Origin of the sequence: Magnetospirillum moscoviense (assembly GCF_001650635.1) — a bacterium.
GTDB lineage: Bacteria > Pseudomonadota > Alphaproteobacteria > Rhodospirillales > Magnetospirillaceae > Magnetospirillum > Magnetospirillum moscoviense.
In genome coordinates, this window is the sequence record NZ_LWQU01000112.1 from 1 (window position 1) to 55,499 (window position 55,499).

Consider the following 55,499-nt stretch of genomic DNA (forward strand, 5'->3'; position numbering starts at 1 on the left):
CCGACCACCACCGGGGCTCCGACCCCGACCACGACCGGCGCACCGACTCCGACCACCACCGGGGCTCCGACCCCGACCACCACCGGGGCTCCGACCCCGACCACCACCGGGGCTCCGACCCCGACCACGACCGGCGCACCGACTCCGACCACCACCGGGGCTCCGACCCCGACCACGACCGGCGCACCGACTCCGACCACCACCGGGGCTCCGACCCCGACCACGACCGGCGCACCGACTCCGACCACCACCGGGGCTCCGACCCCGACCACCACCGGGGCTCCGACCCCGACCACCACCGGGGCTCCGACCCCGACCACCACCGGGGCTCCGACTCCGACGACGACCGGGGCTCCGACCCCGACCACCACCGGGGCTCCGACCCCGACCACCACCGGGGCTCCGACTCCGACCACCACCGGGGCTCCGACTCCGACCACCACCGGGGCTCCGACCCCGACCACGACCGGCGCACCGACCCCGACCACCACCGGGGCTCCGACCCCGACCACGACCGGCGCTCCGACTCCGACCACCACCGGCGCTCCGACCCCGACCACGACCGGGGCTCCGACCCCGACCACGACGGGCGCTCCGACCCCGACGACGACCGGTGCTCCGACTCCGACCACGACCGGTGCTCCGACCCCGACGACGACCGGTGCTCCGACCCCGACCACGACCGGCGCTCCGACCCCGACCACGACGGGTGCTCCGACCCCGACCACGACCGGGGCTCCGACTCCGACGACGACGGGTGCTCCGACCCCGACCACCACCGGCGCTCCGACTCCGACCACCACGGGTGCTCCGACCCCGACCACGACCGGTGCTCCGACTCCGACCACCACGGGCGCTCCGACTCCGACCACCACGGGCGCTCCGACTCCGACCACCACGGGCGCTCCGAAGCCCACGCGCGGTCCGCATCCGACGACGACCGAGGCTCCGACTCCGACCACCACCGGTGCTCCGAAGCCCACGCGCGCTCCGCATCCGACCACCACGGCGGCGCCGACCCCGACCACCACCGAGGCCGTCACCACCACCGAGGCTGTTCACACCACCGAGCATGTTCTGACGACCGTGCCGGTGACCAGCGCGCCCGTCGTGACCACCGAACCGGTGCACACCACCGAGACGGTGGTGACCACCCAGATGGTCGTCACCTCGGAAGTGGTCGTCACCTCGGATGTCGTGGTCACCTCGACCGAGGCGGTGACCACCACCGAAACCGTCGTCACCACCGATCCGCCCCAGGACGTCACCGACGAGCCGAAGAGCGAGGAAATGGCCGACGTGCCGTCCTTCGATCACGATCTGTCCAACGTCGTGCTGTACCTGGATGACGGCGACGAGATCATGAAAATCAAGATCGAGGACTTCCCCAGCGGCTCGGACGGCGTCAAGGACGCCAACGTCCTGCCCATCGAGCAGTTCGTCGCCGAGAATTATCCCGACGCCGAACTGGTGGGCATCACCATCAAGGCCGGTACCAACGCGGTCGATGGGTATGGTCCGGGCGAGGGCGAGCTGTTCATCCTGAAGGATGGCGTCACTCAGGCCGATCTGCCCATGGCCGACAAGGCCGACGAGACCTATAGCTTCAACCAGGCCTTCGATGGCATGGAACTGGGCGAGGAAACGGCCGGGGCCACCGTCGAGCAGAATCTGGGCGTCACCATGGGCGACACCCAGGGGGTGGATGCCGCCCAGGACGCCTTCACCTTCGGCGACGCCCAGACCGCCAATGCCGCCGGTGGCGGCGAGAACCAGGACGGTTGGACCCAACTGGTGCTGGACGGCGATGCAGCGTTGTCGGCGGAAGGCGGCTGGAACAAGCCGGTCAAGGAAAACGTCGAGGTCAAGGACAACGGCGGCGACAAGGTATCCGATGCCGGCGCGGATCACGATCACAAGCACGTCGATACCAACCCGGACAGCGTCGGCTGGTAACTGAAGTCCGTGGACTAAGGCTGCCGTTCCCAACACAATGGGGACGGCAGCCGTTTCATGTGAGGAGGATGCATGGCCAAGCGCCCGCGGATATTCGTCAGCATCGCGTCTTATCGCGATACCGAATGTCAATGGACGGTCCGCGACCTGTTTCTGAAGGCCCGCCATCCCGAGCGGGTCTTCGTCGGCATCTGCTGGCAGTTCGTCAAGGACGAGGACGAGGATTGCTTCTTGTTCCAGACCCGGCCCGAGCAGTGCCGGGTGATCGAGGTCAACGCCAACGAAAGCCTGGGGGCGTGCTGGGCGCGCTCGAAGGTGCAATCCCTGTGGGCCGGCGAGGAATATTCGCTGCAGATCGACAGCCACATGCGCTTCATCCAGGATTGGGACGACGTGCTGCTGGACATGCTGAAGCTTTGTCCGTCCAAAAAGCCGATCCTGTCATCCTATCCGCCGGGCTACGATCCGCCAGACCAATTGGCCGATCCGACGGTGGTCGAGATCATTCCCAACGAATACGACGCCCACGGCGTGCTGAAGCTGCGCTCTAACGCCTGGGCCGAGCCCAAGGACCCGCCGCCGCCCAAGCGCAATCCCTTCATCGCCGGCGGCTTGCTGTTCGGCCGGTCCTCGCTGATCACCGATGTTCCCTACGATCCCTATCTTTATTTTCACGGCGAGGAGATCACCCTGGCGGTGCGCCTGTTCACCGCTGGCTACGACGTCTATGCCCCCAGCCGAACCATCGCCTTCCACGATTATACCAACCGGCGCGGCCGCCATCGTCACTGGGACGATTTCGACTGGAAGCATCTGAACGACCTGTCGTTCAGCCGCATCCGCCACCTGTTGGGGATGGAGGTCAGTTCCGACCCCGAAGTGATCCGCGAGCTGGATAAATACGGCCTGGGCACGGCGCGCACGCTGGCCGAGTACCAAGCCTTCGCCAACCTGGATTTCAAGAACCGGCTGATCGACGGCAAGACCGCCGAGCAGCGCGAGGCCGGACTGACCCTGGATCAGCGCCGCGAGAACGCCCGCAAGGCCTTCGGCGAGATCTATCGCCAGAATGGCTGGGGCGCGAAGGAAACCAAGTGCGGCTGGGGCTCGACCCTGGCCCAGACCGAGGTGCTGCGTCGCAAGCTGCCCGACCTGTTGCGCTTCCTGGGCGCCGATATCGTCATCGACGCCGGCTGCGGCGACGCCAACTGGATCTCGCAGATCAGTCAGGATTTCAGGCTGTATCTCGGCTTCGACCTGGTCGAGGAGGCGATCATGGACATGCGCAAGCGCCATAACCGGCGCCTGTCCCATTCCTTCGCGGTGGCCGACATCACCCGCGACGTCCTGCCCAAGGGCGATGTCATCGTGTGCCGCGACGTGCTGACCCATTTGCCGGCCGACATGACCCTGGAAGCTCTGGCCCGCTTCAAGCAAAGCGGTTCGGCCTATCTGCTGGCCACCACCTTCACCGACACCGCCAATTCCGACATCCGCATCGGCGGCTGGTATCCGTCGAACCTGACCGCCGCGCCCTTCAACCTGCCGCCGCCGCGCATCCTGCTGTCCGAGGACCTGTCCGGCACCACCAAATCCCTGGGCGTGTGGGCGATCGCCGACCTGCCATGACCGACGCCAGCGATTTCGCCGACACCCCTGTCCTGGCCCAACGCATCGCCTTGGCGACCCAGGCCGGTCGGATGGATCAGGCCGGCGAACTGGCGAAGGCCTTGGCGGTTCAGGGGCGCGCCCCGGTGCGGGTGGCCCGGGCCCTGCTGGACCAAGGCCTGGACAGCGCCGCCTGTCTGGTGCTGGACCACTTGATGGACCATGATTCCCACGTCCGGGGCGCGGCGGCGCTGCAGGCCAAGGCCTGCCTGGGCGTCGGCCGGGTCGAGGCCGGGCTGGAGGCGCTGGCCCTGGCCGCGGCCGAAAATCCCGACGACCCGGCCGCCGCCGCTGCCCTGGCCCGTCTGCTGATCGATCTGGGCCGCTGGGCCGAGGCGGTGCCGTGGCTGCGCCGCTGGGTCGCGCTGGTGCCCGCCGAGCCCGAACCCGAGAGCCTGCTGGGTCAAGCCTTAAGCTTGCGCCGGCCGCCGCCGCCGGGTGCCGAGTTGGACGATGTGCGCCTGGCCGACGCCCTGTACCGGGTACCGGTGCTGGCCGCCCAGCCGTTCGACCGGTTGCGCCTGACCCGGCTGACCGGCGGCAATGTCAATGTTGTCTACCGGGTTGACGGCCCGTCGGGCAGTTTCGTCGTGCGCCTGGCCAAGTATCCGCGCCAGCGCTGGGATGCCTATATCGAGGAACGGGCCAACCTGCGCCAGGCCCACGCCCGCCGCCTGGCCCCGGAACCGCTGTACATGGACATCGCCGACGGGACCTTGGTCATGCCGTTCGTGGTGGGCAAGGCAGGCGGTAGCATGAATGATCCGGCCTTCCTGGCCCGGGTCGCCGATTTCTTTCGCCGCCTGCATGCCGGTCCGGACTTCAGGGGCCGCTTCGACCCGCTGGTGCCGCTGGACTGGCGGGAAGAACGGGTGGCAGGACTGGTGCCGGACTGGGTTCCCGACCTGGCGGCGTTGCGCGCCGCCATGGCCGAAATCCGCGCCGCCCTGGCCGCCACCGCGCCCGGTTTCGCGCCCTGTCACAACGACCCGATCATCGGCAATTTCATCGATTCCCGTGACGGCCTGGTGATGATCGACTGGCAGACGGCGGCGATGGCCGATCCCGACGGCGAAATCGGCGCCTTCCTGGCCCGCATCTCGCGCGCCGGCACCTTGCGCGACGATTTCCTGGCTGCCTTCTATGGCCATGCCGACCATCCACGCGCCCACCGCGCCCGCCTGTGGGAATGCATGGCCCGCTATGTCGAGATCGTCGAGGCGGTGCAGATGGGAATCGACGACCCGGCCGATACCGGCTGGATCGATCACGGCAAGCTAGCACTGGACACCGTGCGTCTGCTGCAAGACGATGGAACGGTATCGAGGGGACTGGTTGGCGTGAAGGGGTAGGGATGAGCAGCCCACCGATTATCGCGGTGTTCAATGCCAAGGGGGGCGTGGGCAAGACGACCACGGTGGTCAACCTGGCGGCGTGCCTGGCTGCCCTGGGGCGCCGGGTGCTGGTCATCGACATGGATGCCCAGGGCAACGCCACCACCAGCTTCGCCACCACCGAACTGCCGCGCAAAGGCACCTATAATCTGGTCACCGGCTCGGCGGGAATCGCCGAAGTGGTGCACCCGACCCTGATCGATGGGGTGTCCTTGGTCGGCGCCACCGACGATCTGGGCATCATCGATGTCGAGCTGGCGGTGGGCTCGATGGGCAAGGGCCATGTGCTGCGCGACCATATCAGCGACCTGCCCGACGATAGCTTCGACCTGGTGCTGGTCGATTGCCCGCCGGCCATCGGCGCGATGACGGTCAACGCCCTGGCCTCGGCCCATGCGGTGATCGTTCCGGCCAACCCGACGCCGTTCGCCCATGACGGATTGATGCGCACCTGGCGGATCGTCAAGCGCCTGGCCGCCACCATCAACCCGGCCCTTTACATTCAAGGCGTGCTGCTGACCCTGGCCGAGCAGGACGCCGATTGGGGCGTCGAGGACGTGATGGCGGCCGAATTGGGCAGCCTGGTCTTTCCGTTGCGGGTTCCGCACGACCCCAAGGTGTTCGTCGAGGCGTCGGGCCATGGCTTGCCGGCGGCGGTGTTCGCCCCCAACAGCCCGGGCGCCCGGGTCTATCTGGATCTGGCCGAACTGGTGCTGGCCGACGAGAACCGGCTGTGGCGGGCAGCAAAGGGCGCCGCGACCGATCCGCCGGATTTGGCCCCGACGCGCAGTCGGGCCGAGGCCGAGAACGCCCTGGCCGGCTGGAACGTCAAGGCCCGCGATCAGGGGCTGCTGGACCGGCGCGTCAATATCCCCGAATTGGGGCAGCCCTTGCCGCCGCCGATCTTCGTGGAGGAAGACGCGGCCCCGCCCGGCTGTTCTGTCGGCCGCCAGGCGCTGGTCGCCCTGCTGGGCCTGGTGATCGGCGCCATCGGCACCGTCATGGTGCAAGGCTGGCTGCGATGATGATGCCGGCTGCGCTTGGTTCCGGACAGGATGGGCGCCCGGCTCTGCTCGCAGCCTTGGTCCTGACGGTGTTGTTCGCGGCGATGCCGGTGCTGCCGCAAATCACCTTGTTTCGCCAGCTCGACGATTACCTGGCCGCCCATCAGGCGATCGAGACCTTCTCGGCGGTGGTGGCCATGCTGATCTTCGGCATCGGCTGGCACGCCCATCGCTATGACCGCCCCGCCAACTTCACCATCCTGGCGGTCAGTTTCCTGGGGGTGGCGGCGCTGACCGTCTGCCACAGCATGTCCTATACCGGCATGCCGGATTTCATCACCCCCAGCGGGCCGGAAAAGGGCATCGCCTTCTGGCTGTCGATGCGCTTCCTGGCGGTGGTCGGCCTGATCTCGGCCGCCTTGATGCCGTGGCGGCCGTTTCGCTGGGCGCGCTGGCACCGCTGGCTGCTGGCCTTCGCCCTGGCCTTCGTCGCCCTGGTGATCTGGGTGGTGTTGTGGCATCAGGACAAGCTGCCCCGCACCTTCATCCCCGGCCAGGGATTGACGCCCCTGAAGGTGGTGGTGGAAATCGGCCTGTCGGCGGCGTTCCTGGTCGCCGCCATCTTGTTCTGGCGGCGGCGCACTGTCAGTCATCGCCACTGGCTGGCGGGCGGTTCCTGGGTGATGGGGCTGTCGGGGGCCTTTTTCGTTCTCTACACCAACCCCTTCGACATCTACAACCAGATCGGCCACCTTTACGTGGTGGTGGGCTATGGCCTGCTGTATCAGGGCCTGTTCATCGGCACCATCCACGAGCCCTATGAACAGCTGAACGATTCGCGCAAATTGCTGGAACAAAGCCATGCCCAGCTGGAAGAGCGGGTGTCGCAGCGGACCGCCGAGTTGCGCGACGCGGTGGCGGCGGCCGACCGCGCCAACCAGGCCAAGTCCGACTTCCTGTCGTCGATGAGCCACGAGCTGCGCACGCCGCTGAACGCCGTCCTGGGCTTCGCCCAATTGCTGCAGACCGGGCGGTCCGGCCCGCTGACCGAAAAGCAAAGCCGCCAGCTCGACCACATCGTCAAGGGCGGCCAGCATCTGTTGGATCTGATCAGCGAGGTCCTGGACCTGGCACGGATCGAGGCCGGCAAGCTGGCGCTGTCGCTCGAGCCGGTGGCTCCGGCGCAGCTGCTCGATGAATGCCTGGCCCTGGCGCGGGCCTCGGCCCAGCGGTCGGGGGTGACGGTCGGCGACTGGCAGGTCGAGGATCACCGCGCCGTGCTGATCGATTATACCCGCTTCAAGCAGGTGCTGCTGAACCTGATGTCGAACGCGGTGAAGTACAATCGGCCGCAAGGCTTGGTCACCCTGTCGGTCAAGCCGGGCACGCCCGGTTTCGTGCGCTTCGTCGTCACCGACACCGGCCCCTGCATTCCCGAAAGCGCCCGGGCCGAGCTGTTCCAGCCGTTCAGCCGCCTGGGCGCCGAACTGAGCGAGGTCGAGGGCACCGGCATCGGCCTGACCATCACCCGCCGTCTGATCGAGGCGATGGACGGACGGATCGATTTCAGCTCGGTGGTGGGCGAGGGGTCGTCGTTCTGGGTCGAGGTGCCGGCGGCCGGCGATCTGGCCGCCCCGGCCGACGAGTCCGGCCCGTCGCCGTCGCTGTCGGCGGAAATCGGCCAGCCCTTCACCTTGCTGTATATCGAGGATAATCCGGCCAACCTGCACCTGATGCAGGAAATCCTGGCCGATGTCGCCCGCGCCCGGCTGGTGTCCGCCCACACCGCCGAACTGGGGCTGGAGCTGGCGGTTCGCGACCGGCCCGACATCATCGTCTTGGACATCAATCTGCCGGGCATGGACGGCTTCGCCGCGCTGGCGGCGCTAAGGGCAGAAGGGGCGGCGCCGCCGGTCCCGGTGATCGCCCTGACCGCCAATGCCAGCGTCACCGCGCAAAGGCGGGCCGAACAGGCCGGTTTCGACGCCTATCTCACCAAACCGCTGGATATTCCCCGGTTCTGGGCTACCCTGGCGGAATTGCTGTCCGTGTCGAAGGCCTGATCGCGATGAGTGTTCCCGCCGTCCTGATCGTTGACGACAACGCCGTCAACCTCGAGCTTTACGGTGAATTGCTGGATATGACCGATTACCGCGCCGTGCTGGTGGCCCGGGCCGATCAGGTGGTGCCGACCGCCCTGGCCGAACGGCCCGGTCTGATCCTGCTGGACCTCAACCTGCCGGGCAGTTCCGGCCAATTGGTGGCCAGCGACCTGAAATCGTGTCCCGAATTGGCCCCGGTGCCGATTCTGGCCCTGACCGCCATCCGCCGCGAAGGCCTGGCCGATGCGCTGGAACGGGCCGGTTTCGCCGGTCTGGTGTCGAAGCCCTGCGGCGTCGAGACCTTCCTGGCCGCCGTTCAATGGGGCATGGCCGGCGCCGGCGAATTCCGGGTGTTCGGATAAGCTATTCGACCACATGCCCCCACAGGTCGAAATCTTCCGCATGGTCGATTTCGACGCGGACGATGTCGCCGGGTTCCAGGTCGGTCTCGCCGTTCAGGAAGACGTTGCCGTCGACCTCGGGGCTGTCGGCCTTCGAGCGGGCGAAGGCGCCTTCGTCATCGACCTCGTCGATGATCACCTCGATGACCTTGCCGATCTTGGCCTGCGACATTTCGTCGGAAACCTGGCGGGCCACTTCCATCAGGCGGTTGTAGCGCTCTTCCTTGACCTCTTCCTCGACATGGTCGGCAAGCGCGTTGGACGGCGCGCCATTGACGTTTTCGTACTTGAAGCAGCCGACGCGGTCGATGCGGGCTTCCTCCAGCCAGGCCAGAAGCTGCTCGAAATCCTCGTCGGTCTCGCCGGGGAAGCCGACGATGAAGGTCGAGCGGATGGCCAGATCGGGGCAGGTCTGACGCCAGCCGCGAATGCGTTCCAGCAATTTCTCGTGGTCGGCCGGGCGGCGCATGGCGCGCAGCACCTTGGGCGAGGCGTGCTGGAACGGGATGTCGAGATAGGGAAGGATCTTGCCCTCGGCCATCAAGGGGATGACCTCATCGACATGGGGATAGGGATAGACGTAATGCAGGCGCACCCACATCCCCAATTCACCCAGCGCGCCGGCCAGCTCGGTCATGCGGGCCTTGACCGGACGGCCGCGCCACAGCGCCTCGGCGTGGCGGATGTCCTGGCCATAGGCGCCGGTATCCTGGCTGATCACCAAAAGCTCGCGCACGCCGGCCAGGGCCAGACGCTCGGCTTCCTGCAGCACATCGTCGATCGGGCGGCTGACCAGATCGCCGCGGATGCCGGGGATGATGCAGAAGCTGCAGCGATGGTTGCAGCCCTCGGAAATCTTCAAATAGGCGTAATGGTGCGGCGTCAGGTGCAGCCCTTCCGGCGGCACCAGGCTCATCAGCGGGTCGGCCACCGGCGGCGCCACCGCGTGGACGGCGTTGACCACCTGTTGGTACTGATGCGGGCCGGTCACCGCCAGCACGCTGGGATGGGTGGCGCGGATGGTCGCCTCGTCCACGCCCATGCAACCGGTGACGATGACCTTGCCGTTCTCGGCCAGGGCCTCGCCGATGGCTTCCAGCGATTCGGCCCTGGCCGAGTCCAGGAAGCCGCAGGTATTGACGATGACCGCGTCGGCGCCGTCATAGGTGCCCGAGATGTCGTAGCCCTCGGCCCGCAGCCGGGTCAGGATGCGTTCCGAATCCACCAACGCCTTGGCGCAGCCCAGGCTGACGATACCGATCTTGGGAATGGCCGTTCTCCTTCGCGAATCGGGCTTCAAGTAGCGCTTCTGGCCGGTCAAAGCAAGGTTTGCGCATGGGGGCATGCGCAATCGAGGCTTGACGATTCGCAATTCTTGGTAAATTAGTATGTTGGAATGTTGCTTCGCAATATTGGGGGTTGCGGTGATTTCGGATTTCAATGCGGTGACGGCGCTGGTGGGCGGTTTGCTGATCGGGGCCGGTGCGGTGGTGCTGATGTTGACCAACGGCCGGATTCTGGGGGTTTCCGGGATCGTCGGCGGCGTGGTCGGCGAGCCCGGCTCGGAACAGACCCGTTGGCGGCTGGCCTTCATCGCCGGCATGGTGACGCCGGGCGCGGTGCTGGGCCTGATGGGCAAGCTGTCGCTGGCCGGGGCCGGGGTGGCGTTGCCGGTGCTGCTGGTGGCCGGCTTCCTGGTCGGCTTTGGCAGCCGCATGGGCAATGGCTGTACCTCGGGCCACGGCATCTGCGGGCTGTCGCGCCTGTCGAAGCGCTCGATGGCCGCGGTCGCCACCTTCATGGCGGTGTGCGCCATCACCGTCTTCGTCACCCGTCATCTGCTGTCTTTGGGGGTCTGATCATGCGGCAAGGCCTGTCTTCTTATATCGCCGGCCTGTTGTTCGGTGTCGGCCTGATCGTCTCGGGCATGGCCGATCCGGCCAACGTCATCGGCTTCTTCGATGTCTTCGGCACCTGGAACCCGACCTTGGCGCTGGTGATGGCCGGCGGGCTGGCGGTGACCTTCCTGGGCTATCGTTATTGCCTGAAGCGGTCCGGCCCCTTGTGCGCAGCCACCTATCAATTGCCCGGCGGCACCCGGATCGATTCCCGCCTGATCACCGGTTCGGCCATCTTCGGGCTGGGCTGGGGGCTGGCCGGCTATTGCCCGGGTCCGGCCTTCGTGGCGGCGGCGGGCGGCATGGTCGAAGCGGCGGCCTTCGCGTCGGCCATGCTGGGCGGCATGCTGGCCTGGCGCATGGTCGAACTGGCCCGCGACCAGCGGGTCGGGGCGTAGAGCGTGATGCGCGATATGCGCATCACGCCTGCCGCCATTGCGGCGGCGGCCAAGGCTGCCTGAGGCAGCCGCCCGGCGAGGGCCTGATAGGGATGCAGGTTTCCTGCGTCACGATTCAAGCATTTCCGTCAGCCGGGCGACATCGTCGGCGGTGTTGACGTTGAAGAAGGGGTCGATCGGCCGATCGGGCCAATCGACCTGAACCGCGTTCCAGGCGGTGGTCAGGCCATTCAGGCGGCGTTCGCCGTCTTCGGCCACCGCGCGGCGTAACCGGGCCGCCAAGGACACATCCCACCAGCCGCAAGTCGGGTGGCGCCGCCCGCCCGAGGCGGCGACCGCCAGGACCGGGCTTGCCGTCGCCAGCCGGTCCACCAGATCGGCCGGGATCAGCGGATTGTCGCCGGCCACGGTGACCAGATGGGTGAAGCCTTGCGCGTGCGCCCAATCCAGCCCGGCCAGGATGCCGGCCAGCGGCCCGGCGAAACCTTCGATGTCGTCGGCGACCACCGGCAGGCCGAATGCGGCGAAGCGGGCCGGGTCGCCGTTGGCGTTGAGGACCAGGCGGTCCACCTGCGGGCCCAGGCCGGCGATGACGTGCGCCAGCAGGGTTCGGCCGCCGATCTCGATCAGCGGCTTGTCGGTGCCGCCCAGGCGGCGGCCCAAACCTCCGGCCAGGATCAGTCCGGCGATCATGAAGTCCTTTCAGGCAATGCGGTCCGGACGCTACAGTGCAAGACCTGGGTGTGTCTGTGAAGAGGGCTGTCATGAAGGTCGGCGGGCGGAACGTGTTGCTGTGCTCGTGCGAGGCGACCATGCCGGTGGATGCCGCCGCCGTCGCCGCCGCCCTGGGGGGCGAGCCCGGCCCGGTCCATCGCCAACTGTGCCGGTCGGAATTGTCGGTCTTTCGTCAGGCTGTCGCCTGCGGGCCGGTGGTGGTGGCCTGCGGTCAGGAAGCGCCGTTATTTCGGGAACTGGCCCAGGATGTCGAGATGGAGGCGCCGCTGTGCGTCGATATCCGCGACCGCGCCGGCTGGTCGATCCAGGCTGACCAGGCCGCCGCCAAGATGGCTGCCCTGCTGGCCGATTCCATGGGGCCGAAGCCCGAGGGCGACAGCGTGTTGTTGAATTCGGCCGGGCGCATCCTGGTTCTGGGGGGCTGCGACCAGGCGCTTGAAGTGGCCCAGCGTCTGGCGGCCGACCGCGCCGTCCAATTGCTGCTGGCGCCGCTGGCGGCGCAATTGACCCCGCCCGACGAACGGGCCTTCACCCTGTGGCGGGGCAGGGCGGTGGCGGCGGCCGGCGGCCTGGGCAACTGGACCCTGACCGTCGAGGATCTGGCGGCGGCCAAGCCGTCGTCGCGGCGCCATCTGGAATTCGAGCCGGCCCGTTCCGGCGGCTCGCTGCTGCAGGCCGACGTGGTGGTGGACTTAAGCGGCGACAATTCGCTGGTCCGTGCCCGCGACGGCTGGATCATTGCCGATTCGCGTTCGGCCCTGGCGGTCGAGCGGGCCATCCACGCCGCCCACGATCTGCTGGGCGAGTTCGAAAAGCCGCGTTACGTCACCGTCGATGCCGCCCTGTGCGCCCATGCCCGCAACGGCCAGGTCGGCTGCACCCGCTGCCTGGACGTCTGTCCCTGCGGCGCGCTGGTGGCCAAGGGCGATACGGTGGTTGTCGATGCCCATGCGTGCTCGGGCCATGGCGGCTGCGCCAGCGTCTGTCCGACCGGGGCGATCCGTTTCCATCGCGATCCGCTGGATCGGGTGCGCACCCTGTTGTCGGTCTTTCAGGCCGGCGGCGGCACCGATCCGGTGCTGCTGATCCATGGCCCGTCCATGGCGCCGCTGTCGGCCCTGGCCCGCCATGGCGACGGCTTGCCTGCGCGGGTGCTGCCGCTGTCGGTGACGGCCGTCGGTTCGGTCGGCCCCGATCTGATGCTGGCCGCCCTGGCCCTGGGCGCGGCCGAGGTGACGGTGCTGGCCGAACCTGGCGACCATGGGCCGTTGGTCGGCACGGCCGAGTTCGTCAACCGCGCGCTGACGGGGCTGGGTGGCCCGGCCCGCATCCGTGTCATCCAGGGTGCCGATCCCGATCTGTTGGTCTGGCCCGATCATCTTTCGGCACCGTGTCCGCCCGCCGACATCCAGCCCGGGGCCAAGCGGTCGGTGATGCGCCAGGCGCTGGATCATCTGCGTGCGGCGTCGTCAACCATGGTTGACGCGGTGGCGTTGGGGGCGGGCGATCCGTTCGGCACCATCGCGGTGGATATCGGGCGCTGCACGCTGTGCATGGCCTGCGCGGTGGTGTGTCCGTCGAAGGCGATCATCGGCAATCTGCGCGATCTGACCTTGCAGATCCGCGAAAGTGCCTGCACCCAGTGCGGCCTGTGCCGCGTCGCCTGTCCGGAAAAGGCGGTCGGCCTGGTGGCCCGGCTGGATTGGAGCGCGCCCGACCTGGCCTTGTTGAAGCAGGACGAGCCGGCCCTTTGCCTGTCTTGCGGCCGGCCCTTCGCGCCCAAATCCTCGATCGAGCGGATGGTCGAGCGCCTGACCGGCCATTCGATGTTCGATCAGCCGGGCAAGCTGGACCTGATCCGCACCTGCGAGGATTGTCGCGGGAAACGGTGATTCCGGCCGGTTATCGGCCGGAATCTTGCGCCCGGCGAGGGCAAAACATCTATGAACACTTCCTATCGCCGTGCTCGGGTTCCTCGACCTCGGGGACCTTGAAGAACTTCTCGACGGCAGCCCAGGCGGTGGTCACCGCCACGGCGTGGACGTCGAACCGGCCCATCGGCGAATAAAGCGACGACGCCAGATAGGGGCCGACCTCCTCGACCTCGCCGATATTGAAGGTCACCTCGCCGCACGGCATGTCCAGGCGGCGCTTGGTGCCGGTGACGTCGCCCTTCATCTGCGCCTCGTTGGTCGGCAGCAGGATCAGGTTCATGAACCACGGCGTCACCAGGATGCCGGCCACCCAATCCTCCCAGCGGCGAAAGCCCACCGGCTCGACCGCCAAAGCGTGATTGTAAAGACCGATCTCCTTCATCCGCTCGTCGCCGATGGTGGTGAAAACCCGCGCCAGCTGGCCTACGCGGGCGGCGTCATCGGGGTAAAGCGGCTCGAACATCCAGGTCTCCCTACGCTAACGGGTAACCAGTGTAGCGGGTTGCATCCGACGCGCAAAAGGAATACCAACGTCCAAGAACAGCACCTACATTCAAAAAAGCTGATAAATGGAGGAACCATGCCCTACAAGCGGATCACCCTGACGCATTTCCTGCTGCAGGAGCAGCGTCGCCTTGGCCGGTCCGGCGTGTTCACCGCGCTGATGACCGACATCCTGACCGCTTGCAAGATGGTCTCGCACGAGGTCAATCGCGGCGCGCTGGTCGGCAATCACGGCGTCGCCGGCAGCGAGAACGTCCAGGGCGAAGAGCAAAAGAAGCTGGATGTCCTGGCCAACGACATCTTCCTGCACATGAACGCGCTGGGCGGCAACTATGCCGCCATGGCGTCCGAGGAACTGGAAGACGTCCACGCCGTGCACGGCACCGCCGAGGGCCGCTATCTTTTGCTGTTCGATCCGCTGGACGGCTCGTCCAACATCGACGTCAATATCTCGGTCGGCTCGATCTTCTCGATCCTGCGCCTGCCCGAGGGCGCCGACGCCAGCAAGGCCGACGCCTTCCTGCAGCCCGGCGTGCAGCAGGTCTGCGCCGGCTATGCCCTTTACGGCTCGTCGACCATGCTGGTGCTGACCACCGGCTCGGGCGTGCACGGCTTCACGCTGGACCGCGATGTCGGCATGTTCTTCCTGACCCATCCGCACATGACCATCCCGGCCGATACCAAGGAATTCGCCATCAACGCCTCGCGCGCGCGCTTCTGGGAGCCGCCGGTCAAGCGCTATGTCGATGAATGCCTGGCCGGCAAGGAAGGCCCCAGGGGCAAGGATTTCAATATGCGCTGGGTCGCCTCGATGGTGGCCGAGGTGCACCGCATCCTGGTGCGCGGCGGCGTGTTCATGTACCCCAAGGATGTCGAGAACGCCAAGAAGGGCGGCAAGCTGCGCCTGATGTACGAGGCCAACCCGATGGCCTTCATCATCGAGCAGGCCGGCGGCGCCGCCACCACCGGCACCGAGCGCATCATGGAGGTCCAGCCCACCGACCTGCACCAGCGGATCGCGGTGATCCTGGGCTCGAAGAACGAGGTCGAACTGATCGAGAGCTACCACAAGGGCTGATGATTCCCGACCGTGACATGGGGGCGCGTGGGACCAAGGTTCCGCGCGCCCTTTTTCGTGAGAGTGCCTTGAGCTGCGGCGCCCCGGCGAGGGGCAATCATCAAAGCCAGCGCAGGCGGCGCAGCAGCATCCACAGGGCCGGCAGCATGGCGGCGACCACCAGGCACACTTCCCAGAAGGCCACGGGATTGTCGCTGCCGGGGATGCCGCCGACATTGGCACCCAGCAGGCCGGCCACCAGGCTGGGCGGCAACAGCAGGGCGGCCAGGGCGGTGAACCGGTTGGAACTGACCGCGATCCGTTCGGAAATCTGCGCCGACAGATCCTCGTGCAGGATGGTGGCGCGGTCGCGCAGGGCGTCCAGATCCTCGATATGGCGGATCACCTTGTCGTTGACCTCACGCAGGCGCAGCTTGGCCTCGTCCGACAGCCAACAGGCATCGTCGTGCTGGATGCGGTAAAGGGCGTCGCGCTGCGGCCCCAGATAGCGCCTGAGCTTGATGGTCTGGCGCCGCACCGAGGCCAGGCGGGCGCGGGTTTCGGTGCCGTCGACGTTTTCCAGCGAATCCTCTTCCAATTCGCCGACCTGATCCTCGAGTCCGTCCAGCAGCAGCTCCAGATGCTCGACGATGCGTTCGGCGATCTGGGCCAGCAGGCCGCCCGGGCTGCGCGGCCCCTTGCCGGTCAGCAGGGCCAGGCGGATGTTTCTCAGCGCGTTCAGCTGATGGTTCTTGTCGCGCAGCGAGATCAGGCGGTCGGGCTCGGCCCAGATGTGGATCGGTACCATCTCGGTCTCGCCGGTGCTGTCATCGACGTTGACGCCGCGCAATACCACCAGCAGGGAATCATCGACATCCTCGACGCGCGGGCGGGATTCCTCGGCCAGCAGGGCCAGGGCCGCCAGCGGATCGACCCGGCTTTCGCCCTGCAGCCAGGCCGCGGCGGTGGGATCGTCGCGTTCCAGATGGATCCACAAGAAGCCGTCGGTCGGGCGCCAGGCGCGCACGCCCGCCCAGTCAAGATCGCGGCAGCCGCCCTTGCGATCCAGCTGGGCGGCAAATCTCAGTCCCGGCTGCACTCCGGTCTGGATATCGGCGGCGACAGGCATCACCTTCCCCCTTTAGCGCGCGCGTTCGGACCCGATCCTAGCGCTTGACACCCGTCAAGGCCAGTCGGCAAGCCAAATCCGACACTTCAGCCCACGGATCGAACCCAGGAGGAACCTTCATATGGCCACCATACCGCTGCAGGAACCCCGTCTGCGCCGCACCGGCGGGTCGGTGTTCTTCGCCGCCGGCTTTCGTCCGTTCTTCCTGTCGGCCGGCCTGGTGCCGCTGGTGATGCTGCCTTTGTGGCTGGTGGTCTATGCCGGCGGGCTGGATCTGGGCATCGCCACCGCCCCCTCGCTGTGGCACGGCCATGAAATGCTGTACGGCTTCGCCGGTGCCGCCATCGGTGGTTTCCTGCTGACGGCGGTGCCCAACTGGACCAACAGCCACCATGTCGAGGGCCGGCCGCTGATGGTCCTGTTCGCCTTGTGGCTGGCCGGTCGGGTCGGCTTCGCCTTGGCCGGCCTGCTGCCGCCGGCGCTGGTGGCGGTCATCGATCTTGCCTATCTTCCGCTGCTGGGCCTGATGGTCGGTCGTCCGCTGGTGGCCGCCGGCAAGTGGCGCAACATCTCGTTCCTGTTCATCCTGGCCGCGCTGTGGCTGTCGGACCTGGCCATCCATGCCGACATCGTCTTTGGCCTGGGCGACGGATTGGCCGCCCTGTGGCTGGGGATCGGCCTGGTGCTGGTGATGATCGTCGTCGTCGGCGGCCGGATCGTGCCGTCCTTCACCATGAATTGGCTGCGCATGAACGGCCAGCCGGTGGAAATCGAGCCGATCGGCTGGATCGAGAAGGGGGGCGCTGCTGTCTCGGTGCTGGTGGGCATTTTCCTGGCCGCCCTGGCCCCGACCTCGCCGGCCGCCGGCATAGCCTTGCTGGTGGCGGCTTCCATCAACGGATTTCGTCTGTCGCGCTGGCACGGCCACAAGACCCTGACCAACCCGATCCTGTGGGTGCTGCATCTGGGCTATTTGTGGCTGGTGATCGGCCTGGCCTTGCTGGGATTGTCGAGCTTCGTGCCGGCCCTGCCGCCCAGTGCCGCCGTGCATGCCCTGACCGCCGGCGCGGTCGGGACCATGGTGCTGGGCGTGATGAGCCGGGCCGCCCTGGGTCATGCCGGCCGCATGCTGGAAGTTTCCCCGTGGACGGTGGCGGCCTATGTGCTGTTGTCGCTCGGCACCTTGGCGCGGGTGGCCGCCCCCTTGGCCGGCGGCGCCCAGATGGGGCTGACCCATGCCGGCGGCACCTTGTGGACCTTGGCCTGGGGATTGTTTGTCGTGGTCTATTTCCCCATCGTCACCCGGCCGCGCGCCGACGGCCGCCCCGGTTGATGCCGCTTGCGCTGGGCCGCCCCCCGATGAAATAGTGGGGGAACGCCTGCATCGGGGGGGTCATGATCGGTCTTTGGGTGAAGCGAGGCGCCGTGTTGGCGGCGATCGGACTGCTGGGCGCGTGCGCCTCGGTGGTGGGATCGACCGAATCGACGGTGCAGATCCGCACCAATCCCGACAAGGCCCGCTGCGAGCTGAAGGGCATGGACGGCTTTGAAGCCACCATCGAGACCCCGGCCGCCATCACCATCCCCAACCGTGCCTCGCCGGTGGCGGTGATGTGCCTGGCCCCGGGGTTCCGCCAGACCGCGCACACCCTGACCGCCTCGGCCGACGGCTGGATCTGGGGCAATTCCGCCTTCATGGTGGCGACCGGCGGCATCGCCGTGCTAGGCGCGCTGGTCGATGAAAGCCGGGGCGCCGGCAAGGCCTATGCCGAAGAGGTGGATTACACCCTGACGCCCGACCGGCCGCGACCGGTCAAGCTTCGGACCCGCGACGCCCCAGGACGCTGATCATACTTTGGCGCTGATCATCCTTCGCATTCGATGAAGGCGGTGACCTTCCTGACCTTGTCGCCGACATCGGCCGCCGACATGGTGGGGGTGGCCGGCGCCGTCGAAAAGGTCAGGGAATTGTCGGTCAGGAACTTGCGGGCCAGGTCCGCCTTGATGGCGAAATTGACGTTCTGCGGGATGTCGCCGGTGCGCTCGGCAACGCGCGAGGCGTTCAGCTTCGACACCACCACGCCGACCACCGATCCGCTCATGTCGACGACCGGGCCGCCGGAATTGCCCGGCTGGATCGGCGCGGTCAGCTGGTAATGGCGCTTGTCGCCCTTGATGCCGGCCATGGCGCTGATGACGCCGTCGGTGATGTTGGGCTCTCGCGACAGCAGCGCCGACAGCGGAAAGCCCACCACCACCACCTGGTCACCCGAGCGGATCGGCTTGTCCTCGCGGAAGCGGGCGATGTCGGTGGGGCGCAACGACGTCTTCAAGGCGGCCAGATCATTGGCGTCGTCGCGGGCGACCACCACGGCGGCCTCGGCCCGGCCGGTGTCGCCGATGGTGACGCGGATGTTGCGGCAGACCTTGACCACATGGGAATTGGTCAAGACGATGCCGTCGGCATTGACGGCGAAGCCCGAGCCCGACGATATTCTCGGCCGCTCCGGTGCCGCTGGCAGGGCCGTCTGGCCGCCGGCCGCCGCCGATTGCGGGCCAGAAACGGCTTCGCCGCCGCCGTCTCTGCCGGGCTTCCACTGGGCGGCCCGGGCGTTGGCCCGCTGTTCCTGGTCGGGGTTGGTGCTGGCCTTGGCCTTGTCGCGGGCCTCGGCGAAGCGGGCGATGTCCTGGGGCTTGGCCTGGCGCGCCGCCAGGCTCAGGAAGTAATAGCTTTTCTCGATGTCGCGCGGCACGCCGACCCCGTTCAGATAGGCCTGGCCGACATTGAACAGCGACGATCCGTCGCCCTGGTTGCCGGCGCGTTCGAACCACTTGACCGCCTCGGTCTGGTTCTTGGCGGTGCCGTTGCCGTTCCACAAGGCGGCGCCGTACAGGTTCTGGGCGGTCATCAGGCCCTTCTCGGCGGCCTTTTTCAGCCACGGGACCGCCTCGGCGGGGTTCTGGGGCACGCCGCGCCCGAACCAATGGGCGATGCCGATGGTTTCCCAACTGGCGGGAATGCCCAGGTCGGCGGCGCGGCGCAGATAGGTCAGGCCCTTGGCCTCGTCCTTCGGCACGCCGACGCCCTGAAAGTGGATCTGGCCCAGATTGTTGAGCGCGTTGGGCTGGTTCTGGTCGGCGGCGCGCAGGAACATGATCAGGGCGCGGTCGCGGTCGGCGGTGATGCCCCTGCCGGCGAAATAGGCAGTGCCCAAGGCGAACTGGGCCAAGGGATCGTTCTTGTCGGCGGCGATGCTCAGCAGGCGGACCGCCTCGGCCTCGTTGCGGGCGATTCCGATGCCGTTCAGCAGCATATAGCCCAGCCGGGCCTGGGCCTCGACATGGCCGCTTTGCGCCAGGGGCTGCAATTCGCGCAGCGTCACCGGCCAGTCCTGGCGCGAGAAGGCGGCCTTGGCCTCGTCCCAGCCGGCTTCGGCGGGGCCGGCGGCGACGGCCAGGGCCAGCAGGGCGGGGATCAGCAGGCGTTTCATGGATGGGTCCTTCGAACAGCGCAAGGAATGGTGTCGGGCTTGGAACAACTATAATCACCGATGGATGAATGCACAAACGGGCCGATGACGGCTTCTAACGGACCTGGACGGCATGCCAGGTCCGCTCGAGCCGGGTGCGGGCGAAGCCGCGCTTGAACAGGGCGATGCCGGCATGCTTCGTGCCGAAGGCGGGGTCGATCTGCAGGGGCGCCATGTCGAACAGCTTCTGGCCGCGGGCCTTGGCGTCCTGAATGGCGGTCCAGACCAGGGCGTGGCTGAGCGGCCGGCGCTCGCCCGGGGCCGAGACGCTGGAGCTGTAGATGGTGGTGGTGCCGTGGTCGGCGGTCAGCACCGCCGAGATCGGCGTGGCTCCGTCATAGCCGACCCACAGATGGGTCCGCCCGGCGGCCAGGCTGTCGCGGATCGTGTCGATGGTGTCGAACGAAAATCGCCCGATCATCGCCTTGAGATGCAGGTAATCCTCGATCAACGCCCGGTCGTCGGCCGTCCAGGCACGAACGTCCATCAGGCGAAGGCCGCGCTTGGTGTCCTGGCGATGGGTCTCGCGGAAATCGGCGAAAATCGTCTCCTCGGGCCGGGCCAGGTCGATCTGGACATAATCCACCCGGCGCGACCAGGTGCGGTGGCTGTCGATCCATTGCCGTAGCGGCTCGGGCTCCAGGTCCAGGTCGGCGGCGGTCTCGACCATCACCAGATCGGCCCCGGACCAAATGGTCAGATAGCGAAGATGGTTGATGGCAAGCGCCGCCAGTTGGTCGTCGGGTCGCGCGCCCCGGGCCGAAAAGATCACCGGCACGCCGCCGAACTGGACCGAGGCGTTGCCGCGCACCCAGGCATCCAGCCGCATCGCCACCTGGCCGCCCTTGAGGACCAGGAAGGACAGGTCCTCGGCGGCGCCGATCGGGGTGTCCACCGCGTCCAGATCGACGGTGCGGGCCTCGTCGATCCATTGCGGAAACTCGTCCGTTGCGCAGGCGTGGCAATATTCGTCGAAGCGGGCGGGGGCGTTGCGGCGGGTCAGCGTGGTCAGGCCGTCGGCGCTGCTTTCCTCGACCGTTTCAGAGGCGTCGGGTTCGGAATAAAGCCGGCGGGCCACCCTAAGGCGGGGGGCGTCGGGCAATCCCAGCGCCCGCCACCACATGCTTTCCTCGCAATAAAGGTCGCCCAGCACGAAGCGGTCGGTGGTCGCCTGGCGGGCCAGGAACAAGGCCACCAGGGCCGAGCGGGGAAGATTGGCCTGGCCCAGTTGCCCGGCCAGACGCCGCCAGGCCTCGCCGTCGGCGGCGGGCACATCCAGAGCGGCGGCAAGATACGGCCACAGGGTCGGCCCCAGCACCCGTTCCCATTTCGCCATGCTTCCCGGCTGGGCCGACGGCAAAACGCGGGCCAACGCGCGATCGAGGCGTGGCGAGTGGATGGCCGGTGTTGCATTCACGGACACAGAAATCCTGCCCAGAGAGTTCCGTCGGCACTGTCGGACGGGTTCTTCGAAAAGACAAGGGTGGATGAAAGCAAAAGGGCCGGCCGTCTTTTTCGGACGACCGGCCCTTGATTGGCTCCGGAGGAGGGATTCGAACCCCCGACCAGCCGGTTAACAGCCGGCTGCTCTACCGCTGAGCTACTCCGGATCAGGGGGTCGTCGCGGTAGGGACCCACTGAAAACTGTTCTCACGAGCACTGGAGGCCGGGGCCGGAATTGAACCGACGTACGCGGATTTGCAGTCCGCTGCATCACCACTCTGCCACCCGGCCCTCCGTCAGACCGGGCCAGAGGCTTGAAAGCGACCGGTGCCCGACGTGAGGACCGTGCTTATACGCGGGTTGGTCGGACTGGTCAAGCCGATGTTTATGGGCTTTCGACACTTCTTTGGAAAGGGTTTGAGTCGGCCATTTTCCGGCGGTATAAGGCAGGCAGCGCCAGCTTTCAGGGCGGCGCCCCGTCACCAGACATCACGAGGGACCTCATGGATTTCGCCGCCGCCCGCTTCAACATGGTCGAAAGCCAGATTCGCACCAACCGGGTGATCGAGCCCAGGATCGTCCGGGCGCTGGGCGCCGTCCCGCGCGAGATGTTCGTTTCGAAGCCGATGCGCGCCTTCGCCTATGTCGATGAAGACCTGGATGTCGGCGCCGGCCGGGTGGTGATGAAGCCCTTGATCCTGGCCAAATTGCTGGAAGCCGCCGGTATCAAGGATAGCGACGTGGTCTTGAACATCGGCGATTGCACCGGCTACGTCACCGCCGTCCTGGCCCGGCTGGCCCAGACCGTGGTCTCGATCGAGGCCGATCCCGAAATGGTCGCCCGTTCGGGCCAGACCTTGACCTCGTTGGGGGTCGACAACGCCGTGGTGGTGCAGGGTCCCTACGGCGGCGGCTATCCCGCCCAGGCGCCGTTCGACGTGATCTTCCTGTCCGGCGCCATGGCCGAGATTCCCGTCGATCTGCGTCGCCAGCTGGCCGACGGCGGCCGCCTGGTCGGCGTGGTCGATGACGGCAAGGGCGTCGGGCGCGGCACCGTGCTGGTGCGGGTGGGTGACAGTTGGGGTAGTCGCGTGGTCTTCGACGGCACCACCGCCCGCCTGCCGATGCCGGCCGCCAAGCCGGTGTTCCGGTTCTAGGTCAAGGAACTTCCGAAACCGAAACTATCCAGGAAAATGGCGCTTCGCCGTCTTGCGTTTAAGACTTCGTAAATAACCTTGGTGATTAATTGGCCTAGTCGGCCCAGCCCGGTTTCTGCCGAGGCTCCGGCGTATGCGGTCGATTGCGGCGATGTTTCTGATCCGCAACAATTGCTGCGCTGAAGCGTGGACATGGGTGGATCGTTATTGATGGTGCGGGCGGTGGGGGAGAAGGTCCCGTTGTCTCTTTCGTCTGGACGAATTAGGACGGTCTCGAGCCTTGCAGGAAGGTGCGGTATGAAAAAGAGCTTTTGGATGGCCGGTGTCGCGATGGCTGGATTGGTGGCGCTGGGCGCCCCGCCGGCCGCCGCCGAGACCTTGGAAGAGGTCCTGGCGATCGCCTATGCCACCAACCCGACCTTGCTGGCTCGGCGCGCCCAGTTGCGCGCCACCGACGAAGAAGTGCCGCAGGCGCTGTCCAAGTGGCGGCCGACCGTGACCTTCACCGACGAGTACGGGCGCGGCAAGTATGAATCCAATTCCTACACCGGCTCCTCGGCCCAGGGCCGCGAGCAGGGCCGTACCTCGGACGACAAGACGCTGACCGTCACCCAGTACCTGTATCGCGGCGGCAAGACCGTCGCCGGCACCCGCCAGGCCGAGGCCAACGTACTGGCCGGCCGCGCCGACTTGCAGTCCAAGGAACAGACCATCTTGCTGAACGCGGCCACCGCGTACCTGGATGTCGTGCGTGACGAATCGGTCCTGAAGCTCAACATCAACAACGAGCAGGTGCTGCGCCGTCAGCTGGAAGCCGCGCAGGAACGTTTCCGCGTCGGCGAGATCACCCGTACCGACGTCAGCCAGGCCGAGGCCCGCCTGTCGGGCGCCGTCGCCGAGCGCGCCGCCGCTGAGGGCGCGGTGCAGAATTCCCGCGCCAAGTTCATCACCCTGATCGGCCGTTCGCCGGAATCGCCGCAGGCTCCCAAGGCCCCGGCCGCGGTTCCCGCCAGCTTCGACGAGATCAAGGCAACGGCTCTGGCCAAGAACCCGCTGGTGATCTATTCCGACTGGACCGCCCAGTCGGCCAAGGAAGGAATCGACTTGGCGCGCGGCGATCTGCTGCCGTCGGTGACCTTGAACGGCGAACTCAGCCGCAAGCTGTCGACCTCCAGCCAGGGCAGCGAGTTGGAAACCGCCGAAGCGACGGTCAAGCTGTCGGTGCCGCTTTATGAGGGTGGCCAGTATTATTCGGCGCTGCGCGAAAGCAAGCACACCTATGGCCGGCGCAAGATCGAGGCCGACCAGGCCCGTCGCGACGCCCTGGAATCCGCCACCAAGGGCTGGGAAGACCTGCAATCGACCCGGGCCCGCATTTCGTCGATCGAGGCGCAGATCCGCGCCTCCGAGCTGGCCCTGGCCGGTGTCGAGGAAGAAGCCAAGGTCGGTTCGCGCACCGTGCTGGACGTGTTGGACGCCGAACAGGAACTGTTCCTGGCCCGTGTCAACCTGGTCAAGGCACAGCGCGACCAGATGGTTTCTGCCTTCACCTTGAAGTCGGCGCTGGGCGAAATGACCGCCACAGGTTTGGCGCTGAATGTCGAAACATATGATCCGCGCAAGAATTTCGACGACGTTCGTTATCAGTGGATCGGTTCGGGAATCAACGAGAAGTACGAGGATTGACGGCGGGGGCCGCAATCTTCTTAATGATTTGTTCTAGGTCGTGCGGCATGATGTCCTGCATAGGACGCCGGGGGAGCATCGGATAGTCGAGCTATGAGTGACGACAAGGCACAACAGGAACCTTCAATGGAGGATATCCTTGCCTCGATCCGACGCATCCTGTCGGAAGACGAGGTCGAGGATAAGAGCGCCACTCCGGTCGCGGAGCAGCCGCTCGAGCCCGAGCCCGAGCCCGAGCCGGAACCCGCTCCGTTGCCGCAGGACGACATCGACGCGCTGTTCGCCCAGGCGGCTCCGGCGCCCGAGCCCGAGCCCGAGCCGGAACCGGTTTTCGAGCCGGAGCCGGTGTTCGAACCCGAGCCCGAGGAAGAGGAAGATGTCCTCGAGCTGACCGACGACATGGTGCTCGACGATAACGGGCCGGCCTTCGACATCAACGAATTCAAGCCCGATGTCGGCGAGTTCGATTTCGAGTCCGAACCCGAGCCGGAACCCGAGCCGATGCCGGTCCGGCGCATGCCGCCGATGGAATCGCCGGCCGAGCCGCTGATCTCGGATCCGGTGGCCCGTCATTCCACCTCGCTGCTGTCGGACCTGGCCCGCGAAATCGTGCGCCACCGCGGTATCGGGCTGGGCAATGGCGGCATCACCCTGGAAGACATGGTGCGCGAATTGCTGAAGCCGATCCTCAAGGAATGGCTTGATGACAACCTGCCCTACATGATCGAGCGGCTCGTGAAGCAGGAAATCGAGAAGATGGTAAACCGCGCCGAGAATCTATAATCTCCGCCGGCCCGAGATTTCAAACAGGCGGCTCGGGGCTCTCCGGGCCGCCTTTCCTTTCCCACCCTTCGTTCATCGATCAAGCAACAGGAACAGCCCTGGTCATGCTGGACAAGACCTATCGCCCCGGGGATGTCGAATCCCACCATTACGGCCGCTGGGAACAGTCGGGCGCCTTCGCCGCCCGCCCGGATTCCAACAAGGTGCCCTATACCATCATGATGCCGCCGCCGAACGTCACCGGCAGCCTGCACATGGGCCACGCGCTGACCTTCACGCTGCAAGACGTGTTGATCCGCTACAACCGCATGGCCGGGCGCGACGCGCTGTGGCAGCCGGGCACCGACCATGCCGGCATCGCCACCCAGATGGTGGTCGAACGCCAGCTGGAAGCGCAAAAGATCACCCGCCACGATCTGGGCCGCGACAAGTTCATCGAGCGGGTGTGGGAATGGAAGGCCGAATCGGGCGGCACCATCACCCGCCAGCTGCGCCGCCTGGGCGCCTCGCCCGATTGGGCGCGCGAACGCTTCACCATGGATGACGGTCTGTCGGAAGCGGTGCGCAAGGTCTTCGTGACCCTTTACAAGCAGGACCTGATCTATCGCGACAAGCGCCTGGTCAATTGGGACCCCAAGCTGCACACCGCCATTTCCGACCTGGAGGTCGAGCAGCGGGAAGTGAAGGGCCATATGTGGCACTTCCGCTATCCGGTCGAGGGGATGGAAGACACCTTCATCACCGTGGCGACCACCCGGCCCGAGACCATGCTGGGCGACACCGCCGTCGCCGTCCATCCCGAGGACGAGCGTTACACCCATCTGGTCGGCAAGCTGGTGCGCCTGCCCATCGTCGGCCGGCTGATCCCCATCGTCGCCGACGAATATTCCGACCCGACCAAGGGCACCGGCGCGGTCAAGATCACGCCCGCCCACGATTTCAACGATTTCGAGGTCGGCAAGCGCCACGATTTGCCGATGATCAACATCCTGGATCGCGACGCCAAGTTGACCGGCGACGTGCCAGAGCGTTTCCAGGGCCTGGACCGCTATGACGCCCGCAAGCTGGTGGTGGCCGAGATCGAGGAACTGGGCCTGTTGGACAAGATCGACAACCACGTCCACATGGTCCCCTATGGCGACCGGTCCGGCGTGGTGATCGAGCCGTGGCTGACCGACCAATGGTTCGTCGACGCCGCCACCCTGGCCAAGCCGGCGCTGGAAGCGGTCGAGACCGGCAAGACCCGCTTCGTGCCCAAGCATTGGGAAAACACCTATTACGAATGGATGCGCAACATCCAGCCGTGGTGCATTTCGCGCCAGATATGGTGGGGCCATCAGGTTCCGGCCTGGTACGGCCCCGACGGCAAGGTCTTCGTCGAACTGACCGAGGCCGAGGCCCTGGCCGCCGCCGCCGCTCATTACGGCCAGGCCGCCACCCTGACCCGCGACACCGACGTGCTGGATACCTGGTTCAGTTCGGCGCTGTGGCCGTTCTCGACGCTGGGCTGGCCGGAACAGACGCCGGAACTGGCGCGCTATTACACCACCGACGTCCTGGTCACCGGCTTCGACATCATCTTCTTCTGGGTCGCCCGCATGATGATGATGGGCATCCATTTCATGGGTGAGGTGCCGTTCAAGGAAATCTACATCCACGCCCTGGTCCGCGACGAAAAGGGCCAGAAGATGTCGAAATCCAAGGGCAACATCATCGATCCCCTGGACCTGATCGACAAATATGGTTGCGACGCGCTTCGCTTCACCCTGACCGCCCTGGCGGCGCAGGGGCGCGACATCAAGCTGGCGGAAGGCCGGGTCGAGGGCTATCGCAACTTCGCCACCAAGCTGTGGAACGCTGCGCGCTTCTGCCAGATGAACGAATGCGCGCCCGTTGAAGGCTTCGACCCGACCAAGGTGACCGGCACGGTCAGCCGGTGGATCGTCGGCAAGGCGGCCGAGACCGCCGACAAGGTGGCCCAAGCCCTGGCCGGCTATCGTTTCGACGCCGCCGCCAACGCCGCCTACCAGTTCGTCTGGGGCACCTTCTGCGACTGGCACCTGGAATTCGCCAAGCCGATCTTTGGCGGCACCGACGAAGCCGCCAAGGCCGAGACCCGCGCCGCCACCGCCTGGGTGCTGGACGTGATCTTGCACATCCTGCATCCCTTCATGCCCTTCATCACCGAAGAGCTGTGGGCCAAGCTGGGCGGGCGCACCGACCAGCTGATGCTGCGCGATTGGCCCCGCCTGGACGGCGTCGCCAATCCGGCGGCCGAGCAGGAGATGGATTGGGTGGTCCGGGTCATCTCGACCATCCGTGGCGTGCGTTCGGAAATGAACGTGCCGGCCTCGGCCAAGACGGAGCTTTTGACCAGCGGCCTGGACGCGCGGACCCTGGAATGGGGCCGCACCCACCAGGACCTGATCCTGCGCATGGCCCGCCTGGACGTGGTCGAGTGGGAGGCCAGCGCCGCCCGTTCGGTGGCGGTTCTGGCCGAGGGTGCGGTGCAGATGGTGGTCGATGGCGCCACCTTGATCATGCCGCTGGCCGGCATCATCGACATCGATAAGGAACGGGCCCGCCTGGAAAAGGAACTGGTCCGGGTCGAGGCGGAAGTGGTCAAGGTCGATCGCAAGCTGGGCAATCCCGACTTCGTCGCCAAGGCCGCCCCCGAGGTGGTCGAGGAAAACCGCGAGCGCCGCGAGGAATGGCTGGCCGCCAAGGCCAAGCTGCAAGAAGCGATCGCCTGCCTGTCGGGGGCGTGAGGGCAGGGGGGGCGGTCTTGCCCCTCGACACCAAGATGCCTACAATGTATTCGGTCGTATTCCATGGGACGTGCCGCCATGCGTAGAGATGTCACCATCACCGCGCGAATTGAGACCGATTTGTCAGACCGCTTGAACCGGCTTGCCGTGATGCAAGGCCGCAGCAAGTCGTGGGTGGTGGGCGCGGCCATCAAATCCTATCTTGATGCCGAACTGGCCTTCGTCGAGGCGGTCGAGGATGGACTTGCCGACCTGCGTCAGGGCCGTACCGTACCCCACGACGAGGTTGTTACCCGCTTCCGGTCCCGTTTCGGGAGTGGTGCTTGATCGTCCGCTGGACGAGACGGGCTGAATCCGATCTGTTCGCCCAATGTGACCGGATTGCTCGGGACGATCCCAGACTTGCCGCCCGGATTGGCTTCGAGATTTTTACAATCGTCGATAGTTTGGGCGATTTTCCCTATCGTGGCCGTTCTGGACGCGTGGGCGGCACCCGCGAATTGGTTTTGTCCAGATCGCCCTGGGTTGCGGTTTATACGATCAGCGATGACGCGGTGATCATTCTGCGCCTATTGCATGGCGCTCAGGCCTATCCAGCCCCCGATCAGTGACACCTGTTGAATATGGGATCAATCGTGGTGCCACAGGCCCGACAGCTTGTGGAAGCCGTGGCGGTGCACGGTATGGAACTCTTTGCCGTTCCATCCGCGCACCTCGACGGTGATTGCGGGCATGCCGACCCGGATCAGGGCATAGCCGTTGGCATCCTCGCGCAGCCGGGTCGAGCAGGCGGTCGAGGCCTGCACCAGCACACACGAGTGGTGATGGCCGGCATGGATCAGCTCGATATGGGCATGGTGGACATGGCCGGCCAGCACCAGGTCGATACCGCGCTCGGCCAGGCTGGCGAAGGGGTGGCCGGCCTTGGCGGTCGAGGGCGGATGGTGCAGGAAGGCGATGCGGCAATGGCTGGCCGGCGTCTCGGCCAGCACCTGATCGACATGGTCCAGATGATGGTCGCGCAACTTGCCGCTTTTCCAGCGCAGATGACGGGTGCTGTCCAGCCCGACCACCACCAGGCGCTCGTCGGTCCAGACCGGGCTTTCGTCATGATCGGGAAGGTGGCGGGCGAACTTGGCGCGCGGCGCGAACAGGCGGGCCAGCGGGCGATAAAGCGGGGCCAGATCGTGGTTGCCCGGCACCACCAAGGACGGCGCAGGCAAGCTTTCCAGAAAGGCGCGGGCCTGGGCGAACTGGGCGGTGCGGGCCCGCTGGGTCAAGTCGCCCGACACGATGACCAGATCGGGCCGGTGCTGTTTCAGGTCGTGACGCAGGGCGGCGACGACCTGATCGTCGGTGCGGCCGAAATGCAGGTCGGACAGATGGGCGATCAGTCTCATGGAACGGCCTTGGGCGGGGCAGGGGGCGGCACCAGCATGCGCAAGGCCTTGGGATTGACGCGAAACACCAAGGGCGAGGCCAGCACCGTGACCTCACCGTCCAGGGACAGCATGACCCGGCGCTTGCGCCCGGTCACCCGGACCTCGTGGGCGCTGAAGGTTTCCAGCAGGCTGCCGACCCGCCAGCGGCCGATCAGGGCGTTGAAGGCCAGCCACAGCAACGACAGGCGCGAATTGCACTTGGCGATGTGGACCACCAACTCGCCCTGGTCCAGCGTCTGGCGTTTCAGCGGCAAAGGCTCTTCGCGCCAGGCATTGTTGGAAATGACCAGAAGCGGCGTCGATACCGTGGTGGTGTTGTCGCCGATGGCCAGCGTCACCGTCACCATCGGATAGCGGCGAAAGGCCCGAAGCGCCGCCAGGGCGAAGGCCGGCCACTTGGTCAATCCCTCGCGCTGCAGGCGGTCGCGGCGGCGCACCACCCGCGGATGCATGCCCAACGACGCCCAGATGGCGAAGGGCAGGCCGTTGACCTCGCCCAAATCGATCTCGGCCTCGTGGGCGCCGGCCAGCACCCGGGCCGCCTCGACCGGGTCCAGCGGCAGGCCGATGTCGCGGGCCAACAGGTTCAAGGTCCCCAGTGGCAACAGGCCCAGCGGCTTGGTGCGGCCGATGCCGGCCAGCACGGCGGTCAGGATGGTGCCGTCGCCGCCGCCGGCGATCACCGCGTCGATGTCGGACCGGGTCGCCAGCGCCGACAGCCGGGCGGCCAGGTCGCGTCGGCCGCAGACCTCGACCTCGACCGCGTGACCGGCGGCCTGGAACTGGTCGGCGATCGCCTCGACCGTCTGTTCCAACGGAAGGCGGCGGAAGGTGCCGGCGGCACGGTTGATGACCAGGGCAAGGCGCATGGGGAAATCCAGCCCGGCTTGAGCGCCGCTGTCAATTGCTGAAAAGGCGGGCGTTGAAAAAGGGGGGCGGGCGACGCATTCTCGTGCTCAAGCAAGCAGCGACCCAGGAGACCAGAAAATGGCGCATCCCTACGACACCCACCTGGACAAGAACCCGGCTAATTTCGTGGCGCTGACGCCGCTGCATTTCCTCGAGCGGGCCGCCAGCGTTTACCCGGCGCGGGTGGCGGTGATCCATGGCGAGTTGCGCTTCACCTGGGCCGAAATCTATGCCCGCGCGCGACGCCTGGGCTCGGCGCTGGCCAAGCGGGGCATCGGGGTGGGCGACACCGTGGCGGTGATGGCCCCCAACGTGCCGGCGATCTTCGAGGCCCATTTCGGCGTGCCGATGATCGGCGCGGTGCTGAACGCCTTGAACATCCGCCTGGATGCCGAGGCCCTGGCCTTCATCCTTGACCATGGCGAGGCCCGTGTGCTGATCACCGACCGCGAATTCTCGGGCGTGATCAAGAAGGCGCTGACCATGACGGCGCGCAAGGACATCCTGGTCATCGACATCGACGACCCGGCCTATAGCGGCGGCGAGCTGTTGGGCGAGATGACCTACGAGGCGTTCCTGGAAACCGGCGATTCCGATTTCGCCTGGCGCTGGCCCGCAGACGAATGGGAAGCCATCGCGCTCAATTACACCTCGGGCACCACCGGCAATCCCAAGGGCGTGGTCTACCACCATCGCGGCGCTTACTTGAACGCCATCGGCAATGCCATGACCTGGGGCATGAGCGGCCATCCGGTCTATCTGTGGACCCTGCCGATGTTCCATTGCAACGGCTGGTGCTTCCCGTGGACGGTGACCGCCCTGGCCGGCACCCATGTCTGCCTGCGCCGGGTCGATGCCGCCCACATGTTCGCCGCCATCGAGGCCCACAAGGTCACCCATCTGTGCGGTGCGCCCATCGTCATGGGGCTGTTGATCAACGCCTCGGACGCCGACCGCCGACCGCTGCCCCATCAGGTCGAGTTCATGACCGCCGCTGCGCCGCCGCCGGCCGCCGTGATCGGCCGGCTGGAAAGCCAGGGCTTCAAGATCACCCACGTCTACGGCCTGACCGAGGTCTATGGACCGGCCTCGGTCTGTTCGTGGCACGAGGAATGGGACGAACTGCCGCTGGACGAACGGGCCCGGCTGAAAGCCCGCCAGGGCGTGCGCTATGTGATGGAGGAAGGCCTGATGGTCGCCGATCCCACCACGCTGGAACCATGCCCGAAGGACGGCGTCACCATGGGCGAGGTGTTCTTCCGCGGCAACGTGGTGATGAAGGGCTATCTGAAGAATCCCAAGGCCACCGACGAGGCCTTCGCCGGCGGCTGGTTCCACACCGGCGATCTGGGGGTGTGGCACGCCGACGGCTATCTGGAACTGAAGGACCGGTCCAAGGACATCATCATCTCGGGCGGCGAGAACATCTCGACCATCGAGGTCGAGGGCGTGCTGTACCAGCACCCCGACGTGGTCGAGGCCGCCGTGGTGGCCCGGCCCGACGAGAAGTGGGGCGAGACGCCCTGCGCCTTCGTGATGCTGAAGGACGGGGCCAGCGTGTCCGAAAAGGACATCATCGACTTCACCCGCCAGAAGCTGGCCCATTTCAAATGCCCGCGTACGGTGGTCTTCGGTCCCTTGCCCAAGACCTCGACCGGCAAGATCCAGAAGTTCATCCTGCGCGAGACCGCGAAGGGGCTGGGCTGACCACCGGGGCCCGTGAGCGTTTGACCTGTCCAACCGGCCTCTGTTAGCATCTGCTCAGTTGGGGCAGGGGGGGCGCCTTGAACGAGGTCGACCAGGGGCTTTATCGTGGGGTCGCCGAACGCTTGATCTGTCTTCATGACGAGATCAAGACCGACGGGACGTTGGTGGCGCTGAACCGCGTCGCCATCGCCCTTTACGATGCCAAGACAGATCTGCTCAAGACCTTCATCCATTCGTCCGACGGCGACAGCCCGCTGGTCAACCACACCAGCCGGCTGGCCGACGTGCCCAGCCTGCAGCAACTGGCCGGGACCGGGGCGCGGCGGATCATCCACGATCTGACCGAGGCGGCCGAGCGCGGTCAGGACCATGCCCGCCGCCTGATCGCCGCCGGCTATCGTTCCAGCTACACCATGCCGATCCAGCATCGCGGCATCCTGTACGGCTTCGTGTTCTTCAATTCGTTCCAGGCCGGATATTTCGCCCCGTCGGTGGTGCAGCGACTGCGGCCCTATGCCGAACTGATCGCGCTGTCGATCATGCGCGATCTCGACACCCTTCGGATGATGCAGGCGGCGGTCAAGACCATCCGCTCGGTCAGCTCGGCCCGCGACGAGGAAACCGGGGCGCATCTGGCCCGCATGGCCCGCTATGCCCAGGTGGTGGCACAGCGCCTTGCTGGCCCCAACGGGCTGACCGACGAATATGTGGAATATCTGTTCCAGTTCTGCCCGCTGCACGATGTCGGCAAGATCGCCGTGGCCGACGCGATCCTGCTCAAGCCCGGCCGGCTGACCGCCGACGAATTCACCGCCATGAAGGCCCATGTGGCCAAGGGCGTGGAAATCGTCGACGGCATGATCAACGATTTCGAGTTGCGCTCGCTTCCTCATTTCCAAGTCTTGCGCAACATTGTCGCTTACCATCACGAAGCCTTGGATGGATCGGGTTATCCCTATGGTTTATCTGGGGTGGACATTCCAATCGAGGCACGCATCGCCGCCGTCGCCGACGTCTTCGACGCCCTGACCTCGACCCGGCCATACAAGGAGGCCTGGGACGTAGACCGGGCTCTGGGCCTGCTGCGAGACATGTCCGGCATCAAGTTCGCCCCTGATTGCGTTGCCGCCTTATGTGAAAGCGAAGCCGAGATCCGTGAAATCCAGGCGAAGTTCACCGAAACTGTTTTTGATTGACGGTTGCGTTACAACCTGTTTTTGACGCTGACGCAGAAATTAACGTATAGTCCGCTCCAAGCAATATTGGATCGCGACACGCATCATGGGGATCACGTCCGCTTCAGACTCGACGAAGGTGGCATATCGGCCGATCCAACAGGGTCTGGCCGAACGGCTGATGTGCCTGCATGACGAGATGAAGCGCGATTTCGACGGTGTCAACCGCATCGCCGTCGCCATCTACGAACAAAAGACCGACATCTTGCGGTCGTTCGTCCATTCCTCGGAAAGCGACAATCCGTTCGACCACACCGTCGCTCGGCTGGCCGACCTGAAATCGCTGGCGGAACTGGCCCGCACCGGGGCCAGGCGGGTGATCAACGATCTGACCGACCATGTCAGTTCGGCGCCGGCCCATCGCCGCCGGCTGACCGGGGCGGGCTATCTGTCCAGCTACACCGTGCCGATCTTCCACAAGGGCGTGTTCTACGGTTTCGTGTTCTTCAATTCGTTCCGCAAGGGCTATTTCACCGGTCCGGTGGTGCGCGGCCTGAAGGCCATCGCCGAGGTGGTGTCGCTGCAGACCATCATGGAACTGGACGCGATCCGCATGATCCAGGCGGCGGTCAAGACGGTGCGCCAGATCAGCCGCGTCAGGGACGAGGAAACCGGCACCCACCTCGAGCGGATGTCGCGCTATACCCGGCTGATCGCGCTTCGGCTGGCGCCGCGCAAGGGCATGAGCGACGAATGGGTCGAGTTCCTGTTCCAGTTCTCGCCCTTGCACGATGTCGGCAAGATCGCCGTGCCCGACCAGATCCTGTTCAAGCCCGGCCGGCTGACCACCGAAGAATTCGAGATCATGAAAAGCCATGTCGGGCGCGGCAACGAGATCGTCCAGGTGATGGCCGAGACCTTCCGCCTGACCCAGGCGCCCTATCTGCGGGTGCTGCGCAACGTGGTGGCTCATCACCATGAAGCGGTGGACGGGTCGGGCTATCCGGCCGGCCTGGCCGGCGACGAGGTGTCGCTGGAAGGCCGCATCGTCGCCGTCGCCGACGTGTTCGACGCCCTGACCAGCACGCGCCCCTACAAGAAGCCGTGGAGCGTTGAAGACGCTCTGGGCTTCCTGACCGAGCAATCGGGCAAGAAGTTCGATCCGGAAGCGGTCGAGGTGCTGAAGCAAAGCCGATCGGCCATCGCCGACATCCAGCGCCAGTTCGCCGAAGCCCCGTTGGATTAAGACCATGCGGCGGTTGATGATCCTGGTGGCCTGCTTGATGTCTTCCGCGGCCGGGGCCTCGCCGGCCGATCGGTGGGCGGCGATCGGCCAGCCCTCGGCCGACGACCATCCGCGCGCCATCGGGGGCGCAGCGGCCGGCTGCATCGCAGGCGCGGTGGCGCTGCCGCCCGACGGAACCGGCTATCAGGTGCTGCGGCTCGAACGCAATCGCAACTGGTCCCATCCCCGCACCATCGCCTTCATCCAGGATCTGGGCCGCAAGGCGGCCGCCGACGGGGCGGGGCCGTTGTTGATCGGCGATCTGTCGCAGCCGCGCGGCGGCCCGATGGCCTATGGCCACGGCAGCCACCAGAACGGGATCGATGTCGATATCTGGTTCCGGTTGCCCGGGCGGGCCTTGATGCCCGACGAGCGGTCGCGGCCGGTGCCGATGTCGATGGTCAAGGGTAAGGCGGTCGATGCCAAGACCTGGACCCCACGGCACCTGAAATTGCTGGAACGCGCCGCCGGCCCGCCCGAGGTCGATCGCATCTTCGTCAACCCGGCCATCAAGGCCGCCGCCTGCCGCTCGGCCAAGGGCGACCGCGCCTGGCTGGCCAAGCTGCGGCCGTGGTGGGGCCATGACGAGCATTTCCACGTCCGCCTGTCCTGTCCGCCCGGCGATGGCGAGTGCGCCCCCCAGGCATCGGTTCCCGACGGCGACGGTTGTGGGGCGGAACTGCAATCCTGGTTGGCGCGTCCGACCATCCTGCCCGAGCTGGGCCGCGACAAGCCCAACACCCGCCGGCCGGTCCTGCCCGAGGCCTGCACCGCCATCCTGGACCGCCCAGCGCGGATTCCGGCGGCGGCACGCTGATTTCCGCCCCCCGATAACCCACGTCAGGCTTGCCAAGCCGGCCGAGAGGGAGTACAAGCCGCCGATCAATCCGCACGCGGGTCCGCGGCGGCGTGCTAGTCGCGTCGTCGCTCCGGTGTCGGGGCTCGTCCCCGGCGACACCCGCGGAGGCTTAACCGGAGAATGGAAGGAATTTTCTCCAATGGCTCTGCCCACTTTCACCATGCGTCAACTCGTCGAAGCCGGCGTGCATTTCGGTCACAACACCCGCCGCTGGAACCCGAAGATGGCGCCGTACCTGTTCGGCATCCGCAACGGTATCCACATCATCGACCTGCAGCAGTCGGTCCCGATGCTGCATGCGGCGATGACCGCGGTGCGTAACGTCGTCGCCGGTGGCGGCCGCGTCCTGTTCGTCGGCACCAAGCGCGCAGCCTCGGACATCGTCGCCGAATCGGCCAAGAAGTGCGGCCAGTACTACGTCAACCATCGTTGGCTGGGCGGCATGCTGACCAACTGGAAGACCATCTCGCACTCGATCAAGCGCCTGCGCGAGCTCGACGAGCAGCTGGCCTCGGGCGCCCTGTCGGCGCTGACCAAGAAGGAACAGCTGGTCCTGTCGCGCGAGAAGGAAAAGCTCGACCGCGCCCTGGGCGGCATCAAGGACATGGGCGGCCTGCCCGACATCCTGTTCATCATCGATACCAACAAGGAATCGCTGGCGGTTCAGGAAGCCAACAAGCTGGGCATCCCGGTGGTGGCCATCCTGGATTCGAACTCGGATCCGGCCGGCATCACCTTCCCGGTTCCCGGCAATGACGACGCCATCCGCGCCATCCAGTCCTATTGTGATCTGGTTGCCGGCGCCGTGCTGGACGGCATCCAGGCCGAAATCGGCCGCGCCGGCGGCGACATCGGCGCCCAGGCCGAGGCCCCGGTCGAGGTGATCGCCGCCGAAGCCGAGCCCGAGGTTGTCGCTCAGGCCGAATAAGGCGTTGATTGACGATAGACGGCGGCGACCTGCGTCGCCGCCGTTTTCGTAAGAAAATCAAGCTATTGAACGCAATATCTTAGACTGCACACGAAGAGGAAAGCTGACATGGCCGAGATTACCGCTGCGCTTGTCAAGGAGCTGCGCGAGAAGAGTGGCGCCGGCATGATGGACTGCAAGAAGGCGCTGGGCGAGACCGCCGGCGACGTCGAAGCGGCCATCGACTGGCTGCGCAAGAAGGGTCTGGCCGCCGCCGCCAAGAAGGCCGGCCGCGTCGCCGCCGAGGGTCTGGTCGCCGTTGCCGCCTCGGGCACCAAGGGCGTCGCCGTCGAAGTGAACGCCGAGACCGATTTCGTCGGCCGCAACGACCAGTTCCAGGGCTTCGTCAAGGCCGTCGCCCAGGTCGCCCTGGATGCCGGTTCGGACGTCGAGGCCATCAAGGCCGCCGCCTGCCCGGGCGCCGACAAGTCGGTCGCCGACCAGCTGACCGCCCTGATCGCCACCATCGGCGAGAACATGAACCTGCGCCGCGCCGTTCGCCTGGAAGTGTCGGCTGGATTGGTCGCCACCTACATGCACTCGGCCACCGCGCCGGGTCTGGGCAAGATCGGCGTGCTGGTCGCGCTGGAATCGACCGGTGACAAGGCCAAGCTGGAAGCGCTGGGCAAGCAGATCGCCATGCATGTCGCCGCAGCCAACCCGCTGTTCCTGGATGTCAGCTCGGTTGACACCACCGCCCTCGACCGCGAGCGCGACGTGCTGACCGAACAGGCCAAGGCCTCGGGCAAGCCGGCCGCCGTCATCGAGAAGATGGTCGAAGGCCGCGTGCGCAAGTACTACGAGGAAGTCTGCCTGCTCGAGCAGGTGTTCGTCATCGACCAGGAGACCAAGATCTCGAAGGTCGTCGAGAACGCCGCCAAGGATGTCGGCGCGCCCGTCAAGCTGACCGGCTTCGCCCGCTTCGCCCTGGGCGAGGGCATCGAGAAGGAAGAGAAGGACTTCGCCGCCGAAGTCGCCGCCCAACTGGGCGGCTGAGGCGCGAAACCGAAAGGCCGCCGGATCCTTGGTCCGGCGGCCGTTTCTTTATCCTTTGGTGACGAAGGACGAGACAGATTGCCGGAATGGTGTATGATCGCGCCGTCCCGGCCGTCACCGGGTCCCATCCAGTTTTCGAGGGTATCATGGCCGCCGCCGCCAAGTTCCGCCGCGTTCTCTTGAAGATCTCGGGCGAGGGTCTTATGGGCTCGCGCAATTACGGTCTGGATCCCGAGACCGTCGAACGCATCGCCAGCGAAGTGCAATCCGTCCGCGACCTGGGCGTCGAGGTGTGCTGCGTGGTCGGTGGCGGCAATATCTTTCGCGGCCTGTCGGGTGCCGCCAAGGGCATGGACCGCGCCGCCGCCGACAATATCGGCATGCTGGCCACCGTCATGAACGCCCTGTCCCTGCAGAACGCGCTGGAAAATCGCGGCGTGTTCACCCGGGTCCAGTCGGCCATTCCGATGCCGTCGGTATGTGAATCCTTCATCCGCCGCCGGGCCATCCGCCACCTGGAAAAGGGCCGGGTGGTGATTTTCGCCGCCGGTACCGGCAACCCGTTCTTCACCACCGACACGGCGGCCGCGCTGCGCGCCGTCGAGATGGGCTGCGACGCATTGTTGAAGGCCAGTCAGGTCGACGGCGTCTATTCGGCCGATCCCAAGAAGGTCAAGGACGCGGTGCGGTACGACTATCTGACCTTCCACGAGGTCCTGGCCCGCGATCTGGCGGTGATGGATGCCTCAGCCATCTCGCTGTGCCGCGAGAACAATGTGCCGATCGTGGTTTTCGACATGCATAACGATGGTGCCTTTGCCCAGGTGGTGACCGGGCAGGGGCGCTTCACCATCATCAAGGAAGGGGGTTGAATCGTGTCCACGCCCACCAATTGGAACGATCTCAAGAAAGACGTGAGCCACCGCATGGATAGCGCGGTGGACGTGCTGAAGAAGGAATTCGCCGGTCTGCGCACCGGCCGCGCCGCCGCGTCGCTGCTGGAGCCGGTGGTGGTCGAGGCCTATGGCCAGACCATGCCGATCACCCAGTGCGGCACCATCGGCGTGCCGGAGCCCCGCATGCTGACCGTGCAGGTGTGGGACAAGGGCCTGGTCAAGGCGGTCGAGAAGTCGATCCGCGACGCCGGCCTGGGCCTGAACCCGCAGACCGACGGCCAAGTGGTCCGCGTGCCGATCCCCGCCCTGAACGAGGAGCGCCGCAAGGAGCTGCAGAAGGTCGCCGGCAAGTATGCCGAGCAGGCCCGCATCGCCGTGCGCAACGTCCGCCGCGACGGCCTGGACATCCTGAAGAAGATGGAAAAGGCCGGTCACGTCTCGGAAGACGAGACCAAGAAGCACGAGAAGGACATCCAGTCCATCACCGACGAGACGATCAAGAAGATCGACGAGGCGCTAAGCCACAAGGAAAAGGAAATCATCCAGGTCTGACCCCGATGGAAGCCGCCGCCAAGCCCGATCAAGGTCTGCCCGCACCGGTGCACGTCGCCATCATCATGGATGGCAACGGCCGCTGGGCCAAGGCGCGCGGCTTGCCGCGCACCGCCGGCCACAAGAAGGGGGCGGAATCGGTGCGCCGCGCCGTCGAGACCGCCCGCGAGCTGGGCGTGTCGTACCTGACCCTTTACGCCTTCTCGTCCGAGAACTGGAAGCGCCCCGTGGGCGAGGTCACCGACCTGATGGGCCTGTTGCGCCTTTACTTACGCAACGAGGTCAACAGCCTGCACAAGAACGGCATTCGCCTGCGCATCATCGGCGACCGTTCCAAGCTGTCGGCCGACATCGTCACGCTGATCGAGGAATCCGAGGCCAAGACCCGGGACAACAATGCCCTGACCCTGGTGCTGGCGCTGTCCTATGGCGGCCGCCAGGAAATCGTCGAGGCGGCGCGGGCCGTCGCCCGCCAGGTGGCCGAAGGCCGTATCTCGGTCGATGCCATCGACGAGACAACGCTGGCCGGCAACCTGTTCACCGCCGACATCCCCGATCCCGATCTGGTGATCCGCACCTCGGGCGAGCAGCGCATCTCGAATTTCCTGCTGTGGCAGTGCGCCTATTCCGAACTGGTGTTCCTGGACGTGCTGTGGCCCGATTTCAGCCGTTCCGACTTCGAGGCGGCGATCCGCGACTATCACGGTCGCGACCGCCGCTTTGGCGCGGCCAACGGCTGACGCCCCCGTGCTGGCCACTCGCATCGTCTCGGCTCTGGTCATGGCTCCCGCCGCATTGCTGGCGGCGTGGTGGGGCGGTTATGTCTTCGCCGTGCTGGCTGCCGTGGCGGCGGCGGTGATGGCGTGGGAATGGCACAAGATGGTTGCCGGCCGCTTCGGGGCTGCCGGGATGATTTCCGCCGTCGCGGGCGCGGCCGCCGCGCTGGGGGCGGTCGAAGTCCCCCATCTGTCGGTGCTGGCGGTGGTGGCGGCTTGCCTGGCCGGCACCGCCCTGTCGCCGATCCATGCCGAACGCGGCCGCCTGTGGGTTGGCCTGGGCGCCCTTTATACCGGCCTGCCGGCGGTGGCCCTGGTGTGGCTGCGCCAGGATGGCGAGCTGGGCCTGTTGACCTTGTTGTGGCTTTTGTTGCTGGTGTGGGCCACCGATACCGGGGCTTACGGCGCCGGCCGCGGCCTGGGCGGCCCGTTGCTGATGCCGCGCGTCAGCCCCAAGAAGACCTGGGCCGGCCTGATCGGCGGCGTGATTTGCGCCGCGCTGGTGGGCGCCGGCATCGGCTTGTGGCTGCATGGGCAGCTATCCTTCGGTCTGGTCGCGGCCAGCGGCTTGCTGGCGGTGGTGGCGCAAGCCGGCGATTTGATGGAAAGCTGGGTCAAGCGCCGCTGTGGCGTCAAGGATTCCAGCACCATCATTCCCGGCCATGGCGGCGTGCTGGATCGTCTTGACGGCCTGCTGGCCGCCGCTCTGGCGGTGGCCTTCGCCGCCTGGGTGTCGGGCCAGCCGGTCCTGGCTTGGCACGGCTAGGGGGGGCGATGAGCGATCAGCGCCGTTCCGTCACCATTCTGGGCTCGACCGGATCGATCGGCCGCAACACCGTCGAACTGGTGGAAGCCGACCCCGCGACCTATCGGGTCGAGGCACTGGTGGCCAACGGCAGCGTCGATCTGCTGGCCGACCAGGCCAAGCGGCTGAAGGCCCGCGTCGCGGTGGTGGCCGACGAGACCCGTCTGGCCGAACTGCGCGACCGCCTGAAGGGCAGCGGCATCGAGGCGGCCGGTGGTGCGACGGCGGTAATCGAGGCGGCGGCGCGGCCGGCCCAGTGGGTGATGGCCGCCATCGTCGGCGCTGCCGGCCTGGCGCCGACCCTGGAAGCGGTGCGGCGTGGCGCGGTGATCGGTTTGGCCAACAAGGAATGCATGGTTTCGGCCGGGCAGCTGATGATGGCCGAGGTCGAGCGCTGCGGCGCCACCCTGTTGCCGGTGGATTCCGAGCATTCGGCCATCTTCCAGGTGTTCGAGACCGACCAGCGCGACCAGATCGAGAAGATCGTGCTGACCGCCTCGGGCGGGCCGTTCCGTTCGCGCAGCCTGGCCGAGATGGAAGCGGTGACGCCCGAACAGGCGGTGGCCCATCCCAACTGGTCGATGGGGGCCAAGATCAGCGTCGATTCGGCTTCGATGATGAACAAGGGCCTGGAACTGATCGAGGCCCACCACCTGTTCGCCATGCCGGAAAGTCAGATCGACATCGTCGTGCATCCGCAATCGGTGATCCATTCTCTGGTGGCTTACCGCGACGGCTCGGTGCTGGCGCAGTTGGGCAGCCCGGACATGCGCACCCCCATCGCCTATGCCCTGGGCTGGCCCCGGCGGATTCCTGCGCCGTCGCCCCGCCTGGACCTGGCTGCGATCGGCCAGCTTACCTTCGAATCACCCGACTCGGTGCGCTTTCCCGCCCTGGCCTTGGCGCGGCGCGCCTTGCAAAGCGGCGGCGCCGCACCTACTGTTTTGAACGCCGCCAACGAGATCGCCGTCCAGGCCTTCCTGACCGGCGCACTTTCGTTCCTGGGCATCGCCCGCCTGGTCGAGGACGCGCTGAATGCCATGGGGCCGCTGCCCCTGGACAGCCTGGACGACGTGATGGCAGCCGATGGGTGGGGACGCGCCCATGCCGCCGCCGCGTTGCGGGCCGGCCGGATTCGCTGAATGCCACCGCCGCCCGACGGGCGGCCTGATCTTGACCTGAACGGATCGTCATGGATTTCTTCTGGAACTATATCGTCGTCTTCCTGCTCATCCTGACCGTCGTGGTGTTCGTCCATGAGCTGGGCCATTACCTGGTCGCCCGCTGGAACGGCGTGAAGGTCGAGGTCTTTTCCATCGGCTTCGGGCCCGAGATCTGGGGCTTCAACGACAAGTCCGGCACCCGCTGGCGCTTCAGCCTGCTGCCCTTGGGCGGCTATGTGAAGATGTTCGGCGACGCCGACGAGGCCTCGGCCACCGCCGCCGACATTCCCATGACCGATGCCGAGAAGGAACAGAGCTTCCGCTATAAGAGGGTGGGCCAGCGCGCCGCCATCGTCTTTGCCGGCCCGGCGGCCAATTTCGTGTTCGCCATCGTCGGCCTGGCCTTGATGTTCATGGTCCTGGGCCAGCCGGTCACCGAGCCGGTGATCGGCCAGGTCCATCCCGACACCGCCGCCGCCGCCGCCGGCCTGAAGGTGGGCGACCGCATCCTGGTGGTCAACGGCAAGGCGGTCGATCGCTTCCAGGAAATCCAGCGCATCGTCCGCCTGGATATCGACCGCCCGCTGGAAATGGACATCGACCGCGACGGCGCCATGATCTCCATCGTCGCCCAGCCGCGCGTGGTCGAGCGCAAGGGGCTGTTCGGCGACATGGAAAAGGTGCCGGTGCTGGGCATCTCGGCCGACACGCAGCGCACCAGTATCGTCCATTACGGCCCGGCCTCGGCCCTGTGGCAGGCGATCAAGGAAACCGGGCAGATGGTGTCGTCGACTTTCGTCGGCATCGGCCAGATGATTTCCGGCACCCGCGACAGCGACGAACTGGGCGGGCCGATCCGCATCGCCAAGGGCGCGGGCGAGGCGGCCCAGGTGGGATTCGCCAGCGTGGTTTTCTACACCATTCTGCTTTCCCTTAACCTGGGCTTAATTAATCTGTTCCCCATTCCCGTTCTGGATGGTGGTCATCTGGTGTTCTATGCCGCCGAGGCCATCTTTGGTAGGCCGCTGGGCGAAAAGGCACAAGAATATGGTTTCCGAATCGGGCTGTTTCTGGTATTGGCCTTGATGGTATTTGCTACCCGTAACGACATCGTTTCTCTTCCAGTGTGGGACGCGGTCAAGCGGTTGCTATAAACAGACCAAGATCGTCGTCTTTTCCGGGCGGCTTTCTTCAGGGGGGCCTTAAATGGGTTTGGTGCGAAAGACCGCGCTGGCGTTGGGGCTGATCGCCGCCGTTGCGCCGGCCATGGCGCAAGAATCTGGCCGGGTCCGGCAGATCGTGGTGCAGGGCACCCAGCGTGTCGAGGTCGAGACCGTCAAATCCTACATGGCCATCGCCGAGGGCGATCCCTACAATTCCGACCGCATCGACCGGTCGTTGAAGGCCTTGTTCAACACCGGCCTGTTCGCCGACGTCGCCATTCGGCGCGAGGGTGAAGCGGTGGTGGTCAAGGTGGTCGAGAACCCGATCATCAACCGCATCGCCTATGAGGGCAACAAGCGCGTCAAGGACGAGGAGCTGCAGCAGGAAACCCAGCTGCGCCCGCGCGTGGTCTATACCCGCACCAAGGTCCAGAACGACGTCAAGCGCATGCTGGACCTTTATCGGCGCCAGGGCCGCTTTGCCGCCACCGTCGAGCCGAAGATCATCCAGCTGGAACAGAACCGCGTCGATCTGGCCTACGAGATCAACGAGGGCGAGCCGACCTACGTCAAGCGCATCAATTTCGTCGGCAACAAGTTCTATAGCGATTCGCGCCTGCGCGAGGTGCTGTCGACCAAGGAAGAGCGCTGGTACCGGTTCCTGTCGTCGGACGACACCTACGATCCCGACCGCCTGACCTATGACCGCGAGCTGATGCGCCGTTACTACCTGAAGCACGGCTTTGCCGACTTCCGCGTGGTGTCGGGCGTGGCCGAGCTGACGCCCGACCGCGAGGGCTTCTTCATCACCTTCACGGTGGAAGAGGGTGATCGCTACAAGTTCGGCGCCTCCGACATCAAGGTTGCCCTGAAGGACCTGACCGCCGACGAGCTGAAGGCCAACATCGATTCCCAGCCGGGCGAGTGGTACAACGCCGATCAGGTCGAAGACATCGTCCAGCGCCTGACCGACGCCGTCGGCACCAAGGGTTACGCCTTCGTCGACGTCAAGCCGCAGATCCAGCGCGACCGCGAGAACAAGGTCGTCAACGTCACCTATGAAATCCAGGAAGGCCCGCGCGTCTATGTCGAGCGGATCGACATCACCGGCAACGTGCGCACCCTGGACAAGGTGATCCGCCGCGAATTCCGCCTGGTCGAGGGTGACGCCTTCAATACCGCCAAGGTTCGCCGCTCGCGTCAGCGCGTCAAGGATCTGGCCTTCTTCGAGAAGGTCGAGGTGACCAACGTGCCCTCCGAGACCTCGCCCGACAAGACCATCATCAAGGTCGATGTCGTCGAGAAGTCCACCGGCGAACTGATGTTCGGCATCGGTTGGTCCAGCCAGGCCGGCCCGCTGCTGGAAAGCTCGCTGCGCGAGCGCAACCTGCTGGGCAAGGGCCAGGACCTCAAGCTTTCCGGCCAGCTGGGCACGCGCCGCACCTCGGCCGAGCTGTCCTTCACCGAACCCTATTTCCTGGATCGCCAGCTGGCGGCCGGTTTCGACCTGTTCTCGATCACCCGCAAGATGCAGCGCGAAAGCTCGTACGATTCGAATACCGCCGGCACCGCGCTCAGGGCCGGCTACAGCATCCACGAGAATTTGCGCCAAGACATCAAGTACATGATCAAGCGCGACCAGGTCGAGAACATCAAAAGCACCGCCTCGACCTATGTGCAGGAGCAGTTGGGCTCGTCGATGATGTCGTCGATCCAGCAGACCTTGCTGTGGGATTATCGCGACAGCCGCATCGAGCCGACCGAAGGTCATTATTTCCGCATCAATAACGAGTTCGCCGGCCTGGGCGGCACCCAGAAGTTCATCCGCAACAATTTCGGTGCGGGTAAGTTCTTCCCGATCGACGAAGGCGTGGTGTTCTCGCTGACCGGCAATGCCGGCTTCATGAATAACTGGGGCGACAACAAGATCCGCATCACCGAGCGCTACTATCTGGGTGGCGAGACCTTGCGCGGCTTCGAGCCGATGGGCGTCAGTCCGCGCGATTCCGGCAGCGGCGATGCCCTGGGCGGCCTGTGGCAATATCACGGCACCGCGCAATTGAAATTCCCGCTGGGCCTGCCGCAGGAATTCGGCGTCGCCGGTCAGGTCTTCACCGACATCGGTTCGATCGGTGAGACCGAGTCCTACACCAACAAGAGCGGCATCAACCAGGCCAGCTCGGTGCGCGCCTCGGTCGGCACCGGCATCAGCTGGAAGTCGCCGATGGGGCCGGTGGCGGTCGATCTGGCGGTGCCGGTGATGAAGGAAAGTTTCGATAAGGACGAACTGTTCCGCTTCAGCTTCGGCACGAGGTTCTAGTATGGCGATCCGGGCTGCACGCCGCCTTGGCGGCGTCATTCTGGCCGCGATGACGTTGATACCCTTGGGGGTGTCGGCTCAGACGGCCAGCAAGGTGCCGGTTCCGGTGGTCATCGTGGTGGATGTTCAGGCAGCTTTGCAGCAATCCACCGCCGCCAAGGCGGTGCGGGCGCAGCGCGACCAGTTCGTCCAGACCTATCAGGCCGAGATGGAGGCCGCCCGCAAGAGCCTGAAGGAGGCCGAGGCCGAGCTGCTCAAGCAGAAGGCCGCCCTGCCGGCCGATGCCTGGCAGGCCAAGGCGCGGACCTTCGAACAGCAGGTCTATGAATTCAACCAGCGTTTCCAGAAGTCCAACCAGGCGGTGGAAAAGTCGTTCCGCGCCGCCATGGGCGACCTGTCGCAGGCCCTGGCCCAGGTCACCGAGGAAGTGGCCGGCGAGATGGGCGCCAATCTGGTACTGCACAAGATGCAGGTGTTCCTGCACGACCCCCGCATGGAAGTGACCCACACGGTGATCGAGCGGCTGAACCGCCGTTTCCCCTCGGTGACCTTCCCGCCGCCGGTCGAGGAGGGGGCCACCGCTCCCAAGCCGCAGCCCAAGAAGAAGTAACCATCATGGCCGATTCCCGCTTTTTCACCATCGCCGGGCCGTTCACCCTGGCCCAGCTCGCCGAACTGTCTGGCGCCGCCCTGGCCGATCCGGCCAGCGGATCGCTTCGTCTGGCCGACGTCGCCTCGCTGGAAAATGCTGGCGCCCAGCAGATCAGCTTCCTTGATAACCGCAAATACATCGCGGCCTTCCAGGCCAGTCGGGCCGGCGCCTGCATCGTCCATCCCGACCTGGCCGACCGCGCTCCGGCCGGCATGGCGCTGTTGCTGTCGAAGGACCCCTATCGCACCTATGCCAAGGTGGCGCAGGCCTTCTATCCGCGCCCGGCGTTTCAGGCCGGGATCCATGCCTCGGCGGTGATCGACCCGACCGCCCGACTGGGCGAGGGCTGCCGGGTCGAGGCCAATGTGGTGATCGGAGCGGGTGTCGAGATCGGTGCTCGCTGCCACATCGCCCCCAACGTGGTGATCGGCGACGGCGTGGTGATCGGCGATGATTGCCTGATCGGGGCCAATTCCACCCTTCAATGCGCCCTGATCGGCGCGCGGGTGATGCTTTATCCCGGCGTGCGCATCGGTCAGGACGGTTTCGGCTTCGCCATGGGGCCGCAAGGCCATCTGAAGGTGCCGCAATTGGGCCGGGTGGTGATCGGCAACGATGTCGAGGTGGGCGCCAACACCACCATCGATCGCGGCGCCGGTCCCGACACGGTGATCGGTGACGGCTGCATGATTGATAACCTGGTCCAGATCGGGCACAACGTTCAACTGGGACGGGGCTGCGTCGTCGTCGCCCAGGTCGGCATTTCCGGTTCGACCCAGTTCGGCGATTTCGTCGCCGCCGGCGGTCAGGCCGGGTTCGCCGGCCATCTCAAGGTGGGGACCGGGGCGCGCATCACCGCCCAGGCCGGCGTCACCCGCGACATCGGGGCCGGCGAAACGGTCGGCGGCACCCCGGCGGTGCCCAGGATCGAATGGCTGCGCCAGGCGGCGTTGCTGTCCAAGATGGTTCGGAACAAGGGTTAAGAGGCAGAGGCAGGATGAATACCATGGTGAGCGTGGGCGAGACCGGCAAGGTCATCGACATCAACCGGATCATGGAGATGATCCCGCACCGTTATCCCTTCCTGATGGTCGATAAGGTGGTCGATGTCTTCGCCGACGTCAGCGCCGTCGGCATCAAGAACGTCACCATCAACGAGCCGTTCTTTCAGGGGCATTTCCCCAGTCGGCCGGTGATGCCGGGCGTCTTGATCATCGAGGCGATGGCCCAGACCGCGGCCGTGCTGGTGGTCGAGACCCTGGGCCCGAGCGCCGAGGGCAAGCTGGTCTATTTCATGAGCGTCGACAGCGCCCGCTTCCGCAAGCCGGTCGGCCCGGGCGACCAGTTGGCCATTCACGTCTTCAAGGAACGTTCGCGCGGCAACGTCTGGAAGTTCCGCGCCGAGGCCAAGGTGGGCGACACCTTGATGGCCGAAGCCACCTATGCCGCGATGATTCTGGATAACTGATGCCCACGATCCACCCCACCGCCATCGTCGATCCCCAGGCCGAGATCGCCGCCACCGCCATCATCGGCCCCTATTGCGTGGTCGGCGCCAACGTCGTCCTGGGCGAGAGGGTCGAATTGCTGTCCCATGTGGTGGTCGAAGGCCGCACCACCATCGGCGACGACACCCGCATCTTCCCGTTCGCCTCGATCGGCCATCAGCCGCAGGACCTGAAGTATCACGGCGAGCCGTCGACGCTGGAAGTCGGCAAGAACAACCAGATCCGCGAATACGTCACCATGCAGCCCGGCACCGAGGGCGGCGGCATGGTCACCCGCGTCGGCGACAATTGCCTGTTCATGGCCAGCGCCCACGTCGCCCATGACTGTATCCTGGGCGATCATGTCATCATGGCCAACAACGCCACCCTGGCCGGCCATGTGCTGGTCGGCAACCATGCCTTCCTGGGCGGCCTGTCGGCGGTGCATCAGTTCGTGCGCATCGGCAAGCACGCCATGATCGGCGGCATGTCGGGCGTCGAGGCCGACGTCATCCCGTTTGGCATGGTGATCGGCAACCGCGCCCATCTGAACGGCCTGAACATCGTGGGCCTGCGCCGTCGCGGCTTCTCGCGCGACGAGATCCACACCTTGCGCAACGCCTATCGCCTGCTGTTCGCCCCCGAGGGCACGCTGCAGGAACGGGTCGCCGACGTCGCCGAGCAGTTCGAAAGCAACGCCGGAGTCATGGAGATCGTCGAGTTCATCCGTTCGGATTCCTCGCGCTCGCTGTGCACGCCCGGCTTCGAGGATGGCAAGTAAGCTCGGCATCATCGCCGGCGGCGGCGAGTTCCCCGGACTCGTCATCGCCGCCTGCCGTGCCGACGGCCGGCCTTTCCATGTCCTGGGCCTGACCGGCCATGCCGACCCCAAGATCATCGGCGACGCGCCCGCCGACTGGATCAGGCTGGGCGAGGCCGGCACCGGCTTCAAGCTGCTGAAGGAAGCCGGCGTCGCCGAGATCGTGATGATCGGCCCGGTCCGCCGTCCGACCCTCAAGGAACTGGCGCCCGACTGGCGTACCACCAAATTCTTCGCCCGCGTCGGCCTGAAGGCTTTGGGCGATGACGGCCTGTTGCGGGCGGTGGCCAAGGAAATCGAAAGCGAGGGTTTCACGGTGGTCGGCATCGATTCGGTGCTGGCCGATTGCCTGGCCGTCGCCGGTCCCTATGGCGGGCTGGTGCCCGACGACCAGGCCCAATCCGACATCCTTCGCGCCTGGGAAGTCGCCAAGGGCATCGGCGCCCTGGATGTCGGCCAGGCGGTGGTGGTGCAGCAGGGCATCGTGCTGGGGGTCGAGGCGGTCGAGGGCACCGATTCCCTGATCCGCCGCTGCGCCGAACTGAAGCGCGAAGGCCCCGGCGGCGTGCTGGTCAAGGTGCGAAAGCCCGGCCAGGATCGCCGCCTGGATTTGCCGACCATCGGGCTGGCCACATTGCGTGAGGCGGCGGCGGCCGGCTTGCGCGGCATCGTCGTCCAGGCCGGCGGCGCCCTGGTGCTGGGCCGCGAGGCCATTGGGGCCGAGGCCGACCGGCTGGGGCTGTTCGTCCTGGGCCGCGAGGATGCATGCTGATCTATGTGATCGCCGGCGAGCCCTCGGGCGACATGCTAGGCGCCCGGCTGATGGCCGGCCTGACCGCCCGGACCCAGGGCCAGGTCCGTTTCGCCGGCATCGGCGGCGCCAACATGAAGGGCCTGGGGCTGGCCAGCCTGTTCCCCATGGCCGAACTGACCGTCATGGGCATCACCGAGGTCCTGCCGCGCATTCCCCGCATCCTGCGGCGCGTCAACCAGACCATTGACGATATCGGCCGGCTGCGGCCCGACGCCGTCGTCACCATCGATTCCTGGGGCTTTACCGGCCGGGTGCAGAAGGCCTGCCGCCAGCGTTTTCCCGACATTCCGCGCATCCATTACGTCGCGCCGATGGTGTGGGCGTGGAAGCCCAAGCGGGCCAAGAAGCTGGCCAAGGTGCTGGATTTCCTGATGACGTTGTTGCCGTTCGAGCCGCCTTACTTCGAGAAGGAAGGCTTGCGGGCGGCCTGCGTCGGCCATCCGGTGGTGGAAAGCGGGGCCGAGAAAGGCGACGGTGTTGCTTTTCGCGCCCGTCACGGCATCGGGGCCATGGCGCCGGTGCTGGCGGTACTGCCCGGCTCGCGCCGGTCGGAAACCAACGTGCTGCTGCCGATCTTCGCCGAGGTGCTGACCCGCCTGAAGGCCCGCCATCCCGACCTGACCTTGGTGGTGCCGACGGTGGAAACCGTGGCCGAGCGGGTGCGCGCCGCCGCCCGGGACTGGCCGTTCCCGGCCATCGTGGTCGAAGGCATGGCCGAGAAGTATGATTGCCTGGCCGCCGCCGATGCCGGCCTGGCGGCATCGGGCACGGTGGCGCTGGAGCTGGCGCTGGCCGGTCTGCCGACGGTGATCTGTTACCGCCTGTCGGCGACCACCGCCTTCATCGCCCGGCGTTTCTTCGGCTTCAAGATCAAGTGGGCGACCCTGGTGAATATGGTGCAAGATCAGGCGGTGATGCCGGAATTCCTGCAAGAGGATTGCCGGGCCAAGCCGATCGCCACCGCTGTCGATGCCCTGCTGTCCGATCCGGCCGACCGCGACCGGCGCAAGGATTTGATGCGCGACGCCATGGCCCGCATGGGGTTCGGCACCGACAGCCCCAGCGACCGGGCGGCGGCGGCCGTTCTGGATTTCATTGCCGAAAGGAAGCGGACATGAGCTTTCGCATGCTGCACACCATGATCCGGGTCGGCGATCTGGACCGCTCGATCGATTTCTATACCCGATTGCTGGGCATGAAAGTACTGCGGCGCCAGGATTACCCCGATGGCCGCTTCACCCTGGCCTTCGTCGGCTATGGCGACGAGCAGGCCAACAGCGTGATCGAGCTGACCCACAATTGGGACACGGCGTCCTACGATTTGGGGACCGGCTTCGGCCATATCGCCCTGGGGGTGCCCGATATCTATGGCACCTGCGATGGTCTGGCGGCGGCGGGCGCCAAGATCACCCGTCCGCCCGGTCCGATGAAGCACGGCAAGACGGTGATCGCCTTTCTGGAAGACCCCGACGGCTACAAGATCGAGCTGATCGAGCTAAGCCAAGGGGCGTAATCGGCGGCCGCCCGCACGGTGTAAAGCCGCTTGCGGTCGCGGCCCTTGACGCGCTTACCCCGTTCGTCGCGTTCCGGGGCCGGCGGGAACAGGCCGAAATTGACGTTCATCGGCTGATAGGTCTCGACCATGCCACCACCGGTGACATGGGCCAGGATGGCGCCCAGGGCGGTGGTGACCGGCGGCGCGGGGATGTCGCGCTCCAGCCGCTCGGCGGCGGCGAACAGCCCGGCCAGCAGGCCGATGGCGGTGCTTTCGACATAGCCCTCGCAGCCGGTGATCTGGCCGGCCAGACGGATGCGCGGGCTGGCCTTCAGCCGCAAGGACCCATCCAGCACCAGCGGACCCTTGACGAAGGTGTTGCGGTGCATGCCGCCCAGGCGGGCGAACTCGGCCCCTTCCAGGCCGGGGATCATGCGGAATACCCGCACCTGATCGGCATGGCGCAGCTTGGTCTGGAAGCCCACCATGTTCCACAGCGTGCCCAGCGCGTTGTCCTGGCGTAACTGGATGATGGCGTGGGGCTTGGGGCCGTTGGGATCGGTCAGGCCGACCGGCTTCATCGGCCCGAAGGCCAGGGTCTCGCGGCCGCGCTCGGCCATCACCTCGATGGGCAGGCAGCCCTCGAAATAGGGCGTGTCCTTTTCCCATTCGTGGAAGGCGACGCGCGCACCCTCCAGCAGGGCGTCGATGAAGCCGTGATATTGCTCTTTCGACAGCGGGCAATTGATGTAGTCGGTGCCGTCGCCCTTGTCATAGCGCGACTGGTACCACGCCTTGGAAAAATCGATGCTGTCCTTGTGGACGATGGGGGCGATGGCGTCGAAGAAGGACAGCTGCTCCTCGCCGGTCAGGCCGCCGATGGCCTGGGCCAGCGGTTCCGAGGTCAACGGGCCGGTGGCGATGACCACGCTGTCCCAGTCCGCCGGCGGCAGGCCCGCCACTTCCTCGCGGATCACCGTGACCTGGGGCAGGGCGGTCAGCTTTTGTCCGACCCGGACCGAAAAGCCCTCGCGGTCCACCGCCAGGGCTCCGCCGGCCGGCACCTTGCACTCGTCGGCGGCTTGCATGATCAGCGAGCCGGCCTGGCGCAGCTCGGCATGCAGCAGGCCGACGGCGTTGTATTCGGCATCGTCCGACCGGAGCGAGTTCGAACAGACCAGCTCGGCCAGGCCGTCGGTCTGATGGGCGGGGGTGGTACGGTGGGGCCGCATCTCGTGCAGCACCACCGGGATATCGCGCCGCGCGATCTGCCAGGCTGCCTCGCAGCCGGCCAGACCGCCGCCGATGACGTGGATGGGTTGGCTCATGGCCTGGACATAAGCCGGCTGTGCCGCCTATGTCCAGGATTAATCAGGCCGTTTTCTGACCAGCCGAGCCCGATCCGGTTTCCTGCACCGCCGTCACCCATGACAGCGAGTGGGCCGACAGCATGTTCTGGCCCAGGCCGATGCCGCTGATCGGCTTGGATTCTTTGGCCTTGCCGGGCTCGTCCAATGGCCCGAAGCCGTACGAGGCGAAGGCCGAGGCCGCGCCTTCCTCGGTCTTGCGGACGCTGTGATTGTCCGCCTGTTCCTTCTTGTGCAGCAGAAGATGGGCGGGGGTGGCTGATACCGGTTCCATGGCGTTCGTTCCTTGGAGAGAAAGTAACCGTGCCAAAACCAATGCACCGGCCGTGCCAGAAACTAAGTTGTTGAAAATCCACGAAACAGCCTTATACCCAATGGGCAAGATTTTCCGCCTTGGCCATCGCCAAGGAGGTTTCTTCCCGGCGCGGCTTGCGGTATAAGCAAGCACCGTCACGCCACCCAATCGAGTGGGGAAAGCCTGCCCATGCCCAAGAAATACTTCGTTGTCGGCGGCGAATATGCCGACACCAGCTTCACCACCATCGCCGCCGGCCACAAGGAAGACCGCTTCGGTCCGTTCGACGAGAAGGACGCCCATGTGTGCTGGCGCGCGCTGACCGGCAAGACCGTCGACAACGCCATGGTGCGCTATTTCATCCGCACCGAGGGCGACGAGAATGCCGACCAGTGGTATGTGGTGGGCGGCGAATATGCCGACACCGATTTCGAGGTGATCGCCCCAGGCAAGAGCCTGGAAACCCACGGCCCCTTCACCCGCGCCGAGGCGATGGCCAAGTGGCGGGAACTGACCGGCAAGACCGTCGATAACGCCATGATCCGCTATGATCTGGCTACCGGCGCCGAATTGGCCGGCCGCCAAGGCTGATTCTTCCCGCGTTAAGGCTGGTACCCACAGGAAAAATGGGGTATTTCCTTCCTTAGACTCATTTCAAAGAAGGGGTGACCGATGTCCCACAAGTACCATGCCTTCATGTGCGTCCAGAGCCGTCCGCCGGGACATCCGCGCGGTTGCTGCACCAGCAAGGGCGGCGGTCAGCCGATGTTCGAGCGCCTGATGCAGAAGTTCCAGGAAGGCATGCTGTGGGAAAAGGGCGTGTCCGTCGCTCAGTCCAGCTGTCTGGGCTTTTGCAATCTGGGCCCGCTGATGGTGGTGTACCCCGAGGGCGTGTGGTACCAGCCGAAGGAAGCCGCCGACATCGACGAGATCGTCGCCTCGCATTTCGGCGAGGGCAAAGTGGTGGAACGCCTGCGGGTCACCCCGGCGAAGTAACGAAAGGGTCCCGCAAGGGGCCCTTTTCCGTTATACCGCCCGGCCGAAGAAATGCCGTTGGGACGAAGTGTGTTTCGTCATGGCCGGGCTTGACCCGGCCATCCACGCCGCTGGGTGCAGATACTTAGCGCCGGCCGCATCATACGATGCATGCAGGGCGGCTGGGTCTACATCATGACGAACCGACCGAATAGCACGCTGTACGTCGGTGTGACCAGCGATTTGGCACGTCGAGCTTGGGAGCACCAGGAAGGCGTCGCCGACGGCTTTACCAAGCGGTACGGGCTGAAGCGGTTGGTTTATGTCGAGCGATACGAGGACATCCGCACCGCCATTCAGCGGGAAAAGAACCTCAAGCACTGGCCTGGGGCGTGGAAGGTCAAGCTTATCCTGGCCGACAATCCGAACTGGGACGATCTCTACGAGCGGCTGGCGTAGCCGTGGATAGCCGGGTCAAGCCCCGCTATTGCCCGTTTGCCGACTCCTTCGGTTCTGACATTCTCCACTGGAGAAAGATCGAGAGGTCAAGGTGTCGGCGTGAATTGGAGGTGACCATGAGGGACCTGATACCAAGTCCCATTGATCAGAACCCATGCGCCCATTGGCGCAGCCCGATGGACATGATGGTCCAGGGCTGGTCGGTGAGTTTGTTCCAGGCGTAGCAGCCTGGTTAAGCTATCGCTTTGTTCAAATTATGCCGCCAGTGCGCTGGAGGACACCATGTGCGGGGCATGCCCCATAGGTTGTATGATGCTTATGCCCGATGGTGATGAGGAAGGGGAGACGCGTTCCCACGGTTCTCGCTGCAAGGATCTGAGGCGTTACCTGATACTGATGGGGGGGCTGGCTCTGATGGTTCTGTTGGGGGCCTTCGTTTACCGGCACCCCTCAGATGGTCTCAATCTGCCATGGGCTCGACGCTGGGCCAAAATGGAGGCGTTGCAGTCAATGCCTCGACCCTATCTGGGGAGAACCTAGCGCTACCGGTTTCCCAAGCTGCGGGTTTGGAATCGACATCGGTGGGGAGCGGAGGGCCGTTCTCCAGCGTCGTGACCCTTTTGCGCAATGACGGCTTCATCGTCACCAATTACCATGTGGTGCGCATTGAGACCTTTCAGCAGTCCCAAGCGTCGGACGAAATGGCCGATACATCGATCGCCGGGGTTCTAAACTCACGATCAAAGTGCAACGCCCATTATAAAGGCTGTTGCGGTGGGAACGCCCTATGGTCAGCAGATTTTGTTGCAGGTGGATCGCAATGGCCAGAAATTGCAGATTATGCTGTGACGGAGGAGGTGTAGATGACGAGTAACCGACGGAACCGCGCCAAGGGGGCGCTTGATGAAAAGAAGTCAAGCTGGAAAGTCGCTGACTTAGCGGCGCCGCCTGTCGAGTCCGCACCCGCGCCTGAACCTGCGGTCGCTCCGGCCGTGGCGGCGCCCAACCAGGGCAACGCATGGGCGGCGCTGCTGAAAACCTCGCCATGGTCCTCGAATCAAGCGGAGAACAAGCCGGACGAGCCGCAGGATATTCCCAAGCTTGCCGCGCTCGGCCCGCCTGAAACCGCCCCTGTCGGTGACCTTCTCGCCCAGTGGTCACCGCAGATATGGCGCCTTCCCGCGCAGGTCCATGATGATGGTGATGCCGCTGAAATTGAGCAGCGGCCCGAGCCGTTTGTTGATATGAACACGGAGCATGCGCCAAGCCAGGGGGCCGTATCTGAAATCCCGGCCGAGCCCGAGGCGGTGCATGACAATTCCATGACCGGTACTGAGGGAGATACCCAGATGATTTCAGTGGAAACCGAGGCTGAAATTGCCCTCGAATCGGAGGTTCTGGTTGCACCGGTGGTGGCCGAGCCGCTGCCTGAGTCCGAGACTGACGTCCCGCTGTCGGAGGCTTCCATGGCCGATGACCATTTGACGATGATCTCTGACCCGTATGTCGTGGTGGACGAACCCATCGGCATACCGAACCCTGTCGAGGAGGCCTCTGTGGCCGCCTCCGCCGTAAGTTCAGTCAAGGAAGTTCCGGTAGAGGATATGTTTTCTGGAATTTTCAATGTGGCGAATGCGGCATTGCGCAGCGCCATCAGCCTGTCCACGGAGGTGGCCAACGATCCTAAGGCGGTGGGCGGCAAAATCGCCGCTCGCAGCCAAAGCCTTTTGGCCTCTTTCAAGGAACGTTGCGGTATCCGCCGGATTTAGCTGCGGCGAGGGCGGGCGGCGGCAGAGCCAAAAATTAAGCCCGCCATCAAGCCGACAGCCACGGCGGCACCCAGTGGACCGCCAGCCAAAGCGCCAACCCCGACGCCAGCCATCTTGCCCATGGTCAGGAAACCCGCAGCCTTGGCGGTTCCCGCCGCGACAGCGCTACCAGCTCCGGCGACGGTGGAGCGAACGATAGTACGAGAACCCGCAGAGGAGGTGAACGCGGTGGGTTGACGGCTCATGGGACACCTATCGGCTGTTTTTGAGAATAACTCTCGAACGCAGTTATGCCGCAACTGCAACTCATTGTCAATTGAGTTTTTCTCGGCCGACGGCTTTTAGGGATTTCCGTCAGGAGTCATGCGGGGCAGCGAGTGATCCAATGATCTGGCATTCAGCGACGACCTCGCCGCAGCAATTGGTCATCTTGCGTAATTCCTCTCGAAGCAGGACGAGATCGGCGATTTTCCGTTCCACCTCGCCGAGTTGGCGGGCAACCATCTGGTCCGCATCGGCACAAGGCAAATCTGGTCGCGCCGCCAATGCGAGCAGGGTGCGGATGGACTCGATGGAAAACCCAAGATCGCGGCCGCGCCGAATAAAGGTAAGCGATGTTCCGCCCCCACCCGTCCGCGCCTCGGCCAACCGCTCCACCCAGCCCCGCCGGCCGTCGCCGATGTCGGAGGCGCCCTGGGCTGTCAGTAGCGCCTTGATAGTGTTGATCGTAAGCATCCGGTGAGAACCGCAGGTGCAGGCAGCTTTGATCAGGCTGCCTGACTGTTGGCGACGCGCGGTAACGGA

55 protein-coding genes and 2 tRNA genes are annotated in these 55,499 nt (G+C 65.8%); 43 read left to right on the forward strand and 14 right to left on the reverse strand.

Annotated features, from left to right (window positions below; all coding sequences use genetic code 11):
• Nucleotides 1-1,049: hypothetical protein (locus A6A05_RS21710; RefSeq protein ID WP_245644204.1), on the reverse strand; the 1,049-nt coding region annotated here is incomplete at its 3' end.
• Between the two features lie 43 nt (nt 1,050-1,092).
• Between A6A05_RS21710 and A6A05_RS21715 the strand changes: the two genes are divergently transcribed.
• The 6 genes from A6A05_RS21715 to A6A05_RS05705 all read left to right on the forward strand — a co-directional run bounded on the left by A6A05_RS21715 (nt 1,093) and on the right by A6A05_RS05705 (nt 8,486).
• Entirely contained in the window at nt 1,093-1,956 is an 864-nt protein-coding gene (locus A6A05_RS21715; RefSeq protein WP_245644205.1) for a hypothetical protein, read from the forward strand.
• Nucleotides 1,957-2,028: 72 nt separating this feature from the next.
• Nucleotides 2,029-3,585: a GlcNAc-transferase family protein gene (locus tag A6A05_RS05685; protein WP_068498331.1), complete on the forward strand. Its 1,557-nt coding sequence runs from the start codon at nt 2,029-2,031 to the stop codon at nt 3,583-3,585.
• Entirely contained in the window at nt 3,582-4,976 is a 1,395-nt protein-coding gene (locus A6A05_RS05690; protein WP_068498333.1) for a tetratricopeptide repeat protein, read from the forward strand. The genes A6A05_RS05685 and A6A05_RS05690 overlap by 4 nt, the downstream gene beginning before the upstream one ends.
• A 2-nt stretch (nt 4,977-4,978) precedes the next feature.
• Nucleotides 4,979-6,043: a ParA family protein gene (locus A6A05_RS21455; protein WP_216635760.1), complete on the forward strand. Its 1,065-nt coding sequence runs from the start codon at nt 4,979-4,981 to the stop codon at nt 6,041-6,043.
• Nucleotides 6,040-8,085: an MASE3 domain-containing protein gene (locus tag A6A05_RS05700; RefSeq protein WP_082910732.1), complete on the forward strand. Its 2,046-nt coding sequence runs from the start codon at nt 6,040-6,042 to the stop codon at nt 8,083-8,085. Before A6A05_RS21455 ends, A6A05_RS05700 begins: the two co-directional genes overlap by 4 nt.
• A 5-nt stretch (nt 8,086-8,090) precedes the next feature.
• Nucleotides 8,091-8,486 (forward strand): response regulator, encoded by a 396-nt coding sequence (locus A6A05_RS05705; RefSeq protein ID WP_068498340.1) that lies wholly within the window; start codon nt 8,091-8,093, stop codon nt 8,484-8,486.
• Nucleotide 8,487: 1 nt separating this feature from the next.
• On the opposite strand, the gene rimO is transcribed toward A6A05_RS05705, so the two are convergent.
• Nucleotides 8,488-9,825, reverse strand: coding sequence for a 30S ribosomal protein S12 methylthiotransferase RimO (gene rimO, locus A6A05_RS05710; RefSeq protein WP_068498422.1), 1,338 nt, complete (start codon nt 9,823-9,825; stop codon nt 8,488-8,490).
• Between the two features lie 124 nt (nt 9,826-9,949).
• Between rimO and A6A05_RS05715 the strand changes: the two genes are divergently transcribed.
• Together A6A05_RS05715 and A6A05_RS05720 are read left to right on the forward strand one after the other, a co-directional pair.
• Nucleotides 9,950-10,384, forward strand: coding sequence for a YeeE/YedE family protein (locus A6A05_RS05715; protein WP_245644206.1), 435 nt, complete (start codon nt 9,950-9,952; stop codon nt 10,382-10,384).
• A 2-nt stretch (nt 10,385-10,386) separates the two neighbouring features.
• Nucleotides 10,387-10,821, forward strand: a complete 435-nt coding sequence (locus A6A05_RS05720; protein WP_068498342.1) for a DUF6691 family protein — start codon at nt 10,387-10,389, stop codon at nt 10,819-10,821.
• A gap of 108 nt (nt 10,822-10,929) precedes the next feature.
• On the opposite strand, the gene mobA is transcribed toward A6A05_RS05720, so the two are convergent.
• A complete protein-coding gene (mobA, locus tag A6A05_RS05725) occupies nt 10,930-11,514 on the reverse strand; it encodes a molybdenum cofactor guanylyltransferase MobA (protein ID WP_068498344.1) in 585 nt (194 codons plus the stop codon).
• 71 nt (nt 11,515-11,585) lie between these two features.
• On the opposite strand from mobA, the gene A6A05_RS05730 reads away from it, so the two are divergent.
• A complete protein-coding gene (locus A6A05_RS05730) occupies nt 11,586-13,448 on the forward strand; it encodes a 4Fe-4S binding protein (RefSeq protein ID WP_068498346.1) in 1,863 nt (620 codons plus the stop codon).
• A gap of 49 nt (nt 13,449-13,497) precedes the next feature.
• Here A6A05_RS05730 and hybE read toward each other — a convergent pair whose 3' ends face one another.
• Entirely contained in the window at nt 13,498-13,953 is a 456-nt protein-coding gene (hybE, locus tag A6A05_RS05735) for a [NiFe]-hydrogenase assembly chaperone HybE (protein WP_068498348.1), read from the reverse strand.
• A gap of 117 nt (nt 13,954-14,070) precedes the next feature.
• Between hybE and A6A05_RS05740 the strand changes: the two genes are divergently transcribed.
• Nucleotides 14,071-15,072: a class 1 fructose-bisphosphatase gene (locus A6A05_RS05740; protein ID WP_068498350.1), complete on the forward strand. Its 1,002-nt coding sequence runs from the start codon at nt 14,071-14,073 to the stop codon at nt 15,070-15,072.
• A 100-nt stretch (nt 15,073-15,172) separates the two neighbouring features.
• Here A6A05_RS05740 and A6A05_RS05745 read toward each other — a convergent pair whose 3' ends face one another.
• Nucleotides 15,173-16,180 carry a CorA family divalent cation transporter gene (locus A6A05_RS05745; protein WP_068498352.1) on the reverse strand — a complete coding sequence of 336 codons (1,008 nt, stop codon included), beginning with the start codon at nt 16,178-16,180 and terminating at the stop codon, nt 15,173-15,175.
• A 121-nt stretch (nt 16,181-16,301) separates the two neighbouring features.
• Here A6A05_RS05745 and A6A05_RS05750 point away from each other — a divergent pair, with 121 nt between their 5' ends.
• Together A6A05_RS05750 and A6A05_RS05755 are read left to right on the forward strand one after the other, a co-directional pair.
• Nucleotides 16,302-17,513: an NnrS family protein gene (locus A6A05_RS05750; RefSeq protein WP_068498353.1), complete on the forward strand. Its 1,212-nt coding sequence runs from the start codon at nt 16,302-16,304 to the stop codon at nt 17,511-17,513.
• Nucleotides 17,514-17,575: 62 nt separating this feature from the next.
• Nucleotides 17,576-18,028 carry a hypothetical protein gene (locus A6A05_RS05755; RefSeq protein WP_068498355.1) on the forward strand — a complete coding sequence of 151 codons (453 nt, stop codon included), beginning with the start codon at nt 17,576-17,578 and terminating at the stop codon, nt 18,026-18,028.
• Between the two features lie 17 nt (nt 18,029-18,045).
• Here A6A05_RS05755 and A6A05_RS05760 read toward each other — a convergent pair whose 3' ends face one another.
• The 4 genes from A6A05_RS05760 to A6A05_RS05775 all read right to left on the reverse strand — a co-directional run bounded on the left by A6A05_RS05760 (nt 18,046) and on the right by A6A05_RS05775 (nt 21,444).
• Nucleotides 18,046-19,671 (reverse strand): tetratricopeptide repeat-containing serine protease family protein, encoded by a 1,626-nt coding sequence (locus tag A6A05_RS05760; protein ID WP_068498357.1) that lies wholly within the window; start codon nt 19,669-19,671, stop codon nt 18,046-18,048.
• 94 nt (nt 19,672-19,765) lie between these two features.
• Nucleotides 19,766-21,127, reverse strand: coding sequence for a GNAT family N-acetyltransferase (locus tag A6A05_RS05765; RefSeq protein ID WP_156520923.1), 1,362 nt, complete (start codon nt 21,125-21,127; stop codon nt 19,766-19,768).
• Nucleotides 21,128-21,245: 118 nt separating this feature from the next.
• Nucleotides 21,246-21,320: transfer RNA gene (locus tag A6A05_RS05770), tRNA-Asn, on the reverse strand.
• A gap of 50 nt (nt 21,321-21,370) precedes the next feature.
• A tRNA-Cys gene (locus A6A05_RS05775) sits at nt 21,371-21,444 on the reverse strand.
• A 212-nt stretch (nt 21,445-21,656) separates the two neighbouring features.
• Between A6A05_RS05775 and A6A05_RS05780 the strand changes: the two genes are divergently transcribed.
• The 6 genes from A6A05_RS05780 to A6A05_RS05805 all read left to right on the forward strand — a co-directional run bounded on the left by A6A05_RS05780 (nt 21,657) and on the right by A6A05_RS05805 (nt 28,158).
• Entirely contained in the window at nt 21,657-22,310 is a 654-nt protein-coding gene (locus tag A6A05_RS05780; protein ID WP_068498361.1) for a protein-L-isoaspartate O-methyltransferase family protein, read from the forward strand.
• A 297-nt stretch (nt 22,311-22,607) separates the two neighbouring features.
• Nucleotides 22,608-23,996, forward strand: coding sequence for a TolC family outer membrane protein (locus A6A05_RS05785; protein ID WP_068498363.1), 1,389 nt, complete (start codon nt 22,608-22,610; stop codon nt 23,994-23,996).
• 126 nt (nt 23,997-24,122) lie between these two features.
• Entirely contained in the window at nt 24,123-24,779 is a 657-nt protein-coding gene (locus A6A05_RS05790; protein WP_068498366.1) for a DUF2497 domain-containing protein, read from the forward strand.
• 104 nt (nt 24,780-24,883) lie between these two features.
• Nucleotides 24,884-27,547 (forward strand): valine--tRNA ligase, encoded by a 2,664-nt coding sequence (locus tag A6A05_RS05795; protein WP_172822203.1) that lies wholly within the window; start codon nt 24,884-24,886, stop codon nt 27,545-27,547.
• A 78-nt stretch (nt 27,548-27,625) separates the two neighbouring features.
• On the forward strand, nt 27,626-27,874 hold the full coding sequence (locus A6A05_RS05800) for a CopG family ribbon-helix-helix protein (protein ID WP_068498370.1): 249 nt from the start codon (nt 27,626-27,628) through the stop codon (nt 27,872-27,874).
• Nucleotides 27,871-28,158 carry a type II toxin-antitoxin system RelE/ParE family toxin gene (locus A6A05_RS05805; RefSeq protein ID WP_068498372.1) on the forward strand — a complete coding sequence of 96 codons (288 nt, stop codon included), beginning with the start codon at nt 27,871-27,873 and terminating at the stop codon, nt 28,156-28,158. The genes A6A05_RS05800 and A6A05_RS05805 overlap by 4 nt, the downstream gene beginning before the upstream one ends.
• 18 nt (nt 28,159-28,176) lie before the next feature.
• Here the strand turns inward: A6A05_RS05805 and A6A05_RS05810 are convergent, their stop codons facing one another.
• Together A6A05_RS05810 and mamU are read right to left on the reverse strand one after the other, a co-directional pair.
• Nucleotides 28,177-28,947 carry a metallophosphoesterase family protein gene (locus A6A05_RS05810; protein ID WP_068498374.1) on the reverse strand — a complete coding sequence of 257 codons (771 nt, stop codon included), beginning with the start codon at nt 28,945-28,947 and terminating at the stop codon, nt 28,177-28,179.
• The gene (gene mamU, locus A6A05_RS05815) at nt 28,944-29,858 is read right to left on the reverse strand and encodes a lipid kinase MamU (RefSeq protein ID WP_068498376.1); all 915 of its coding nucleotides are present in this window, start codon (nt 29,856-29,858) and stop codon (nt 28,944-28,946) included. The genes A6A05_RS05810 and mamU overlap by 4 nt, the downstream gene beginning before the upstream one ends.
• A 118-nt stretch (nt 29,859-29,976) precedes the next feature.
• Between mamU and A6A05_RS05820 the strand changes: the two genes are divergently transcribed.
• From A6A05_RS05820 to gloA, 20 genes are all read left to right on the forward strand, one after another.
• A complete protein-coding gene (locus A6A05_RS05820) occupies nt 29,977-31,605 on the forward strand; it encodes an acyl-CoA synthetase (protein ID WP_068498378.1) in 1,629 nt (542 codons plus the stop codon).
• A 77-nt stretch (nt 31,606-31,682) separates the two neighbouring features.
• Nucleotides 31,683-32,801, forward strand: coding sequence for an HD-GYP domain-containing protein (locus A6A05_RS05825; protein WP_068498380.1), 1,119 nt, complete (start codon nt 31,683-31,685; stop codon nt 32,799-32,801).
• Nucleotides 32,802-32,919: 118 nt separating this feature from the next.
• Entirely contained in the window at nt 32,920-34,026 is a 1,107-nt protein-coding gene (locus tag A6A05_RS05830) for an HD-GYP domain-containing protein (protein WP_172822205.1), read from the forward strand.
• Nucleotides 34,027-34,030: 4 nt separating this feature from the next.
• Nucleotides 34,031-34,882 carry a penicillin-insensitive murein endopeptidase gene (gene mepA, locus A6A05_RS05835; RefSeq protein WP_068498384.1) on the forward strand — a complete coding sequence of 284 codons (852 nt, stop codon included), beginning with the start codon at nt 34,031-34,033 and terminating at the stop codon, nt 34,880-34,882.
• 181 nt (nt 34,883-35,063) lie between these two features.
• The gene (gene rpsB / locus A6A05_RS05840) at nt 35,064-35,852 is read left to right on the forward strand and encodes a 30S ribosomal protein S2 (protein ID WP_068498386.1); all 789 of its coding nucleotides are present in this window, start codon (nt 35,064-35,066) and stop codon (nt 35,850-35,852) included.
• Nucleotides 35,853-35,960: 108 nt separating this feature from the next.
• Nucleotides 35,961-36,887, forward strand: a complete 927-nt coding sequence (gene tsf, locus A6A05_RS05845) for a translation elongation factor Ts (protein ID WP_068498388.1) — start codon at nt 35,961-35,963, stop codon at nt 36,885-36,887.
• 146 nt (nt 36,888-37,033) lie between these two features.
• A complete protein-coding gene (gene pyrH, locus A6A05_RS05850) occupies nt 37,034-37,759 on the forward strand; it encodes a UMP kinase (RefSeq protein WP_068498423.1) in 726 nt (241 codons plus the stop codon).
• A 3-nt stretch (nt 37,760-37,762) separates the two neighbouring features.
• Nucleotides 37,763-38,335, forward strand: a complete 573-nt coding sequence (gene frr, locus A6A05_RS05855) for a ribosome recycling factor (protein WP_068498390.1) — start codon at nt 37,763-37,765, stop codon at nt 38,333-38,335.
• Between the two features lie 5 nt (nt 38,336-38,340).
• Nucleotides 38,341-39,075 carry an isoprenyl transferase gene (locus A6A05_RS05860; RefSeq protein WP_068498391.1) on the forward strand — a complete coding sequence of 245 codons (735 nt, stop codon included), beginning with the start codon at nt 38,341-38,343 and terminating at the stop codon, nt 39,073-39,075.
• A gap of 7 nt (nt 39,076-39,082) precedes the next feature.
• The gene (locus A6A05_RS05865; protein ID WP_068498393.1) at nt 39,083-39,877 is read left to right on the forward strand and encodes a phosphatidate cytidylyltransferase; all 795 of its coding nucleotides are present in this window, start codon (nt 39,083-39,085) and stop codon (nt 39,875-39,877) included.
• Nucleotides 39,878-39,885: 8 nt separating this feature from the next.
• On the forward strand, nt 39,886-41,058 hold the full coding sequence (locus A6A05_RS05870; protein ID WP_068498394.1) for a 1-deoxy-D-xylulose-5-phosphate reductoisomerase: 1,173 nt from the start codon (nt 39,886-39,888) through the stop codon (nt 41,056-41,058).
• Nucleotides 41,059-41,108: 50 nt separating this feature from the next.
• Nucleotides 41,109-42,233 carry an RIP metalloprotease RseP gene (gene rseP / locus A6A05_RS05875; protein ID WP_068498396.1) on the forward strand — a complete coding sequence of 375 codons (1,125 nt, stop codon included), beginning with the start codon at nt 41,109-41,111 and terminating at the stop codon, nt 42,231-42,233.
• A gap of 52 nt (nt 42,234-42,285) precedes the next feature.
• Nucleotides 42,286-44,562, forward strand: coding sequence for an outer membrane protein assembly factor BamA (gene bamA, locus A6A05_RS05880; protein WP_068498398.1), 2,277 nt, complete (start codon nt 42,286-42,288; stop codon nt 44,560-44,562).
• 1 nt (nt 44,563) lies between these two features.
• Complete coding sequence (locus tag A6A05_RS05885) at nt 44,564-45,172, forward strand: OmpH family outer membrane protein (RefSeq protein ID WP_068498400.1); 609 nt, start codon at nt 44,564-44,566, stop codon at nt 45,170-45,172.
• Nucleotides 45,173-45,177: 5 nt separating this feature from the next.
• Nucleotides 45,178-46,197: a UDP-3-O-(3-hydroxymyristoyl)glucosamine N-acyltransferase gene (gene lpxD, locus A6A05_RS05890; protein WP_068498402.1), complete on the forward strand. Its 1,020-nt coding sequence runs from the start codon at nt 45,178-45,180 to the stop codon at nt 46,195-46,197.
• 14 nt (nt 46,198-46,211) lie between these two features.
• Complete coding sequence (gene fabZ, locus A6A05_RS05895) at nt 46,212-46,682, forward strand: 3-hydroxyacyl-ACP dehydratase FabZ (protein ID WP_068498403.1); 471 nt, start codon at nt 46,212-46,214, stop codon at nt 46,680-46,682.
• Entirely contained in the window at nt 46,682-47,482 is an 801-nt protein-coding gene (lpxA, locus tag A6A05_RS05900; RefSeq protein ID WP_068498405.1) for an acyl-ACP--UDP-N-acetylglucosamine O-acyltransferase, read from the forward strand. The genes fabZ and lpxA overlap by 1 nt, the downstream gene beginning before the upstream one ends.
• On the forward strand, nt 47,472-48,293 hold the full coding sequence (locus A6A05_RS05905; RefSeq protein WP_068498407.1) for an LpxI family protein: 822 nt from the start codon (nt 47,472-47,474) through the stop codon (nt 48,291-48,293). Before lpxA ends, A6A05_RS05905 begins: the two co-directional genes overlap by 11 nt.
• Nucleotides 48,287-49,453 carry a lipid-A-disaccharide synthase gene (gene lpxB / locus A6A05_RS05910; RefSeq protein WP_068498408.1) on the forward strand — a complete coding sequence of 389 codons (1,167 nt, stop codon included), beginning with the start codon at nt 48,287-48,289 and terminating at the stop codon, nt 49,451-49,453. The genes A6A05_RS05905 and lpxB overlap by 7 nt, the downstream gene beginning before the upstream one ends.
• Nucleotides 49,450-49,848, forward strand: a complete 399-nt coding sequence (gene gloA, locus A6A05_RS05915; RefSeq protein ID WP_068498410.1) for a lactoylglutathione lyase — start codon at nt 49,450-49,452, stop codon at nt 49,846-49,848. Before lpxB ends, gloA begins: the two co-directional genes overlap by 4 nt.
• On the opposite strand, the gene trmFO is transcribed toward gloA, so the two are convergent.
• Together trmFO and A6A05_RS05925 are read right to left on the reverse strand one after the other, a co-directional pair.
• A complete protein-coding gene (gene trmFO, locus A6A05_RS05920; protein WP_068498411.1) occupies nt 49,809-51,158 on the reverse strand; it encodes a methylenetetrahydrofolate--tRNA-(uracil(54)-C(5))-methyltransferase (FADH(2)-oxidizing) TrmFO in 1,350 nt (449 codons plus the stop codon). The genes gloA and trmFO overlap by 40 nt on opposite strands.
• A gap of 43 nt (nt 51,159-51,201) precedes the next feature.
• Nucleotides 51,202-51,471 (reverse strand): hypothetical protein, encoded by a 270-nt coding sequence (locus tag A6A05_RS05925; RefSeq protein WP_068498413.1) that lies wholly within the window; start codon nt 51,469-51,471, stop codon nt 51,202-51,204.
• A gap of 210 nt (nt 51,472-51,681) precedes the next feature.
• On the opposite strand from A6A05_RS05925, the gene A6A05_RS05930 reads away from it, so the two are divergent.
• The 5 genes from A6A05_RS05930 (at nt 51,682) to mamJ (ending at nt 54,695) form a co-directional block, all read left to right on the forward strand.
• A complete protein-coding gene (locus A6A05_RS05930) occupies nt 51,682-52,083 on the forward strand; it encodes a DUF4170 domain-containing protein (protein ID WP_068498414.1) in 402 nt (133 codons plus the stop codon).
• An 81-nt stretch (nt 52,084-52,164) separates the two neighbouring features.
• Complete coding sequence (locus A6A05_RS05935; protein ID WP_068498416.1) at nt 52,165-52,488, forward strand: (2Fe-2S) ferredoxin domain-containing protein; 324 nt, start codon at nt 52,165-52,167, stop codon at nt 52,486-52,488.
• Between the two features lie 150 nt (nt 52,489-52,638).
• A complete protein-coding gene (locus A6A05_RS05940; RefSeq protein WP_068498425.1) occupies nt 52,639-52,926 on the forward strand; it encodes a GIY-YIG nuclease family protein in 288 nt (95 codons plus the stop codon).
• Between the two features lie 470 nt (nt 52,927-53,396).
• Nucleotides 53,397-53,789, forward strand: coding sequence for a hypothetical protein (locus A6A05_RS20700; protein WP_156520926.1), 393 nt, complete (start codon nt 53,397-53,399; stop codon nt 53,787-53,789).
• Nucleotides 53,790-54,695 (forward strand): magnetosome protein MamJ, encoded by a 906-nt coding sequence (gene mamJ / locus A6A05_RS05950; RefSeq protein ID WP_068498419.1) that lies wholly within the window; start codon nt 53,790-53,792, stop codon nt 54,693-54,695.
• Nucleotides 54,696-55,049: 354 nt separating this feature from the next.
• On the opposite strand, the gene A6A05_RS05960 is transcribed toward mamJ, so the two are convergent.
• Nucleotides 55,050-55,499, reverse strand: a 450-nt coding sequence (locus A6A05_RS05960; RefSeq protein ID WP_342670013.1) for a MerR family DNA-binding protein, incomplete at its 5' end; no start/stop codon positions are given.

Bases quoted from the DNA above. Each gene is read 5' to 3' on its own strand.
- A6A05_RS05685 (WP_068498331.1), top strand. From the start codon at position 2,029: ATGGCCAAGCGCCCGCGGATATTCGTCAGCATCGCGTCTTATCGCGAT.
- A6A05_RS05690 (WP_068498333.1), top strand. From the start codon at position 3,582: ATGACCGACGCCAGCGATTTCGCCGACACCCCTGTCCTGGCCCAACGC.
- A6A05_RS21455 (WP_216635760.1), top strand. From the start codon at position 4,979: ATGAGCAGCCCACCGATTATCGCGGTGTTCAATGCCAAGGGGGGCGTG.
- A6A05_RS05700 (WP_082910732.1), top strand. From the start codon at position 6,040: ATGATGATGCCGGCTGCGCTTGGTTCCGGACAGGATGGGCGCCCGGCT.
- A6A05_RS05705 (WP_068498340.1), top strand. From the start codon at position 8,091: ATGAGTGTTCCCGCCGTCCTGATCGTTGACGACAACGCCGTCAACCTC.
- A6A05_RS05720 (WP_068498342.1), top strand. From the start codon at position 10,387: ATGCGGCAAGGCCTGTCTTCTTATATCGCCGGCCTGTTGTTCGGTGTC.
- mobA (WP_068498344.1), bottom strand. From the start codon at position 11,514: ATGATCGCCGGACTGATCCTGGCCGGAGGTTTGGGCCGCCGCCTGGGC.
- A6A05_RS05730 (WP_068498346.1), top strand. From the start codon at position 11,586: ATGAAGGTCGGCGGGCGGAACGTGTTGCTGTGCTCGTGCGAGGCGACC.
- hybE (WP_068498348.1), bottom strand. From the start codon at position 13,953: ATGTTCGAGCCGCTTTACCCCGATGACGCCGCCCGCGTAGGCCAGCTG.
- A6A05_RS05740 (WP_068498350.1), top strand. From the start codon at position 14,071: ATGCCCTACAAGCGGATCACCCTGACGCATTTCCTGCTGCAGGAGCAG.
- A6A05_RS05745 (WP_068498352.1), bottom strand. From the start codon at position 16,180: ATGCCTGTCGCCGCCGATATCCAGACCGGAGTGCAGCCGGGACTGAGA.
- A6A05_RS05750 (WP_068498353.1), top strand. From the start codon at position 16,302: ATGGCCACCATACCGCTGCAGGAACCCCGTCTGCGCCGCACCGGCGGG.
- A6A05_RS05755 (WP_068498355.1), top strand. From the start codon at position 17,576: ATGATCGGTCTTTGGGTGAAGCGAGGCGCCGTGTTGGCGGCGATCGGA.
- A6A05_RS05760 (WP_068498357.1), bottom strand. From the start codon at position 19,671: ATGAAACGCCTGCTGATCCCCGCCCTGCTGGCCCTGGCCGTCGCCGCC.
- A6A05_RS05780 (WP_068498361.1), top strand. From the start codon at position 21,657: ATGGATTTCGCCGCCGCCCGCTTCAACATGGTCGAAAGCCAGATTCGC.
- A6A05_RS05785 (WP_068498363.1), top strand. From the start codon at position 22,608: ATGAAAAAGAGCTTTTGGATGGCCGGTGTCGCGATGGCTGGATTGGTG.
- A6A05_RS05790 (WP_068498366.1), top strand. From the start codon at position 24,123: ATGGAGGATATCCTTGCCTCGATCCGACGCATCCTGTCGGAAGACGAG.
- A6A05_RS05795 (WP_172822203.1), top strand. From the start codon at position 24,884: ATGCTGGACAAGACCTATCGCCCCGGGGATGTCGAATCCCACCATTAC.
- A6A05_RS05800 (WP_068498370.1), top strand. From the start codon at position 27,626: ATGCGTAGAGATGTCACCATCACCGCGCGAATTGAGACCGATTTGTCA.
- A6A05_RS05810 (WP_068498374.1), bottom strand. From the start codon at position 28,947: ATGAGACTGATCGCCCATCTGTCCGACCTGCATTTCGGCCGCACCGAC.
- mamU (WP_068498376.1), bottom strand. From the start codon at position 29,858: ATGCGCCTTGCCCTGGTCATCAACCGTGCCGCCGGCACCTTCCGCCGC.
- A6A05_RS05820 (WP_068498378.1), top strand. From the start codon at position 29,977: ATGGCGCATCCCTACGACACCCACCTGGACAAGAACCCGGCTAATTTC.
- mepA (WP_068498384.1), top strand. From the start codon at position 34,031: ATGCGGCGGTTGATGATCCTGGTGGCCTGCTTGATGTCTTCCGCGGCC.
- rpsB (WP_068498386.1), top strand. From the start codon at position 35,064: ATGGCTCTGCCCACTTTCACCATGCGTCAACTCGTCGAAGCCGGCGTG.
- tsf (WP_068498388.1), top strand. From the start codon at position 35,961: ATGGCCGAGATTACCGCTGCGCTTGTCAAGGAGCTGCGCGAGAAGAGT.
- pyrH (WP_068498423.1), top strand. From the start codon at position 37,034: ATGGCCGCCGCCGCCAAGTTCCGCCGCGTTCTCTTGAAGATCTCGGGC.
- A6A05_RS05860 (WP_068498391.1), top strand. From the start codon at position 38,341: ATGGAAGCCGCCGCCAAGCCCGATCAAGGTCTGCCCGCACCGGTGCAC.
- A6A05_RS05870 (WP_068498394.1), top strand. From the start codon at position 39,886: ATGAGCGATCAGCGCCGTTCCGTCACCATTCTGGGCTCGACCGGATCG.
- rseP (WP_068498396.1), top strand. From the start codon at position 41,109: ATGGATTTCTTCTGGAACTATATCGTCGTCTTCCTGCTCATCCTGACC.
- bamA (WP_068498398.1), top strand. From the start codon at position 42,286: ATGGGTTTGGTGCGAAAGACCGCGCTGGCGTTGGGGCTGATCGCCGCC.
- A6A05_RS05885 (WP_068498400.1), top strand. From the start codon at position 44,564: ATGGCGATCCGGGCTGCACGCCGCCTTGGCGGCGTCATTCTGGCCGCG.
- lpxD (WP_068498402.1), top strand. From the start codon at position 45,178: ATGGCCGATTCCCGCTTTTTCACCATCGCCGGGCCGTTCACCCTGGCC.
- fabZ (WP_068498403.1), top strand. From the start codon at position 46,212: ATGAATACCATGGTGAGCGTGGGCGAGACCGGCAAGGTCATCGACATC.
- lpxA (WP_068498405.1), top strand. From the start codon at position 46,682: ATGCCCACGATCCACCCCACCGCCATCGTCGATCCCCAGGCCGAGATC.
- A6A05_RS05905 (WP_068498407.1), top strand. From the start codon at position 47,472: ATGGCAAGTAAGCTCGGCATCATCGCCGGCGGCGGCGAGTTCCCCGGA.
- lpxB (WP_068498408.1), top strand. From the start codon at position 48,287: ATGCTGATCTATGTGATCGCCGGCGAGCCCTCGGGCGACATGCTAGGC.
- gloA (WP_068498410.1), top strand. From the start codon at position 49,450: ATGAGCTTTCGCATGCTGCACACCATGATCCGGGTCGGCGATCTGGAC.
- trmFO (WP_068498411.1), bottom strand. From the start codon at position 51,158: ATGAGCCAACCCATCCACGTCATCGGCGGCGGTCTGGCCGGCTGCGAG.
- A6A05_RS05925 (WP_068498413.1), bottom strand. From the start codon at position 51,471: ATGGAACCGGTATCAGCCACCCCCGCCCATCTTCTGCTGCACAAGAAG.
- A6A05_RS05930 (WP_068498414.1), top strand. From the start codon at position 51,682: ATGCCCAAGAAATACTTCGTTGTCGGCGGCGAATATGCCGACACCAGC.
- A6A05_RS05935 (WP_068498416.1), top strand. From the start codon at position 52,165: ATGTCCCACAAGTACCATGCCTTCATGTGCGTCCAGAGCCGTCCGCCG.
- A6A05_RS05940 (WP_068498425.1), top strand. From the start codon at position 52,639: ATGCAGGGCGGCTGGGTCTACATCATGACGAACCGACCGAATAGCACG.
- A6A05_RS20700 (WP_156520926.1), top strand. From the start codon at position 53,397: ATGGGCTCGACGCTGGGCCAAAATGGAGGCGTTGCAGTCAATGCCTCG.
- mamJ (WP_068498419.1), top strand. From the start codon at position 53,790: ATGACGAGTAACCGACGGAACCGCGCCAAGGGGGCGCTTGATGAAAAG.